Origin of the sequence: Ruegeria sp. HKCCA5426 (genome assembly GCF_013034585.1) — a bacterium.
Taxonomy (GTDB): Bacteria; Pseudomonadota; Alphaproteobacteria; order Rhodobacterales; family Rhodobacteraceae; genus Ruegeria.
The window spans coordinates 1-55,277 of sequence record NZ_WQGH01000008.1 but is presented as its reverse complement, the minus strand read 5'-3'; the positions used below and the strand labels follow the sequence as shown (position 1 = coordinate 55,277).

Genomic DNA, 55,277 nt, shown 5'->3' with positions numbered 1-55,277 from the left:
TCGCCGAAGTCGATCCACATCTTGATCGCAGGCTTGCGCGCCTCGGGGTACGGTTCGGCACGAACGACTTTGCCGACGCGGATGTCGACCTTGAGGAAATCGTCAAATGAAATCTCATTCACGAGAAAGCTCCTTGGATCGGTCGGTGGCGGCTTTCACGGCACGGTGCAGCAGATCAGGGAAGCCTTCTTCTTCGTGCATCAACACCTCAAGCGCGGCCTGAGTCGTACCGTTGGGAGAGGTCACGTTGATCCGCAATTGCGAGGGGTCGTCATCGGAGGCCATCGCCAGCGCACTAGCCCCGGCCACAGTCGACTTAGCCAGTTTCATTGCCAGATCGTGCGGCAAGCCCTGCGCCTGACCCGCAGCGGCCAGCGTTTCGATCAAGTGAAAGACATAGGCCGGGCCTGAACCGCTAAGGCCCGTTACTGCGTCCATCTGAGATTCGTCATCCAACCGGACGGTCTCGCCAATGGCTGACAACAGGTCTTCGGCCAGCGCGACATCGTCATTCGATGCGACAAAATTCCCGATCAAAGCTGTGATCCCCTGTCGGATCGCTGCGGGTGTATTTGGCATCGCGCGCACGATCGGCGTGTCCGTGCCCAAAACGGCTTCGAAGGTGGCAATCGACGTCCCCGCCGCGACCGAGATAAACAGGCTGCCGCCGCCGCCCAGCGCCTTGATCGCAGGCAGGGCCTCGCCCATCATCTGCGGTTTGACAGCCACCAGCACCACAGCGGGGGCTTCGGGCAGCGGTGTGTTGATATTGACGCCCTGCGCCTTCAACCAGTCCGATGGATACGGGTCCACAACCCAGACCGATGACGCAGGAAGGCCATGCTCCAACCATCCAGCGAGCATGGCCGATCCCATCTTGCCGCAACCCAGAAGCACCAGCCCCTGTTCGGCGACGCGTGACATATCCATGATTGCCCCTCCCCCTTACTTGTCGGTTCGGAGCAAAGCTTTACGCGCGCCCGTAGGCCTCTGCAATGGCGACCTGCATCGCGTCTTCGGGATCGCGGTTGCCCCATGTGACCAACTGGATCGCGGGGTAATACCGCTCGGCGCTCAGGACGGCTGCGGTGATCATCGTGTCGATTTGTTCGGGGCTGGCCATCTGTCCGCCAGCAAGAACCAGACCGTAACGATAGACCATCAGTTTCTGGTTGGCCCAATAGGTAAAGGCACCCGCCCAGCACTGATCATTCATCTTGTTCAGCAGTTCGTACAACTCGGACTCACGCTCGGACGGCGGGTCCATTTCAAACGAACACACCATGCGCAGGGTTTCGTCATAGTTCGACCAGGCCAGCGTGATTGAGTAGGTACGCCACTGCCCTTCGACAGCCATGGCGATCTGGTCATCCCCGATCCGGTCAAAGTCCCAGTCGTGGTGCTCAGCCAGGTGCTCAACAATATCTATTGGATGAAGATCTTCTTCGAGAAACTGCTCGGAAAGGGCCATAATGCCACCTCACTAATCTCTAGCATTTTGGGGCTGGCAGCGCCCCAGCGCTAGTTGCCTGCTCTACAAGCCGGGCTTCCCCCGTGGGCCTGTACTAAATATGGTGCGCTGCCAGTACCCGTCTGGCAACCCTATTTATTGGGGATAACAGCAATAAGTTGTGGACGAACGGTCACGGCGATCAAAATATTGGCGTCGCGTGCAGCTTTGTCTTGATTAAATTCTGCAAGGCGGCAAGATGCACAACACCGCACAATCCCTACCCGGATCGCGCGGCGTTTCTCTTGCATCGAAAATTTGGATTCGGACGTTACTTGTCCAGTTTCGCCTCAAGCGCTGCGATGCGTTCTTCCAGCGCGGCATTCTCTTCGCGCGCTTTTTGGGCCATCGCACGGACCGCGTCGAATTCCTCGCGCGTCACGAAATCCCGATCCGCCAGCCAGCGGTCGATCATCGACTTCATCGCATTTTCGGCCTCTTCCCGCGCACCCTGTGCTACGCCCATGGCGTTGGTCATCAATTGGGATACGTCGTCCAGAATCTTATTGCGGGTCTGCATGGCTTTTCTCCGAAATCGCGGTTGATCCCTATATGGGTAAAGTTTGCGTCAGGCTCAAGGTTGACTTGCCCCATAAAGCACGGGCAATGAGACGCACATGCAGGCTGTTCTGAATTTCCCCGATCTGTCGCCCGAGCTGTTCTCAATCTCACTCTTCGGGATGGAGTTCGCGCTGCGCTGGTACGCACTGGCTTATATTGCAGGCATTCTGATCGCGTGGCGCTTGGGTGCAATGGCGCTGCGGCGACCTGCCCTTTGGCCAGAATCGACCCCACCCATGAAGCCCGAGCAACTGGAAGACCTGCTCACATGGATCATTCTCGGCGTCATTCTGGGGGGTCGGCTGGGTTTCGTGTTGTTTTACCAACCCGCTTATTACTTGGCGAACCCGCAGGACATTCTAAAAGTCTGGCAGGGCGGAATGGCCTTTCACGGCGGACTGCTCGGAGTGGTCGTTGCCTCTTATCTGTATGCGCGTCGCCACAAGGTTCCGGTATTGTCCTTGGCCGACCTTATCGCACACGCGGTTCCGCCGGGGTTGTTGCTGGGGCGGTTGGCAAACTTTGTAAACGCGGAATTATGGGGACGCCCGAGCGAGCTGCCCTGGGCCGTCATTTTCCCCGGTGCGGCCGCGCAGGATTGCCCCGGCGTACTTGCTGGCATGTGCGCGCGGCACCCATCGCAACTCTATGAAGCGGCGCTGGAAGGGGTGCTGCTGGGGGCGGTACTGTTGTGGCTGGCCTATCGGCGCGGTGCGTTCAAGACACCCGGTTTGATCATGGGGGTTTTCCTGGCCGGTTACGGTGCCTCGCGATTTATTGTCGAGTTTTTCCGGCAGCCGGACGCACAATTCATCTCGCCCGGTAATCCGCTGGGGCTGGCGTGGCATATCGGCGGCTATGGGCTGACAATGGGTCAGTTGCTATCGATCCCCATGATCGCACTTGGCTTATGGTTCGCGCTGCGTGCGCGATCTGTTCGATGACTCTGACCGATCACCTGCTTGCGCGCATCGCGCAAGACGGCCCGATGAGCGTGGCCGACTACATGACCGAATGCCTGCTGCATCCAACTCAGGGATATTACTCCACCCGCGACCCTCTGGGTGCTCTGGGCGATTTCATCACAGCGCCGGAAATCAGTCAGATGTTTGGCGAACTGATCGGATTGTCGCTGGCTCAAGCCTGGATAGATCAGGGTCACCCCAACCGCTTTGCGCTTGCCGAGCTGGGTCCGGGGCGCGGCACGTTGATGGCCGACATTCTGCGCGCAACCCGCAACATTGAGGGCTTCCACGACGCCGCGGAAGTCACCTTGCTGGAGGCTTCCCCGATCCTTCGACAAATCCAGTCGGATACCCTGAACGGATACACGCCGCGCTGGATCGAAACGGTTGCCGACCTGCCCGATGCACCGCTGTTCCTTGTTGCAAACGAATTCTTCGACGCCCTCCCCATACGTCAGTTCCTGCGCGACGGCGATGGATGGCGCGAGCGTCTGGTCGGGCGTGAAGGCGAATCACTGACGTATGGTCTGGGGGCACAGGCATCTCAGGTGGCACTGATGGATCGGCTGGACGATACACAAGATGGTGATCTCGTCGAACTCTGCCCATCCGCAATTCCAATTATCACCGTTTTGGCAGGCCGGATCGCGACGCAGGGCGGAGCCGGGCTGATTGTTGATTATGGCGACTGGCATTCGCTGGGCGATACCTTGCAGGCCGTTCGCAAGCATCAGCGGGCAGACCCTTTGCAGGCACCGGGACAGGCCGATCTGACCGCCCAAGTCGATTTCGAGCCACTGGCAACCGCCACACGCGCCGCCGGATGTGCCCACACGCGCCTGACGCCTCAGGGGGTATTTCTGGAACGGTTGGGAATAACCGCGCGCGCGCAGAAGCTTTCTGCGACTCTCGGCGGGGTCGAGCTTGATAAACTGGTTTCCGCACATCGCAGGTTGACGCATCCGAATGAAATGGGAAACCTGTTCAAAGTACTGGGCCTCTACCCTTCCTATGCCTCCCCCCCTCCGGGACTGGAAACATGACACTGGAAATTCTGACTTCGGACATGCTGTCCTCTGTTCGCCACGGGTTCTTCAGCCGTCGCGGAGGCGCGTCTTCCGGCATATTCGCCGGGCTCAACTGTGGGTATGGATCTTCGGATCAGACCGAGGCCGTAGCGATCAACCGCAATCGGGTCGCGGAAGCAATGGAAGTTACGCCCGACGCAATGATTGGGGTTCATCAGGTCCACTCTCCAATCGTGCTGTCGGTCGACGGACCGATAAATGGGGAAAAGCCCAAGGCTGATGCGGTGGTAACATCGACGCCCGGTCTGGCGCTCACGATCCTGACAGCGGATTGTCAGCCAGTTCTGTTTGCCGACCCCGACGCACAGGTCATCGGCGCAGCCCATGCAGGCTGGAAAGGCGCGCTGGATGGCGTTTTGGAGGCCACGCTCGACGCGATGGAGGCATTGGGCGCAAGTCGCAAAAATACGATTGCAGTGATCGGACCGACGATTTCGCAGACAGCCTATGAGGTGGGTCCAGAATTTCTGGACGATTTCGTCGCGGATTCCCCAGACAACCTGCGGTTTTTTGCGAACGGCACTGGCGACAGGCTTCAGTTCGACCTGCCCGCATTTGGCCTTCACAGGCTGCGACAGGCGGGAATCGGTCAAGCCGAGTGGACTCGGCACTGCACCTATTCCGATCCGGTTAGATTTTATTCCTATCGCAGGGCGACCCACGCCAAAGAAGCCGACTATGGCAGACTGATTTCAGCAATCAAATTGTAAACCAAGACCGAATTGTGGCGATATCGCCGCTTTTTCGCCACATTCTTTGTGTCTATCTGAGTCGGAACAAATTGAGTTTTATTGTCCGCTCTCAGGTGCTTATCTGCCGATGCTCCAGCAGTGCGAGACAGTATGAAGAAAGAGGAGCTGCCAACCTTCATTTTGTCCTGAATTGATCCCGGATCAGCCTTATCGGCGCCTCAATATGGCGTCACATTGGCTAACCATAGGGAACGGGGTGTCAAACCCCCGAGGAGCAGGAACACAAAATGAAGATCAAATCTCGCTTTCTCAGCGCCGTTGTTGCGGCGAGCAAAGAGAAGGGGCTGGAGATGCCGTGGAAACACGTTTCCAGCCGCTCGGTCAGAGTTGCGCGCCGTTTGGCAAAGCAAGGCTGACCGACATGCCCAGGGTACCAAGCTGCCGGTCCCCAGGGCCAAGAAACACGCCGGAGGGGTGCTCCGGTCCGGTGTGTGGCCTGCCGCAGGTATTCAAAGCGGTCAGGTTCAGGGGCATGTGTGCGCCGGCAATTTCAGCCTGCTTTGGTGTGAGTTTGTTTGGGGGGTCAAAATGTTGGCCAAAGGTCTGCGGATTATTTTTTCATCGCGTCGTCGAATCGACCGCCGCCTTAGGGTCGCCCTTTCAATCAAAACAAAAAATAAGACTAATCAGACGGGTCTCTTTCGAGAGGTCACTCCGTCTGAGCGGGTACTAGAAGGGACGGAATAACTATGCCTATTCCACATTCGCTCTCACGGGCTGCCAGGAATGCCGTTGATACTTCGGCAATGCTGCAAGATGCCTCAAGATCGCCGAACAAACCCAAGGCGCAGCTGCGGCGCTATGAGGTCAGTTCGCTGATGCCAAACGGTGACGTTTCGCAGACACGGCACATAGCACCGGCTTTGCCGATGTTTGAAGATGCATTCTGCGCATTTACGCGCGGTTCACTGGTTGAAACAAAGACGGGTCCCTTGGCGATCGAAGACCTGCTGCCCGGTGACACCGTTCTGACGCAGGACGGTTCCTCGCAAACTGTTTTGTGGAAAGGATCGGTCACTCTTGTCCCAGGGCGCGAGGACTCGCGCGGGCGCACCCGCCCCTTGACCCGCATCATGGCGGACACGTTTGGGATGCAGAAACCTTTGTCTGGCGTAATCGCGGGTCCGGCCGCGCGTATCGTCGGGACACCGGCCCATCTGCGCCACCTGCATGGCAACGAAACGATTTTGACACCGGTCCACGAATTTCAAGACGGGATGAGTGTTATCGAAACCCTTCCGCCCACTCCGATCGAGCTGTTTCACATCTGCCTAAAGCGGCACTCGGTCATCAAGGTTGATGGGCTTCAGTTCGAAACTTACCACCCGGGGGTAAACGCAGTTCGGATGATCAGTCATTCGCTGCGGTCAATCTACCTGAACCTGTTTGCGCATGTCGATTCGCTGAACGATTTCGGCCCGCTGTTGATGCCACGTGCCGGTGACGGAGAAGTAGACGCAATCACAGCGTAAACACAAAAAAATTGCTGCAAAGTGGGGGCTTTATGCAGGTTTTACTAGGTTGGGCACTGTTCTTGCTCGTCACGGCGATTCTACCGCCATGTTGTGCTGCGCATAAACGCGCGCGGTTCAAGCCATCCGGCTCATTCGTTCTTCCAGCACGTCAAAAGGTACGCCGGGCTCGTCCTTAGCGCCCCGGATCACAAGCGACGTTTTCACGCTTGCCACGTTCGGAGTGGTCAGAAGTTCACCTGTTAGAAATTGCTGAAAACTGCTTAGGTCCGGGGCCACGCATTTCAGGATGAAATCGACCTCGCCATTCAGCATGTGACACTCGCGCACCAGAGGCCAGTCGCGGCAGCGTTCTTCAAAAGCGCTGAGTTCGGATTCGGCCTGGCTTTCCAGTCCGACCATGGCAAAGACCTGAACTTCGAATCCCAACTCGCGCGCGTTCACCTCGGCATGATACCCGCGGATCAGCCCTGAATCTTCCAGCGTGCGCACACGCCTTAGGCAGGGCGGGGCTGAAATTCCCACTCGCTTTGCCAGTTCGACATTGGTCATGCGACCGTCTGCCTGCAATTCCGCCAGAATCTTGCGGTCAATCTCATCCAGCCGTGTCGCGACCATTCAATGCTCCTGAATTTTCGGTTGTTATATCAGCACCCCAAAGATGCGCAATAATCTTTCGCGTATGCGCAATTTTCTTTATTTTCAGTGTTCTTTTTTTAGGCGCTTTTCGCTGAACGCATAGCGGATGTGTGACAGGTAGGGGCTTTAAGCGCCGCACTGTGGTCGTTATATCCATTCGCCAAGGGGCCAAGTGCCCAAAACAGGCAGATCGAGTTGGGGGTACCATGGCCGAAACACGTCACACGAAGGTTCTGATCATCGGATCGGGACCGGCCGGTTATACAGCGGGCGTCTACGCCAGCCGCGCGATGCTTGAGCCGATTCTGGTTCAGGGCATTGAACCCGGCGGTCAGTTGACCACCACCACCGAGGTTGAGAACTGGCCCGGCGATACAGAAGTTCAGGGTCCCGATCTGATGGTTCGCATGCAGGACCACGCCAAAGCGATGGGTTGCGAAATCATCGGCGACATCATCAATGATCTGGACGTCTCGAAACGTCCGTTCACCGCCAAGGGTGACAGCGGAACGGTTTATACGGCCGATGCCGTCATTCTTGCCACGGGCGCCCGTGCCAAGTGGCTGGGCCTGCCGTCGGAAGAAAAGTTCAAGGGTTTCGGCGTATCCGCCTGTGCAACCTGTGACGGGTTCTTCTATCGCGGACAAGAAATCGTGGTGATCGGCGGTGGCAACACTGCGGTCGAAGAAGCGCTGTTCCTGACCAACTTCGCCAGCAAAGTGACATTGATCCACCGCCGCGACGAATTGCGGGCCGAGAAAATCTTGCAGGACCGGCTGCTGAAGCACGAAAAGATCGAGCCGCTGTGGTTCCACGAGCTTGAAGAAGTCATCGGCACGGATGCCCCTCTGGGCGTTGAAGGCGTGCGCGTCAAGAATGTGAAGACCGGCGAAGTCACCGAGATCCCATGCAAGGGCGTCTTTGTCGCGATCGGCCACGCGCCTGCGAACGAGCTGGTCAAAGACTCGCTGGAAACCCATATGGGCGGATATGTCGTAACCAGGCCTGGCTCGACCGAAACGTCGGTTCCGGGCGTCTTCGCGGCGGGTGACCTGACCGACCACATCTATCGCCAGGCTGTGACCAGCGCCGGTATGGGTTGTATGGCTGCATTGGATGCGGAACGTTTTTTGGCCGAGCAGGAGTAACGTGATGATGGAGTTCTCCGGCCCGGTCTGGAGAATTCTGTTTCTATCCCAAATTAGCGCCCCTTTGGTTCCCGCTCAGGCACCCGAGGGGCGTTTTCATTATTCCGGGAAAATCGCTCTCTACGCTTCTCTTAGCGCCGAAGGGGCGGGTGTTGCCATCCGTCGATATGTCTCGCCCAACGACCCACCAAGAATATTGCAGAGGGCAGAAGTATCGGGCGCAAGGTTGATCGACCTGCGCGGTCAGCACAAAGCGTCGATAGTTTGGCAAGATATCCATAAAGAACATGGCTTTTCACCAACATGGCGGTTCTCAGATCAAGCACGTGCCAAACACGCTGACGGTTTGATCTACAGCTCTCGGACCCGCCCAGAGCTGAGCCACATTGTGCTGTTCAATCTTTCCCCGGCCATTATTTGCGCCCACGCTCCGGCAACCCCGTGGGAACCATCCTATTCTCAACCATAACTTGACCCATAGCCCCAGCCGCTCCAGACTCGGGCGCAAGAAATGCGAATACAGGTGGCTTGATTGAAAAGCGTTCTTTGGCAAGGCGGGTGGGCAACCCGGCTGCGGATTGGCAGCGGCTTAATCCTGTTTGCCTTCGCTTTCTTTCACTTCATCAATATTGGCCTGGGCCTATTCCACACCGATTATCTGCACGATATGCAAGACGGTCGCCACGCCGTCACACGCCATGATATCGGCAGCGCGGTTCTGTACGTGGCCTTGTTCACCCATTTCGGGCTTGCCCTGTATTCCATTAGCCAACGCCGCACATTGCGAATGCCGTTTAACACCGCCCTGCAAGTGGTACTGGGTTTGCTGATCCCGCTGCAATTGATCGCGCATATCGTGCACACGCGCTACGCGCATGAGATATACAACGTCAACGACGAGATGGGGTATATCATCGCCCTGATGTGGCCCAGTTCCGCGATCTACATGCAAAGCCTTCTGTTGCTGGTCGTCTGGGTTCACAGTTGCATCGGGCTGCATATGTGGCTTCGCCTCACCCGTTGGTGGTCAAACGTAGCCCCCTATCTGATCGGGTTGGCGGTTTTTGTTCCGTCCTTTGCCCTTGCAGGCCTGCTGACCGAGGGTCGCAGGATTTGGACCGATTTTGCTGATCCTTCACTGCGCGAACAATATATCGAACATTACAACTGGCCCTCACCCGAAGAGTTTCAGGCCCTTTTCAGTGTAAAAGACAACGCAATGATGGCGTTCTGGATTGCACTGGCTGCGTCCATTGCCGTGTTTCTTGGTCGCAAACTCTGGCGGCGCAGACATTCTGTGCGGGTCAAATACGTCGAAGGCCCCGAAGTCGTGGCAGAGAAAGGCATGACGCTGCTGGAAATCTCGCAGGCCAACGGCATCCCCCACACCGCCCTTTGTGGCGGCAAGGGACGCTGCACGACTTGTCGCGTGATCGTAGAAGACGGTGCCGAGAAACTTCCGGCCCCCAGTGACGTTGAAGCCCGCAGTCTGGCAGCCGTCAGCGCACCCGATGGTGCTCGGTTGGCGTGCCAGATACGCCCGACCGAACCGATCACGGCTTTTCGCATGTTCCGCCCCGACGGAGGGCGGCAGCGCGCACATGCCAGTCAGGGTCAGGAACGCAAACTGGCCGTGTTATTTCTGGATATGCGGGGATTCACCTCGCGGACCACGGGGCAGTTGCCTTACGACATTGTCTTTCTTCTGAACCGGTTTTTTGATGCCATCGTTCCGGCCATCACCGCTGACGGGGGTGTGGTTGATAAATACATGGGCGACGGGCTGCTGGCCGTGTTTGAAACGCCTGATGCCGAAAGTTCGGCAGAAGCGGGTTTGAAGGCAGCGGCAGATGTCAGTCACGCCCTCATGCGGTTCAATCAGCAGCTGGAAGCCGAAGGAAGCCCGCGCATTCGCATCGGAATGGGCCTGCATCTGGGCGATTTAGTTCTTGGTGAAATCGGTGCTGCGGGAAATGCCGCACGCACCATCATCGGCGATGCAGTCAATGTGGCCAGCCGGTTGGAGGCCGAAACAAAGGCATTGAAAGTGGAACTTCTTGTCTCAGACGACTTGCTGAAGATTGCCGGGTACCAAGGCGATCTGAACGGGATGAAGTCCTTTCAGCTGCGCGGTGTGACCCGACCGATTCCCGCTCTGCCTGTCCAAAGCGCGGCGGACCTATTGGAAAGTGCTTCCTCATAGGAACACATTCACGTTTTGGCACCATTTTGCCGACCATTGCTGGAACCACGGTCGTAATTTCCGCCGGATGTCAGAAAATCCTTCCATTCCGCGAAAAAACCGCGCATTTCGTCCTTTGTTTCATGAATGTATATGGACTTCGCCCAACTGTCGGGGCAAATGCCCCGCAAACGCCTTTGAATCACTGGCAAAACCGCACTTCGACAAGAGTATTACAATGACGATGTTAAGCAATCTCGCTCCAATCCCTGAACTATATGTTTCCTACGAATCCGCGCAAAAACTGAAAGTAGAAGCCGCTGACCTGACAAGCTGGGACCTGAGCCCGCGCCAGATTTGCGATCTGGAGCTTCTGATGAATGGCGGGTTCAACCCTCTGAAGGGGTTTCTGACCGAGGCTGATTACGACAACGTCGTAGACAACATGCGTCTGGCCGACGGCACCTTGTGGCCCATGCCCATCACGCTGGACGTCAGCGAAGAGTTTGCCGATACTATCGAACTGGGTCAGGACATCGCTCTGCGCGACCAAGAGGGCGTGATCCTTGGCACCATGACCGTGACCGACCGTTGGACCCCGGACAAGGCGCGCGAGGCTGAGAAAGTGTTCGGCGCAGATGATGACGCACACCCGGCGGTGAACTACCTGCATAACGTGGCAGGCAAGGTTTATCTGGGCGGTCCCGTTGTCGGCATCCAGCAACCCGTCCACTATGATTTCCGCGCCCGTCGCGACACCCCGAACGAGTTGCGCGCCTACTTCCGCAAGCTGGGCTGGCGTCGCATCGTTGCGTTCCAAACCCGCAACCCACTGCACCGCGCGCATCAGGAACTGACGTTCCGCGCAGCCAAAGAAGCGCAGGCCAACCTGCTGATCCACCCGGTTGTCGGCATGACCAAGCCCGGCGACGTCGATCACTTTACCCGCGTGCGCTGCTATGAGGCGGTTTTGGACAAATACCCGGCCTCGACCACCTCGATGTCGCTGCTGAACTTGGCGATGCGCATGGCTGGCCCGCGCGAGGCGGTTTGGCACGGCCTGATCCGCGCGAACCACGGCTGCACGCACTTCATTGTCGGGCGTGACCACGCTGGCCCAGGCAAGAACAGCCAAGGCGAAGATTTCTACGGCCCCTATGACGCACAGGATCTGTTCCGCAAGTTCCAGGACGAGATCGGCCTTGAGATGGTTGACTTCAAACACATGGTCTATGTGCAGGAGCGCGCCCAGTACGAACCGAATGACGAGATCGAAGACAAGGACAACGTCACGATCCTGAACATCTCGGGCACCGAACTGCGCCGCCGTCTGGCCGAAGGTCTGGAAATCCCCGAATGGTTCAGCTTCCCCGAGGTTGTGGCCGAGCTGCGCAAGACCAAACCGCCGCGCAGCCAACAGGGTTTCACCGTGTTTTTCACCGGTTTCTCGGGCTCGGGCAAATCCACCATCGCCAACGCCTTGATGGTCAAGCTGATGGAAATGGGTGGCCGCCCCGTGACGCTACTGGACGGCGACATCGTGCGTAAAAACCTGTCGTCGGAACTGGGCTTCTCGAAAGAGCACCGCGACCTGAACATCCGTCGCATCGGCTATGTGGCCAGCGAGATCACCAAAAACGGTGGCATCGCTATTTGTGCACCGATTGCGCCCTACGCAACCACGCGCCGCGCGGTTCGGGAAGATATCGAACAGTTCGGTGCCTTCTGTGAAGTTCACGTCGCGACCAGCATCGAGGAATGTGAACGTCGCGACCGCAAGGGCCTGTACAAGCTGGCGCGCGAAGGCAAGATCAAGGAATTCACAGGAATTTCTGACCCTTATGACGTCCCCCAAAACCCCGAGTTGAGCGTCGAGACCGAGAATGTCGATGTCGACAACTGCGCCCATCAGGTGCTGCTCAAGCTGGAAAGCATGGGCCTGATCGCAGCGTCCTAAGACAGCGCATATGTTCTATGAAAGGCCCCCGCAGCGCGAGGGCCTTTTGCATTTCTGGTTAAAGTTCTGCGCGCAGGGCTGCGACCGCGCGGCCTTCGAAATCCCCAAACTCCGCAGCCTTGGCCTGAATCGCTTGCAACCGAGGCAAGCGGGCTGCGTAATCCTCGGGCGACAGGGATTGGATCGCTTGCTGAATATCAGCCTCGGATTCACATATGATCATGCCCGAACTATCCATGAAATCGTCGATATTCGGGCAACCCCAATAGATCGGCACAGTTGAACACAGAATCGCGTCGGTCAGTTTTTCGGAGAAATAGTTTTTCTCGCGCACGTTTTCGATCACTACGGAATAGCGATAAGGCGCAAGGCCGTCGGATTTTTGGTCAAAGGGGTTATAGCCCCGCCCCATGATATCCACGTCCGCATCAGTTTCCCGCACCCAGTCGATGACAGAATGGCGCAACTGGTGCCCTTCGAGATCACGTTTGCCTGACGCGATCAACGAACAGGATTTTGACTTGGTCACATCCAATTCGCGCCAGTTTGGAATCATTGTGACGCCATAGGGCAGGAATACCGCGTTCGGGATACCTTGCAGCAAAACATCATGAAACGTCAGGACGCGGAAAAACCGCCGCCACGTCCAGCGCAGCATCCGGTCGTGTTTGGCGTGGATGGCCGAAGGTTCGCCCATCATCAGGGAAATCTGCGCACGGGTGCCCCGGCGCAGGCGTAGATGCACAGTTGAATTGGGGTACATGATCAAGTGATCGGTGGGCTCAAGGTCCCCGACGGATTTGCCGATCAGTCGCTCGGGGCACCCCTCGGGCCAGATCAGGTCAGCCAGGGGTAGCGATGACAGCTTTGGCCCCAAACGATTTCCATAAGGCAATATTGCAATGGCGGGTTCGGTCATACAGACACCTCTGGCAGGTTGACCTGACCACGCATTAGAACGTGACCACGCCCGGCAACCTTTATACCAGTCATCGCATCAGAAGGCCCGACGCGGGTCACGGTCGCTTGACCGGGGCGTCCCATGTCGTGCCCCTGTTCGGCTGTGAACCTATCCTTCGCCATCAGACCATGTTTCCACAGATAGGCGGCCATCGCCCCGGTTGCCGAACCGGTAAAGGGGTCCTCGGGCGGGCTGGGTGGCGCCAGCAACAAGCGCGAGAATGTGTCTCCTGCATCGGTTGCGCCCTTCAGCGTGACAAGAAAAGGTTCCGCCATGTCAGACCCAGAAAACCCTGCCATTTCTGACACATCCCGAAGTGCCTCGACATTCAACTTGGCTGCTCGCAAGGCGTCGTGATCATGCAGCACCGTAACGCAAAAAGGCAGTCCCGTAGATACAAACTGCGGTGGAGATATGATGTCGTCCTGAGACAAACCAATCGCCGCAGCCACCAAATCGGCGGGAACATACGCACCAAACTGTGGCGCGACCTGAATCATCTCGATCTCATCCCCGATCAGGCGGATCGAAACAACACCGGCACCCGTTTCCAGCGTCAGCGTATTTCCCTGAATTAACCCACGGGACCGCATGGCCGCGACAGTCGCAATGGTTGGATGACCGGCAAATGGGATTTCTCGGCTGGCCAGAAAGTAGCGGACCCGGATGTCGGCGACCTCGGACGGTCCTGTAAACGTGCACTCGACAAGCGAGGTCTCTTGCACAAAGGCCATCGAGGTGTTGTCAGATAGGGCCGCCCCACCGTGGACCACGGCGCAACCGTTTCCACCAAATGCCCTGTCGGTAAAGGCATCTACCCAGTCAAAATCAAACCAGCTCATTTCCGCGCGCTCTTTCTTATGCAAACCGTCTCCGGTTCGCATAACTCGCCCGACGGACAGCAGATGTCACGTGGAAAACGTCAGAGGGGCCGTGCTCAGTGCACGGCCACCGGCGAGAAGTCATGCTCGCGCGCAAGGTTGAACGCCAGCTTGCGGTCGGCAACCAGCGCCAGTTGCTGACCGTCCGAGTCGTGGACCGCATAGAGCAGATCCAGATCCCCTGCCTGTTCGCGCAGTTCCCGCGGCAGATCAGCGACTTCGACCGTTTTGACATAGACGATCCGGTCGCCTTCGGCGTTCAGTTCTATCGGCGTATTCATTGCTCTTACCCCTTTCTTATGTTGATCGTTTGCACCACGGTTTCCGGCACGGCGCGGGTCAGATCCACATGCAGCAGACCGTTTTCCATGATCGCCTCGCCTACCTCGACCCCGTCGGCCAGCACGAACATGCGCTGGAACTGACGCGCCGCGATGCCGCGATGCAGGAATATGCGCCCCTCGCTGTCGTCGCGTTGACGACCCCGGATCACCAGCTGGCGATCCTCGATGGTGATCGACAGATCCTCTTCCGCGAACCCGGCTACCGCCAGAGTGATACGATACGAAAAATCCGAGGTCTGCTCGATGTTATAGGGCGGGTATCCTTCATTTCCGGCCTTTGCAGACCGTTCCAAAAGGCGTTCCAATTGCTCGAACCCCAGAAGATGCGGGTATGAGCCAAGAGTAAGTTTTGACACGTATTTTCGTCCTTTATTGTCAAAGCGACGTGTTTTGCGGCCCCTTTTTGGCAACCGCATGCTATAGAATATGGGAAGAAACCAGGATGTCCACAAGGTCTGGCGGGATAACGCCTGACACACTATCTTGTGTGACAAGCACCACAATAACAACCGAGTCGCCCATGAACGCGCCCACCGATCTTTCAATGAAAACAGATGAGGTTTTAAGGGTGGAGCTGGAGGTTTTTCGCCGCCAGCACCGCGATCTGGATGAGGCGATCGAAGCGTTGCAGGCCAAGGGCACGTCCGATCAACTGACGATCAAACGACTGAAAAAACAAAAACTGCGCCTGAAAGACATCATCCGCCTGATCGAAGACCGTCTGACCCCAGATATCATCGCCTGAACACTCTGTACCGCATTGCCACATAAGCGGATTTGGCTATAGTGCGCGCTCTTTCGAAAGGCAGGGACACAAGCGGATGAGCGACGTGAAAGTGGGGATCATCATGGGCAGTCAATCGGACTGGCCTACGATGAAAGAAGCCGCAGACATTCTGGATGAATTGGGCGTGGCGTATGAAAAGCGCATTGTCTCAGCACACCGGACGCCTGACCGCCTTTGGGACTATGGGAAGACCGCCGTGTCGCGTGGCCTGCAGGTAATTATTGCTGGTGCGGGCGGAGCTGCACATTTGCCGGGCATGATGGCCTCGAAAACGCGGGTCCCGGTAATTGGGGTGCCTGTCCAGACGCGGGCATTGTCCGGGGTCGATTCGCTTTATTCCATCGTGCAGATGCCCAAAGGGTTTCCCGTGGCGACCATGGCCATCGGGTCGGCAGGTGGCGCCAATGCCGGGCTTATGGCCGCTGGCATACTGGCGCTGCAGGACGATGCTCTGGCCGCACGGTTGGACACGTGGCGCGATGCGCTCTCGGCCTCGATCCCGCAGGAGCCTGTCGATGACTGAGATGCTGCAGCCCGGCGCAACGATCGGTATTCTTGGCGGCGGCCAATTGGGACGGATGCTGTCGGTTGCAGCGGCCCGTTTGGGATTTCTGACCCACATCTATGAGCCCGGCGCAAACCCTCCGGCCGGTCATGTGGCCGACCGGGTGACGACGGCAGCATATGAGGACGCCGACGCTTTGAAAGCCTTCGCCGAGTCGGTTGATGTCATCACCTACGAGTTCGAAAACATCCCGACCGAGGCGCTGGACATTTTGGAAACCCACCGCCCCATTCGCCCCGGCCGCGAGGCGCTGCGCGTCAGCCAGGACCGCCTGACCGAAAAGACATTTCTGCAAGGGCTCGGCCTGCAAACCGCACCTTTTGCCGACATTAGCGATCTGGACAGCCTGACAGCCGCGATTGAACAAATCGGAACGCCTGCGATCTTGAAAACCCGTCGTTTTGGTTATGACGGCAAGGGACAGGCCCGACTACGCACCCCCGAAGATGCCGAAACCGCTTTGGCAGACATGGCCGGCGCGCCTGCAATTCTTGAAGGGTTCGTCGATTTCAGTCACGAAATCTCGATCATTGCGGCCCGCGGGCTGGATGGTCAGGTGGCCTGTTTCGACCCCGGCGAAAATGTGCATCGCGACGGCATCCTGCACACCACAACGGTCCCGGCACGTCTGCGCCCCGCACAGCGTACGGATGCGGTTTTGCTGGCGGCCAATATCCTGAACGCTCTGGACTATGTGGGCGTGATGGGGGTCGAGCTGTTTGTAACGCCCGGCGGCCTGATCGTGAACGAGATCGCGCCACGTGTACATAACTCGGGCCATTGGACGCAGAACGGCTGTGCCGTCGACCAGTTCGAGCAGCATATTCGCGCCGTGGCCGGATGGCCCTTGGGCGACGAGCAGCGCCACTCGGATGTGGTGATGGAAAACCTGATCGGTGCCGACATGAACCGCGTGCCGGAACTGGCGCAAGAGCGTAACGTGGCGCTACATCTCTATGGAAAGGCCGAGGTTAAGGCAGGTCGGAAGATGGGGCATTTCAACCGTATCATGCGCTAAGAAATCGCGCTGGCGCGCGATGCCCCCGGCGGGGATATTTTTAGCCAGATGAAGCGCGCGGATCAGGCTAGGAACCGGGCCGCGATATCACCAGCCATGTAGCTGATCCGACCCGCTGCCATTGTGGCGGCAACCCGGTGTGTCTTTGCGTCTAGAATGACCAAATCAGCACGTTGGCCTGGCGCCAGCGTGCCACGATCCTGTAATCCCAGAACCTGCGCCGGACCGGAGGATACAAGCGTCCAGGCACCGGCAAAATCCAGCAGACCGCTTTTGGCCAGCATCAAAGCGGCACGGCGTGGGCTGGGGTAATGGTAATCCGAGGCCAGAGCGTCGCACAGCCCCATGGCTATCAGGTCCAGCGCGCTGGCATTGCCTTTATGCGATCCGCCACGCACTACATTCGGGGATCCTAGAATAACGCGATCGCCGGCAGCGCGGGCGGCTTCGGCGGCCTCAAGCGTTTCGGGAAACTCAGAAATGCGCGCGCCCCGATTTCGCCAGTCGGCCCGGGTTGTCGAGGTCGCGTCATCGTGACTGCCCATGCGCACCCCCTGCCCCTCCAGCGTCGCGCAGAGATCATCCAGCGCCTGAGGCACCTCGGAGCTGCGAGCGTGCATGGATAGCAACATCTCAAAGTGTTTGTCTGGGTTGCGCCCAGCCTTCAGCGCCTGTCCAGTCAGGCGCGGCGGTTTGCGCCCTTCTACCAAGCGGTCATGCGGCAAGTGGTCGTTAAAGACGACATAGGGCACTTGCCACGCTGCGATACGTTCGGGCAAGCCCTTGTAATCGTCCAGCATATGCGTCTCAAACCGCAGTTGTGGCAGCAAGTCCGTTACGACCTGGCCTTTCACCGACGCGATTGCATCAAACACCTGCCCCGCAAATTCAGGGCCGCGCACGCCGCCTTCCCAACTATAGAACTGCGCCAAGACAGCGGTCGTGATCCCGTTGGCGGCAAGCTCGGCTTCGACCGACAGGATACCCTCATCCATCTGTTTCATCGCCCCCCGGCGCGGCGCGATGTGACGTTCGAATCCGTCACCGTGCAGGTCTATGATTCCGGGCAGCAACAGATACCCCGACAGGTCGATGGATCGTCCTGTACAGTCAGGTTGAATGACACCCTCGGCCAATGACAGGTTGGAAATGGTCAGTCCGACGTCCGGCAACAGAACCTTTGCGCCAGTCAGCGTCAGGTTCAGAGCGGTCACTGCGAGGGCTCCGAGACAGGTTCAGAGCAATCCTGCCCAATGCAGATTTCATCAATGATATCCTGCACCCCGTCCAGCCAGGTGATTTCCGGATCAAACTGGCCAAACTCGATAAAATGCAGCGCCTGAGCCATGACGCGGGGGTTATTCATCATGAAGGTGTGGGTCACGGGCAAGACGATATGATCTTTCATCCCGTCGACCTTGGTGGTTTCGACAGAAACCTTGCCGTCATCCTTGCCGTCGATCATTGAGGAAAACAAAGGGTTCAGAGAATTTTCGCCAGCAATTACCCCCAACTCAAAATCAACCGGCGGTAACCGGGCCGGGATCCCTTCTGGACCCCTTCCCAGCGCCAGACCCGCAGGCCCGTGCAGCATCCCGAACACCTCATACGCGCCCAACTCGTCCACCAGTTGGCTTCCCTGATTGGGCGGTCCCAGCATGACCACGCGGCCCAGATTCTCAGGCTGGTTACCCTGCAGCCAATACCGCAAAAGGATCCCCCCCATCGAATGGGCCACAACGTTGACTGTGTCGCCGCCGCAGGCGGCAAACGCCTCGGGCAGAGTTTGGTCGGCCAGTTCGGGGATCGGCAAATCCGTTGAAGGGTAACCGGGCCGCACGACCGTATAGCCATGCGCCTTGAACAACTGCTCCATCACGGTAAAGGACGCCTCGGTACGCGCAAGCCCATGCAACAGCACAACGCATTTTGCCTGCGCCACGGCAGGAAAAAGAAGTAGAGCAAGGGCAAACAGGTATCTCATAGCGGCCAGATAAGCCCAAACAGGGCGCATTAAAACCCCTAGCGCGGCTTCAACTTAAGGACCGCCAGCGCAATGCCACCCAACACCAGTGTCGCACCAAGTATTAAGCGCACCGAAGCTGTCTCGCCCAACAAGATGACGCCGCCTACAATCGCGATGATCGGAACGCTCAACTGGACCACCGCTGCAGTGGTCGGTGCCAACTGCGGCAGGACACGATACCAAAGCGCATAGCCCATTCCAGACGTAACACCCCCAGAGAGGGCGGCCAGCAGGTAACCGTTAGCAGTCATGTGCCAATCGGTGCTGCCGGACCACAAGGCCAATGCGGTGACCGGCAACGCGACAACAAAGTTGGCCGCTGTGCCGGCCAATGCGTCCGGCTCGGATCGGCCAACCAATGAGTAGATGGCCCAGCCCACCCCAGCAGCAGTCATCAGGGCGGCTCCGACTGGGTCCACGCGCAGTTCACCAGACGGCCATAGCACCCAAGCTAGCCCGCCAAGCGCAATCGCGGCCCCGGCAATCTGGCGGGTGCCCGGAGTTGTTCCGGTCACCGATGTCACTGCAAACATGGTGATTTGGACCACCCCAAACAGGATCAACGCGCCCAGTCCCGCGTCCAGTGTCAGGTAGGCAATCGAAAAGCCGATCATATACAAAGACAGGGAACCCGCCCCGGCGATCCGACGCGTGTTTCGCAGCGGCAAATGCCCACCTCTGAGAAAAACCAGCACCGCCAGCACCACAGCCCCTGCCAGAACGCGCATAACGGCAAAACCGGCGGGATCAGCGGCACCGCTTTCAATGGCCAACCGATTAAGAATCGAATTCGCCGCAAAAGCGCACATGGTCAGGGCAGAGAGCAAAAACAGTCGCATACCCATCGCATAGCGGGTTCCACGCCGTTTGCACACTCACTTTCCCGCAACCAAAACCCCAATCTTCTTCTGTTCAAAAATACTTCCGCCGGAGGCATGACCGCGCAGCGGGCATTTCAAACGAAACGGGGCCGCCCGAAGGCGACCCCATCCATAAGCACTAAGGCTTAGACAGCTTACATCATGCCGCCCATGCCGCCCATGTCGGGCATGCCGCCGGCAGGTGCCGCGCCTTCTTTGGCAGGACGGTCTGCAACCATCGCTTCGGTGGTGACCAGCAGGCCAGCAACCGATGCCGCGTCTTCCAGAGCGGTACGAACTACTTTGGCAGGGTCGATCACGCCGAACGAGAACATGTCGCCATATTCTTCGGTCTGCGCGTTGAAACCGAATGCCACGTCGCCGGATTCGCGGACTTTGCCCGCAACAACCGCACCGTCAACACCTGCGTTTTCGGCGATCTGGCGCAGCGGCGCTTCAATTGCCTTACGAACGATGTTGATGCCTGCATTCTGGTCAGCGTTTGCACCTTCCAGAGTTTCCAGCGCTTTACCGGCCTGAACCAGGGCAACACCGCCGCCCACAACAACGCCTTCTTGAACAGCAGCACGCGTTGCGTTCAGAGCATCGTCCACACGGTCTTTACGCTCTTTCACTTCCACTTCGGTCATGCCACCGACGCGGATAACAGCAACACCGCCTGCCAGTTTGGCAACGCGCTCTTGCAGCTTCTCACGGTCGTAGTCCGACGAAGTTTCTTCGATCTGAGTGCGGATCTGAGCAACACGTGCTTCGATCTCGGCTTTCTCGCCAGCACCGTCGACGATGGTGGTTTCGTCTTTGGTGATTTCGATTTTCTTGGCGGTGCCCAGCATGTCCATGGTGACGGACTCGAGCTTCATGCCCAGATCTTCGCTGATGACCTGACCGCCGGTCAGGATTGCGATGTCCTGCAGCATGGCTTTGCGGCGATCGCCGAAGCCCGGTGCTTTGACAGCAGCAATTTTCAGGCCGCCGCGCAGTTTGTTGACAACCAGAGTTGCCAGCGCTTCGCCTTCAACGTCTTCAGCGATGATCAGCAGCGGTTTTTGCGACTGGATCACCTGCTCGAGCAGCGGAACCATCGGCTGCAGCGAAGACAGTTTCTTTTCGTGCAGCAGGATCATGCAGTCATCCAGATCTGCAATCATCTTGTCTGCGTTGGTGACGAAGTAAGGCGACAGGTAACCACGGTCGAACTGCATACCTTCGACAACATCGGTCTCGGTTTCCAGACCTTTGTTTTCTTCGACGGTGATAACGCCTTCGTTGCCGACCTTCTGCATCGCGTCTGCGATTTGCTGGCCGATTTCGGCTTCGCCGTTGGCCGAGATGGTGCCAACCTGAGCAACTTCTGCCGAGTCTTTGACTTCACGCGACGCGTCTTTGATGCCTGCAACGACTTTGGCAGTTGCCAGGTCGATGCCGCGCTTCAGGTCCATCGGGTTCAGACCAGCAGCAACCTGCTTCAGACCTTCGCGAACGATGGCTTGGGCCAGAACGGTTGCAGTGGTGGTGCCGTCACCGGCTTCGTCATTGGTGCGGCTGGCGACTTCTTTCACCATCTGCGCGCCCATGTTTTCGAACTTGTCTTCCAGTTCGATTTCCTTGGCAACCGAGACACCGTCTTTGGTGATGCGCGGCGCGCCGAAGGATTTGTCCAGAACCACGTTGCGGCCTTTGGGGCCCAGGGTCACTTTAACAGCATCGGCCAGGATGTTCACACCTGCCAGCATGCGGTTACGGGCATCGGTGTCGAACTTGACGTCCTTTGCAGCCATGTCGTTTCTCCTTGAGAAATAAGTTGGGAATGAAGATCAGAGAAAGCGCGCGGCTTACTCGATGATCCCCATGATGTCGCTTTCTTTCATCATCAGCAGCTCTTCGCCATCGACCTGAACCTCGGTGCCCGACCATTTGCCGAACAGGATCTTGTCGCCAGCTTTTACAGCCATTGCGATCAGCTCGCCGCTGTCCTTGCGTGCGCCTTCGCCGGTCGCGACGACTTCGCCTTCGCTGGGCTTTTCTTTTGCGCTGTCAGGAATGATCAGGCCGCCTGCAGTTTTCTCTTCGCTTTCGGTACGGCGAACCAGCACACGGTCATGAAGCGGTTTCAATGCCATCTTTGCAGCTCCTTGGGCTCAAAGTTGTTAATCCTCCCCTCGCCGGATGGCGGGGCGTTAGCACTCAGGGTATGCGAGTGATAACGACGCATAGCTAGGGAGTTCAAATCCCCGAGTCAACAAGCCGTGAAGGTTTTTTTGACGTGGGGTCCTATTCCGGCTGCTCCCAACTGTAAGCCCAGTGCTTCAGCCCTTCCTGCCCGGCTTCGGTCAGGCAATAGACGCCCTTTTCTACTTTGTCGAACCAGCCATAGTGATTGTCACGCATCAGGCGGGTGGCTTCAGAAACACCGGTGGCCTTGGCGACCTCGCCCCCCTTGGTGGCACCCTGTTCGGCAAGATGGGCAGCACATCTCAAAGCATCCTGACGGTAGGCAGTAACGATCCCATGCCGAGTGGCGCCCCCGGCGTTAGGGTCGCCTTCCAACCGATCAAATTCGCGCAACAACCGAGCAGCCTTGGCTTTGTTTTTGCGCGGAGCATAAGGGCCGGGGTCGCACTGAACCTCGACTGCACCATCCGCGCGGACAGTGATCAGGCCCAACCCCAAACGCCGGCACAGCGCAACATTGTCCTTCAAAGCACGTCGTGCTGTGCGCCCTGTCGGTTTGCTTACCCCGATATAGACCTGATCCGTTACTTTCAGCCGGGTGATGGCCTGATGGAACAACGCCAATGAAAAGCGCAGCTTCAACTCGACTATCACCGGCTCCTCGCTCTCACGAACGGCTACGATATCAGCCGCGCCAATCTCGCCTTTGACGGTGTAGCCCTGACGCTCTAACAGCGTTTTGATGGGGGGATAGAGGTCCTGCTCGCGGTTCATCCTGCCATGCTAGGCGTTTTGCTGTGGAATGCCAGACACAGATCAGCCTTACCCGCATCCAAGTCGCTTGAACCGACACCTTGAGCAGGGCAAGGTCTCGACACATATAAGTACTTGGTTTAACGGGATGGTGCCGATGCGATTTCTTTTTGTCTTCCTCTTTTCGCTTTTGCCGCTGGCGGTTCATGCCGCCTGCGAAGGGCGGGATCTAAGGCCCGATATTTCGGCTGAGATGCAAGAGGAACTGCAGCAAGCCTTGAAAGATTTCCCATTTCCCGAAGGCAATCACTGGACGGCCACAAAGGGTGACACGGTTCTGCACCTGATTGGTACTGTGCACACCAACGATCCGCGTATGGATGCTGTGATTGAAAGACTGGCCCCGACGCTCAGCCAAGCCGACGCGTTCTATTTCGAGGTGACAAAATCCGAAATGGACGCCTTCGAAAAGCAACTGGCGCAGGACCTCAGCCCGGTTCTGATCACGTCAGGACCCACTTTGATCGACATGGTGTCAGAAGAAGACTGGGCCGCGCTATCCAAGGGGCTGGCCGATCGCGGCATTCCCGGCTGGATGGGTGCGAAAATGCGCCCATGGTTCCTGAGCATGACCCTTGGCATCCCACCTTGCATGATTCAAGACCCGGAAGCCAATCACGGGATGGATGCACGCCTGACAGATCTGGCAGCCGAGCATAACATCCCGCAGCTCTCGCTTGAACGCATCGAAGACCTGATGGCGATGTTCGATGAATTCCCCATGGAACAGCAGGTGCAATCTTTGGTGCGCATGGCGGACGCGTTTGAGAGCAGCGAGGACCAGTTGACCACCATGCTGAATGCCTATCTGGAAGAAAAACACGGCGAGATCATCCAGTTCGCCCGCCTTCAGGGGCTCGAATCTTCGGGTCTTTCAGAAGAAATCTTTGACGAGGAATGGGGCGGTTTCGAACAGCAGCTTCTGGTCGAACGCAACAACAACTGGATGCAGCATATTTTGGGGATTCAGGATCAGATGGCCGTGATCGCAGTCGGTGCTGGTCATCTGGGTGGAGAGCACGGTTTGCTTAACCAACTTGAGCAGGCCGGATACACACTGGAACGTGCCGCATTCTGAGGCAAAGATCACCCTTCGTCGCAGTTTACGCGAGGGCGGGTGACAAGCCCGCAGGACCGCCCTATAAGGCGCGCAAAATGACCATCCTCAGGATCCTGACATGACAACCCTCGTATTTGGACACAAATCCCCCGACACCGATTCCACCGGCTCTCCGATCCTGTGGTCGTGGTACCTGAACGAAGTGAAAGGCGAACAGGCCGAGCCCGTTCTGCTGGGCGAACCCAACACCGAGGCCGCCTTTATGCTGCAACGCTGGGACCTGCCCAAGCCGCGCATCATCGCGGACGTGGACGCAGACGCGCCTGTTGTCATCGTTGACACCAACAACCCTGCCGAGCTGCCCGCCAGCGTCAACAGCGCCGATATCCGCGCCATCATCGACCACCACAAGCTGGTCGGCGGTCTGGAAACCAAAGGCCCCATCGACATCACCGTGCGCCCGCTGGCCTGCACCGCGACCATCATGGTTGACCTGATGGGTGACGACGCTGCCAAAATGCCCGACGCCGTAAAAGGCGCGGCGCTGACCTGCATCCTGTCGGATACGTTGGAGTTCCGCTCGCCCACCACCACCGCGCATGACCGCGCCGTGGCCGAGAAACTGGCGGCTGAGCTGGGTCTGGACGTTTCGGCCTATGCCGCTGACATGTTCGCAGCGAAGTCGGACGTGTCTTCGTTCTCGGACGCTGAACTGATCCGCATGGACAGCAAGGAATATGAGGTAGACGGCACCAAGTTTCGCGTCTCGGTTCTGGAAACCACCGCTCCGGGCGTTGTGCTGGATCGTAAAGACAGCCTGGCCGCGTCGATGGTTGATGTTGCCAAGGAAGACGGCGTCGATCAGGTTCTGCTATTCGTGGTCGACATCCTGAACGAAGAGGCCACCCTGCTGGTCCCCAACGATCTGGTCAAATCCGTCGCCGAGAAAAGCTTTGGCGCAAGCGTCGATGGCGACGCGGTCGTTCTGCCCGGCATCATGAGCCGCAAAAAACAGATCATCCCGAACCTCAAGGTCTGATCTGCCAACCCTGCGATTGAAAAGGCGCTCCCCTTAGGGCGCCTTTATTGTTTGCGCCTAAAGATTTGCGAGATCCGTTTCCATTGGTAATCTGTGCCAAGATACCTTGGGAACACGGGCCAAACCAATCACATGAGCATGCTCAGCTATAGCACGACGCGGGATATCCTGCGGTTTGAAGGCAAGGACCAAGCTGCTTATTGGCGGCGCTTTGCCATGCTGCTGACCTTGTCGGTGATCATCGCCACAATGGGTATGCTGCGCAATTCCGGCGCAGTTGTAATCGCTGCAATGCTGGTTGCCCCCCTGATGACGCCGATCCTCGGAATCGCCTCAGCCATGGTCATGGGGTGGCTAAAGCGGGCGCTGTTTCTGGCCTTGACCGTCTGTACCGCAGCATTCCTGAGCGTTCTGCTGGCATGGTTCCTGGTCTACGTCGCGGACGTACCTCGGGGCATATTGATCCCCGATCAGGTGCTGGCGCGCACTGACCCGGGCACCGAAGACCTGATCGTCGCGCTGGCCGCTGGCGTGGCGGCAGCATATGTGCAGATCAACAGGTCAGAGGCCAGCTTGCTGCCCGGTGCCGCGATTGGTGTGTCGCTTGTGCCACCGCTATCGGCTTCGGGTGTATTGTTGTATTTCGGCGAGCCCGCTGACGCCTATGAAGCCGGGTTGCTGTTTGCGACGAACCTTGGGGCAATTATCCTGTCCGCCTGCGCTGTCTATATAGTCTATGCCGCGCGGTCGGTGATGTTCAGCAAGGGCAAACGCAAACTCAGCTTTACAGCCAGCGTTTTCGTTACCCTTGCGTTTCTGGCTGTCGTGGTCCTGCAATTGGGGAAATCCACGTATAACCGGTACCTTGAAACCAGAACCGAGGCTCGCGTCGCTCAGGCGATCCGCGATTGGGCTGACCCGGTTTCGGTCGAGATCATCCGCATCGACGTCAGCGCCAAGCGCAAACACGCAGACCTGTGGCTGATCGTCGACCTGCCCATCGAAGCAGCCTTCAAGGTGTCCTCGATCGCGGGGCTACTGCCTGACAGCCTACGAGAAACTCCGCTAGTGGACGTATTGGAGGATGAGCTGGGCCCTGGCTACCTGATTGTCGTAAGGTTCCAGAACAGAATTGGTGCGCAACTCATACTGGGGACCGAGAATGTCCAGCAGGCCCCGGACGTGGACAAGCTGTCAGAAGAAAACTGATAAGCACCCACACAAACGTCAGGAAATTGCATTGCGGGATGGTCAAAGCGCATCAGCTTTGCCATAGCTGACGCAAATGCGATATCTGTGCCCGGGGGCGATCAAATGACCCAGATCATTCATACACTTTCTGACATTTCTGACCGATACAAAGCCCTGTTCGTGGACCTGTGGGGCTGCGTCCATAACGGCATCACCGCCTACCCCGAGGCAGTCGCGGCTTTGCAGGACTACCGCGCCAAGGGTGGAGTTGTTGTTTTGGTCACCAACTCCCCTAAACCCCGCGCGGGGGTGGCAGAGCAACTCGTGCAGTTCAACGTCCCCGAAGACGCCTATGATACAATTGCCAGCAGCGGCGATTCTGCCCGTTCAGCCATGTTCCGGGGCGCTGTCGGTGAGAAAGTTTACTTTATGGGGGAATGGGAGCGAGATGCAGGTTTTTTCGAGCCGCTGAAGCTTTTGCATCATCCCATCCAGATTGAGCGGGTTCCCCTGAGCGAAGCCCAAGGGATCGTCTGTTGCGGTCCATTCGACCCAATGGCGGACCCGTCCGTGAACCGCGCAGATTTCCTTTATGCCAAGCAAAAGGGCATGAAGTTGCTTTGCGCCAACCCAGACATTGTTGTTGATCGCGGTGAGGTACGAGAATGGTGCGCCGGCGCTTTGGCCAAGCTTTATACGGATATGGGGGGCGAAAGCCTGTATTTCGGCAAACCGCACCCGCCAATCTATGATCTGGCACGTCGCAGGTTACAAGAACTGGGTCACGACTTCCCTGATGGCGATCTTTTGGTGATCGGTGACGGGCCACATACTGACATTCTGGGCGGAATGGGCGAAGGGATTGATTCTCTGTTCATCTCGGGCGGGCTGGCCGCCGCTGAAACCAAAACGTCGCACCATCCCCACCATGAATCTCTAACCGATTATATTGCAAGGGAAAACATCAATCCAACCTACACAATCGGCCGATTGCGCTGATCAGAAAGGGCTTGATTTTCTGCGCTTGCGAAGTAATAAAGTTGCCCAATATGGGCGACTTTGGTTTTTTTGTTGCCCAATCGAATCGAGTGAGGGCGACATGTTGGACAATCTTCCACGCGGCACGATCTGTATTGAAGACATCGAAATGGGCATGACCCGTCACCTGCGCAAAGTGGTGACAGACGAAGATATCGAGATGTTCGCGCAGGTTTCAACCGACCGGAACCCGGTGCATCTGGATGACGACTACGCCCGCGACACGATTTTCGAAGGCCGCATCGCCCATGGCATGCTGACAGCGGGATTGATCTCGGCCGTGATTGGCGAGCAATTGCCCGGCCATGGCACCGTTTACATGGGGCAGTCGCTGAAGTTCCTTGCGCCCGTCCGTCCCGGCGACATGGTTTATGCCGAAGTCAAAGTGATCGACATCGACTTTGCCAAGCGTCGGGTCAAGCTAGATTGCCACTGCGCGGTTGACGGCAAAAAGGTGGTTGTTGGCGAAGCCATGGTATTGGCACCGTCGCGCAAGTTCGACTGACCTCTCAACCTCTTGAACACCGGCTGTAGTCCCGTTAGGCAGTCGCTATGCGCATCATCCGGGATTTTCAGTTTGTCGAGCCTCAAGACCGTGGCGCCAGCGTAGCCATCGGCAATTTTGACGGCGTTCACATCGGTCACCAGTCGGTTATTGAACTGGCGCGGAACGCCGCGCCAGATGCATCGCTTGGCGTGATGACATTTGAACCGCATCCCCGCGAATACTTCGCCCCGGATTCTCCGCCCTTTCGCCTGATGCGAGGCAATGCACGTGCGCACCGGTTGCAGAAACTGGGCGTGGAGAAATTGTACGAACTCCCCTTCAACGCTGCGCTGGCCGGGCTAACGCCCGAGCAGTTCGCGCGCTCGGTGATTTGTGAGGGGCTTGGGCTATCGCATGTGGTTGTTGGGTCGGATTTCTGTTTCGGCAAGGGCCGAAGCGGGACGGCAGAAGATCTGGTGCGTTTTGGAAATGAGATGGGGTTTGGTGTGACAATCGCGCCGTTAATGGAGCGGTCCGAAAACGTCGTTTCCTCGACCGCGATCCGCACCGCGTTGACCGAAGGCAGACCGCGTGATGCCGCCACGATGCTTGGCCACTGGCACCGGATTGAGGGCAAGGTGATCGGTGGCGAACAGCGCGGGCGTGAACTGGGCTATCCCACCGCCAACATGTCGATTGAGGGGCTGCATCCTCCGAAATTTGGGGTTTACGCCGTGCTGGTCGATGTTCTGGATGGCCCGCATCAGGGCAGCTATCACGGAGCAGCCTCGGTGGGCACGCGCCCGATGTTCAACGGTGAAGTCCCGAATATCGAGACATTCTTGTTCGATTTCTCGGGCGATCTTTATGGTGCCACTCTCTCGGTTGGCTTGGTCGAATACCTGCGCCCCGAGATGACCTTTGACGGACTGGAAGGGCTGATCACCCAGATGGATACCGATTGCGACACGGCCCGCACGCTGCTGGCGGCGCTATGACCACCGACCCGATTGACCGCAATGGTCTGGCCACCCGGTTCTGGGAACGCAAACCGCTGACCAAGATGAACCAGCGCGAGTGGGAGGCGCTGTGTGATGGTTGCGGCAAGTGCTGTCTGAACAAGCTGGAAGACGAAGACACAGGCGAGGTCGCCCTGACCTGCGTCGCTTGCCGCCTGCTGGACGATGAGACCTGCCGCTGCACGCAATATGACATCCGCCACCAATTCGTGCCGGAATGCATCGTTATGAAGCCCGACAATATCGACAGCCATGCCTATTGGCTGCCCCAGACTTGTGCCTATCGGCTGCTGTGGGAGGGTAAGCCCCTTTACGACTGGCACCCTTTGATATCTGGTATGCCCGACAGCGTACATTCCGCCGGGATCTCGGTTCAGGGGCGCACGGTGTCCGAGTTCGAAACCCCCATGGAAGAGTGGGAAGATTATATCATCGAGGAGCCTAGCTGATGTATTTCGCCTCTGACAATTCCGGGCCGGTGCACCCGCAGGTCATGGTCGCCTTAAACGCGGCCAACGAAGGCTATCAGATGGCGTATGGCGCCGACACGCTTATGAACGAGGTGCGCGATCGTATTCGCGGCATCTTTGAAGCTCCGGGGGCGGCGGTCTATCTGGTGGCAACCGGCACAGCGGCGAACTCGCTAGCACTGGCAACGCTTTCCAACCCTTGGGATACCGTATTCTGTTCTCCGGTTGCGCATATCCACGAAGATGAGTGCAACGCGCCCGAATTCTACTCTGGCGCAAAACTGACGCTTGTCCCAGGCAGCGACAAGATGGACCCCGACGCGTTGCGTGGCGCAATTCTGGCAGAGGAAACCCGCGGCGTACACGGCCCCCAACGTGGACCGGTGTCCATCACACAAGTGACCGAGCGCGGGTCGGTGTATTCGTTGGGTGAATTGCAGGCATTGTGCGGCGTGGCAAAAGAATACGGCCTGCCCGTGCACCTTGACGGCGCGCGCTTCACCAACGCTCTGGTCGCGCTGAACTGTTCCCCAGCTGAGATGACATGGAAATCAGGGGTGGATGTCGTCAGTTTTGGCGGCACCAAAAATGGCCTGATGGGCGTTGAAGCCGTTGTATTCTTTGACGAAACAAAGGCTTGGGAATTTGAACTACGGCGCAAACGCGGAGCGCACCTGTTTTCCAAGCACCGTTACCTATCGGCGCAAATGGCGGCTTACCTTCAGGACGATCTGTGGCTGACAATGGCGCGTCAGGCCAACGCCAACTGCGCACGGTTTGCGGACGGGCTGCGCGCGAAAGGGGCCTCGTTTCTGCACGAACCGCAAGCCAACATGATCTTCGCCGAATTTTCGCGCGCGCGTCACAGGCAGTTGCACGATGCTGGCGCGGTCTATCACCTGTGGGGCGCGGACCTTGATGGAGCAGACGAGGAAGAACCCCTCGCCTGCAGGCTCGTTTGCGACTGGTCAATAAGTTCGGATGATATCGACCGCTTTCTCGCTTTGCTCTGAAAACTCTCAGAGCAAACGCCAGCTTATTCAGATGACCCGGTGGTTTTCCAGAAATTCTGCACAAGCTTTGCGGTAGCTGCGGGATGGGAAATCGGCAGCATGTGCCCGGCTCCTTCGACGACATCGTAAGACGCGTTGGGCAGACGGTTCTGTAACCCCTGACCGATCACTGGCATGACGGGGTTCGATTTTGTGCCACTCAGAATCAAAATGGGCACGGTTGCACGATCCAGAACACCAGGCTTCAAAAAGCCCTTTTGGTCGTCAAACACCGCCTCTTTCACGGCAGGCACAACGGGCACGCCCCGTATCATCGCAGCGCGGGTCTTTTCCTGCATTTCTGTCCATCGTGGGCTGACATCCGCGCTCCACATCCTGTTGAACAGACGAGCGGCCAACTGCATATCCCCAGCGGCCAAGGCATCGGCATAGGGCTGCGCCTCTCGATCGTGGCGTGCAAGAACGTCAGGCGCATCCTGCGCTGCCACGGCAAAGAAAACCGGTTCTATCAACACGGCACTGCGGACGCGGTCCGGGTATTCCAGGGCAAGCCGCAGCGCGACCATCGCACCGAAGGAATGGCCAATTACATCCATCGGCTCGTCCAACAGATCGGCAGCGAAACCGGCCGTGAGATCAAAGAAATCCCCCTGCCCGTCCCAATCCGGGCTGTACCCATGCGAAAGCATGTCCGGAGCGGTCAAAGTGGCCTGGTCACCCAGCGCTGAAGCCAGACCGGCCCACACGCCAGAATGCGCGATTGTGCAATGAAGGGCGAGCACTTTGCGCGCGCCCTGTCCAAGTGTTCTGACGAAAACTGGGGACGTGCTTTCTGCGTCCTTCACCCCTTCATCTCCGACAGGTGCCGATCCAGATCGTCCAGTCGATCCTGCCCCCAGAACCGTTGGCCGTCTTCAGTTATATAAAACGGGGCACCAAACACACCGCGGTCGACGGCTTCTTCCAGATTCGCGGAATAGGTCTCGGCCCCAACCAGCAGGCCGCTGTCGGCTAGCCCCGGATCAAACCCGGCTTGCGTCAGGCAATCGCGGATCACATCATCCTGCGCGATGTCTTTTTCCTCGGCCCAGCACGCGCGAACGAAGGAATGAACCAGCTTTCCAATATCCCCTGATCCATCCTTGATTGCAGCGATTACCGCATAGGACGATGGCGCGGCGTTGGTTGGCCAATGTGCGGGTTGCAGGTTGAAGTCCATACCCAGGTTTTTAGCCGTTCGTTGCAGATCCTGCGCCCGGTACTCGATGCGCGAGATATGCCGATCCTTTGGGGGTGTTCCCCCCGTGCGGCCGAAAAGGGCCATAATATCCAGCGGTTTGTAGTTGATTGTCGCGCCGTGTTTCGCCGCCACCTCTTCCAGCCGGGTTCCAGCCAGATAGGTAAAGGGCGAGAGTGTCGCAAAATAGTAGTCAATGGTGGCCATGTTCACTTTCTCCGCTGCGTTATCTTTGCGAGACGGTAAGGCCATGATAAGCGGTGTCAACATCACGAATCTGTCACATTGCTATTGCTGCCCGGGGAAAAACAGCCGATGCCGACACTCAACGAACCCAAGCTGATTGCTGGGAACGCCAACCTTCCTCTTGCCGAAACCATCTCGCGACGCATGAGCCTGTATCGCGGCGTCGATCAGGGTTTGGTCGATGCGCGCGTCGAACGGTTCAACGACGGCGAGATTTTCGTCGAAGTTTTCGAAAACGTTCGGGGCGAGGACATGTTCATCGTCCAGCCAACCTCGAACCCGGCAAACGACAACTTGATGGAGCTGCTGATCATCGCCGACGCGCTGCGCCGTTCGTCCGCGCAACGGATCACCGCCGTGATCCCTTATTTCGGCTACGCTCGTCAGGACCGCCGCACCAAAGCCCGCACGCCGATTTCCGCCAAGCTGGTCGCCAATATGCTGACCGGTGCCGGGATCGAACGCGTTTTAACCATGGATCTGCACGCCGCGCAGATTCAGGGGTTCTTTGATATTCCGGTGGACAACCTTTATGCCTCGCCGATCTTTGCGCTGGATGTGAAAAACCAGTTCAAGGACAATCTCGACGAGATCATGGTGGTTTCACCCGACGTGGGCGGCGTTGCACGCGCGCGAGAACTGGCCAAGCGCATCAATGCACCTCTGTCGATCGTGGATAAACGCCGCGAGAAGGCTGGTGAAGTGGCCGAGATGACGGTGATCGGCGACGTGAAAGACAAGATCTGCCTGATCGTAGACGATATGTGCGACACGGCGGGAACGTTGTGTAAGGCGGCGCAGGTGCTGCTGGATAACGGCGCCAAAGAAGTTCATTCCTACATCACACACGGCGTCATGAGCGGCCCCGCAGTCGAGCGCGTTACCAATTCGGTGATGAAATCTCTGGTGCTGACAGACACGATCCAGCCCACCAAAGAGGTCGCCAAGGCCAAGAACATCCGCATCGTGCCGACCGCGCCGATCTTTACACAGGCGATCCTGAACATCTGGAATGGCACAAGCGTGTCGTCCCTGTTCGAGGATAAGACCCTGACCCCGATCTACGAATCCATGTACCATATGGACTGATCTGAACGGGCGGCCCACCAGCCGCCCTTTTTCGTGACCACCAAGTCAGGAGCTTCCCGTGACAGCCCCCAAACGTATTGTTCTTTCCAGTGACCACGCCGCAATCGAACTGCGCCAGGCGGTAGGCGACCACATCTCGGCCCAAGGCTGGGAGGTCATGGATATCGGCCCGACCTCGCCGGAAAGCACCCACTATCCTCTGCATGGCAAGGCCGCCGCTCAGGCCGTTGCCTCGGGCGATTGTGCGCTTGGGATCATTCTGTGCGGCACCGGTCAAGGGATCATGATGGCCGCCAACAAGGTGCCTGGCATCCGCTGTGGTGTTTGTTCCGATGCGTTCTCGGCGCGGATGATCCGTCAGCACAATAACGCCAATATGCTGTCCATCGGCGCACGTGTCGTTGGCGAAGGTCAGGCGCTGGACATCGTGGACGCCTTTCTGAACGCCGAATTCGAAGGCGGCCGCCACGCTACCCGCGTGGACATGATCGAACCTCAGGACGAGTGAATTCCGCCAAAACTCCTGATCAGTGGCTTATGAGATATCCCAATCATCGTCATGGGCCACCTCACCAATCGCAGTCCATTTAACGCGAATTCGGGCGATGCGCGTGTCTGACCACGTACGGAACACAGCATTGAATCCAGTGGCCGTGACATCTTCGGCCACGACTTCTGCGCGCAACGGCGCGGATGTGTCTACATCCCAAAGCGAAATGTTGACCTGAACGACAGGTACAGAGCGGAACGGCTGGCTGAACGAAACAGCCGAGCGCCTTTCCCGCGCGCCCTCGCCTGTCCACATATCCCCGCCGTTCGAAAAGTCAGAAAACAAGACTGTTTCGCCTTGGTCGATACCAATCGGGTGTGTTTGAAAAACCTTCATTTATGTCTTCGGTTATTGTTCTTTACCAACTATTCCGACAGCTTATTCGGAGGCATTGTCAAAATCACGACAAAAAAACGGCCCCGCTTTTGCAGGGCCGTCTTACTATCCGGGTATGATATGAACCTTACAGGCTCATATGTGTCCCAAGTGCTTCCATGTCAGCCAGCAGCTTGGCTGCATCGTCAACGATCGACTGATCCTCACCGGCCTTGGCAGCCTCGTGCGAAGCACGGGCCTCGGCGATCAGGTCATCCAGGTGCGACCGAGTCACTTCCGCAACCGGAATGGCCTTTTCTGCCAGAACCGACATGCTATCGCCGTTGATCTGGGCAAACCCGCCAGTGACCAGGTATTCGCTGGCTCCGGCAGGTGCCTCAACCTTCAGCAGACCGGGGCGCAGCGTTGTGATGGTGGGGGCATGATCGGGCATCGCCGTCATGTCCCCGTCCGCGCCGGGTAGCTGGACCGCGGTGGCCTCAAGCGAAGCAAGGCTCCGCTCGGGGCTGACGAGGTCGAATTGCATCGTGTTTGCCATCAGGGATACTCCTTAGGCGGCTTCTGCGGCCATCTTTTCCGCTTTGGCGATCACTTCGTCGATGCCGCCGACCATCAGGAAGGCCGCTTCGGGCAGGTGATCGTATTCGCCAGCCACAACGGCTTTGAACGAAGAGATGGTGACATCCAGAGGAACCTGAACACCCGGCGAACCGGTGAAGACTTCGGCCACGTCGAACGGCTGCGACAGGAAGCGTTCAATCTTACGGGCACGGGCCACGGTCAGTTTGTCTTCTTCCGACAGTTCGTCCATGCCGAGGATGGCGATGATGTCCTGCAGCGACTTGTAGCGCTGGAGGATCTGCTGAACGTCGGTCGCAACCGCGTAGTGCTCTTCACCCACAATCGCGGGGTCCAGCAGACGCGAGGACGAGTCGAGCGGGTCAACAGCCGGGTAGATACCCTTTTCCGAGATCGCACGGTTAAGAACGGTTGTTGCGTCCAAGTGGGCAAACGAGGTTGCCGGCGCGGGGTCGGTCAGGTCGTCCGCAGGCACGTAGATCGCCTGCACCGAGGTGATCGAGCCCGACTTAGTCGAGGTGATGCGTTCCTGCAGGGCGCCCATGTCAGTGGCCAGTGTCGGCTGGTAGCCCACAGCCGAAGGAATACGACCCAGCAGAGCCGAAACCTCGGAACCCGCCTGCGTGAAGCGGAAGATGTTGTCGACGAAGAACAGAACGTCGGTACCGGACTGGTCGCGGAACTGCTCGGCCAGGGTCAGACCAGTCAGAGCAACACGCGCACGCGCTCCCGGAGGTTCGTTCATCTGACCGTAAACCAGGGCCACCTGCGATTCCGACAGGTTGTCGGGCTTGATGACGTTCGATTCGATCATCTCGTGGTACAGGTCGTTCCCTTCACGGGTCCGTTCACCAACACCCGCGAACACCGAGAAGCCCGAGTGCACTTTTGCGATGTTGTTGATCAGCTCCATGATCAGAACGGTTTTACCAACGCCGGCGCCGCCGAACAGGCCGATTTTACCGCCTTTGGCGTAGGGGGCCAGCAGGTCAACAACCTTGATGCCGGTCACCAGGATTTCCGACTCGGTCGACTGCTCCGCGAACTCAGGCGCGGGCTGGTGGATTGCGCGGGTTTCCGACGCAACAACGTCGCCTTTTTCATCGATCGGCTCGCCGACCACGTTCAGGATGCGGCCCAGGGTGGCGTTGCCAACCGGAACCGAGATCGGTGCGCCGGTGTCGGTCACAACCTCGCCACGGACCAGACCTTCGGTCGCGTCCATCGCGATGGTGCGGACGGTGTTTTCACCCAGGTGCTGAGCAACCTCCAACACCAGGCGCTTGCCGTTGTTGGTGGTTTCCAGCGCGTTCAGAATTTCAGGCAGCTGATCTTCGAAGTGCACGTCGACGACGGCCCCGATGATCTGTGTGACTTTGCCTTTTGCATTCGCCATGTTTCGTCTCCGGTATGTCTCTACAGCGCTTCGGCGCCGGAAATAATTTCAATCAGCTCGTTGGTGATCACGGCTTGACGCGAGCGGTTGAACTGGATCGTCAGCTTGTCGATCATCTCACCCGCGTTGCGTGTCGCGTTGTCCATCGCGGACATCCGTGCACCCTGTTCAGATGCTCCGTTTTCGAGCAGAGCCGAGAAGATCGCGGTCGCAACCCCCTTGGGCAGCAGGTCGGCCAAAATGGCCTCTTCACTGGGCTCGTAATCGAAAATGGCACCGCTGTCGTCACCCGCCGCGTCGTCCTCGAACGAAGCAGGAATGATTTGCTGTGCCCTCGGGATCTGGGTCACGACGTTGACGAACTTCGAGTAGAAGATCGTGGCAACATCGAACTCAGCCCCGTCAAAGCGGGACAGAATGTCCTTCGCGATGTCCTGCGCGTTGGTGTACCCAATGCGCTTGACCTCGCTCAGGTCGACATGTCCAACGAACAGATCGCCCAAATCGCGCTTGAGCGCGTCGCGGCCTTTCTTGCCGACGGTCAGAACCTTGACCGTCTTGCCCTTGCCGCGCAGCTCTTCCGCCTTTTGGCGGGCCAGCTTGGCGATGTTCGAGTTGAAGCCGCCGCAAAGGCCGCGTTCAGCTGTCATCACAACCAGCAGATGCACATCATCACTGCCCGTACCACGGAGCAGCTTGGGGGCGCTGTCGCTGCCCCCGACCGAAGCTGCCAGCCCCGCCATCACGGCATTGAACCGCTCGGCATAGGGACGCGAGGCTTCGGCAGATTCCTGGGCGCGGCGCAGTTTTGCTGCCGCGACCATCTGCATGGCCTTGGTGATCTTGCGGGTCGATTTGACCGACTCGATCCTGTTTTTAAGGTCCTTCAGACTAGGCATCGGAACCCCCCGTTACGCGAAGGTCGCGGCGTATTCGTCGATCGCTGCCTTGATCTTGTCGGACGCGTCACCTTTGATCTTCGGATCTTCGTCGGTGATCCACTTCAGCAGGTCGGCGTGCTTGCCGCGCAGGTGCGCCAGCAGACCGGCTTCATAGCGGCCAACGTCCGAGACGTCGATCTTGTCGAGGTAACCGTTGGTGCCCGCAAAGATAACGCAAACGATTTCCGCGTTGGTCAGCGGCGAGTACTGCGGCTGTTTCATCAGCTCGGTCAGACGCGCACCACGGTTCAGCAACTGCTGGGTCGCCGCGTCAAGGTCGGAACCAAATTGCGCAAACGCAGCCATTTCGCGGTACTGAGCCAGCTCCAGCTTAACCGGACCGGCAACCGACTTCATCGCGTCAGTCTGAGCCGACGAGCCCACACGCGAAACCGACAGACCGGTGTTCACAGCAGGACGGATGCCCTGATAGAACAGTTCGGTTTCCAGGAAGATCTGACCGTCGGTGATCGAGATCACGTTGGTCGGAATAAAGGCGGAAACGTCACCACCTTGGGTTTCGATAACCGGCAGCGCGGTCAGCGAGCCTGCACCGAAATCTTCGTTCAGCTTGGCCGAACGCTCCAGCAGGCGCGAGTGGAGGTAGAAAACGTCACCAGGATAAGCTTCACGTCCGGGCGGACGGCGCAGCAGCAGCGACATCTGACGATAAGACACAGCCTGTTTGGACAGGTCATCATAGATGATCAGCGCATGGCGGCCATTGTCACGGAAGAATTCAGCCATCGCGGTCGCGGCGTAAGGTGCCAGGAACTGCATCGGTGCCGGGTCGGACGCGGTCGCGGCCACAACGATCGAGTACTCAATCGCGCCGGACTCTTCCAGTTTCTTCACCAGCTGTGCAACGGTCGAACGCTTCTGACCAACAGCCACGTAGATGCAGTACAGTTTCTTCGACTCGTCGTCGCCTGCTGCGTCGTTATAGACTTTCTGGTTCAGGATGGTGTCCAGAGCCACGGCGGTCTTACCGGTCTGACGGTCACCAATGATCAGCTCACGCTGGCCACGGCCAATCGGGATCATCGCGTCAACCGATTTCAGGCCGGTTGCCATCGGCTCGTGCACCGATTTACGCGGGATGATGCCGGGGGCCTTGACGTCCGCAACACCACGCTTCGACGCGTTGATCGGGCCTTTACCGTCCAGCGGGTTGCCCAGACCGTCAACAACGCGGCCCAGCAGCTCGTCACCAATCGGAACGTCCACGATCGAGTTGGTGCGCTTAACAGTGTCACCTTCTTTGATGTCACGGTCAGAACCGAAGATAACGACACCGACGTTGTCGCTTTCCAGGTTCAGGGCCATGCCCATGATGCCACCGGGGAATTCGACCATCTCACCGGCTTGCACATTGTCCAGGCCGTATACGCGGGCGATACCGTCGCCGACGCTCAGCACGCGGCCGATTTCGGCTACTTCGGCTTCCTGACCAAAATTCTTGATCTGGTCCTTCAGAATTGCAGAAATCTCTGCAGCTTGGATTCCCATTTATCCGACCTCTTTCATTGCATTCTGTAGGGAGTTCAGCTTCGAACGGATCGAACTGTCGATCATCTTCGAGCCGACTTTAACGACAAGACCGCCGATGAGGCTTTCATCAACGGTCGCATTGATTGTCACGGTTTTGCCCACACGCTCGGACAGCGTTTTGGACAGTTTATCCATTTGCGTCTTAGTCAACGCCTTGGCCGAGGCGACATCGGCGGTCACTTCGCCGCGCTCTTCGGCCAGCATGTCGCGCAGAACCTGAATCAGTTGCGGTGCAACAAACAGGCGGCGTTTCTGCGCCATCAGACCCAGCGTATTACGCAGGATGGCATTCAGACCCATTTTATCGGCAATTGCAGTAATGGCGCCTTCCTGTTCGGCGCGTGAAACCAGAGGCGAGGCAATCAGGTCGCGCAGTTCGGCGCTGTCGCCCAAAGCTGCTGCCAAATCGTTGATTCCGGTTTCCAGACCTGCAAGGTCCTTGTTCTCTTTCGCGATCTCGAAAATCGCCGTGGCATAGCGTTCAGCTATGCCAGTGGAAATCGAAGCTGGTTCGGACACGTCCACCCTTCCGAATATTAGGCCCCGAAAAACCGCGCGCGCAGCCATCCCGGGGGCGTGAAGAAACCCCGCCCTTACGGCCGGGGATCAAAATCACCGGGGATGTAGCAGAGCCGAACCCAGCTAGCAATACGTTATAATCCCCTCCGCGTTATCCACAAAATACGCCATTTCAAACACTTACGGTAGGTGCGACCCTTTTTTCCTGCTGGAGGGCGCGAAAAATGTTACCAAACTGTAAGTTTTTGCGATTCCTGCGGCCTTTTTGCCGCAATTTCTACGCCCGACGCGGTGTAAAACGCCTGGCTTGGCCTAGGCCGGTTTCAGCAGACCATCAAGCGCCTTGATCGGACGCCGTTCGGCGTCCTTCGTAACGCTGCCGCTGGGCGGTCGGATATGCTTGGTCACTTCGACCATTAACACCCCACCCGCCATGATCGTCGGCAGACGTTGTCCGGTTTTTTCGATCAAGCTTCCGGATTTCAGCCAAAATCGGCGGAACGATGGCGGCAGATACAAAGCCGAGCAGTGGTTTTCCGGAATAAAGTGATGGGACTTGAGCTGGCTCTCAAGCTGCGACGCCGAATAAGGGCGGCCAAATCCAAAAGGCGTGCGATCTGTCCGCGACCATAGCCCCGCCCGGTTGGGCACAATAAAGAATGCCCGACCTCCGGGTCCCAAGACACGCCAGCATTCGTCCAACAATTCGCTGGGGCGCTGTGATGTCTCAAGACCGTGCATGACGACCAGCTTGTCGACATGACCCGTTTCAATCGGCCACAGTGTCTCTTCCGTCAGGACGGACACGTTGGGCATACCCGCAGGCCAAGGCATCACCCCCTGAGGGCCCGGCATCAAACCGATCACCCGCCGCGCCTCGGTCAGATAGGGCCGCAGCAGCGGGACGGCAAAGCCGAAACCGACCACTGTTTGCCCTTTGGCTTCGGGCCACAATTCCGTCAAACGCCCGCGTATCGCGGCCTGCGCCGCACGACCCAGGGTGCTGCGGTAGTAAAAGTTCCTCAGATCCTGCACATCAAGATGCATTGCGGACACCCGGTCAATCGGCTTAGCTTCGGCGCAGTCTAGCAACGAAAGGGCAAAAGGCCATGCCTCTTGAGATCGTCACCATCCCATGCCTAAGCGATAACTACGCTTTTTTGGCCCATGACGCAGAAAGCGGCAACACCGCATTGATCGACGCGCCAGAGGCCGGCCCCATTCTGGCCGAACTGGAAAACCGGGGATGGACGCTTAGTCACGTATTGTTAACCCACCATCATTTCGACCACGTGGACGGCCTGCCCGCCATTCTCGAGAAACACCCGGCCAAGGTGATCGGCGCTGCCGCCGACGCACATCGCCTGCCACCGCTGGATCAACAGGTTGCCGAGGGCGACCAGTTCGAGATTGGTGGAGAACCCGTGCAGGTCATGGATGTCTCGGGCCACACAGTCGGGCATGTCGCATTCTACATGCCGCAGAGCTCTGTCGTTTTCACCGCCGATAGTCTGATGGCCCTTGGCTGCGGACGCCTGTTTGAAGGCACCGCGCCGCAAATGTGGGCCTCGCTGTCGAAACTGGCCGCCCTGCCCGATGACACGTTGGTATGCTCGGGTCACGAATACACGCAGTCCAACGGGAAATTCGCGTTAACTGTCGATCCTGATAACACGGCCCTGCTGGAGCGTGTCGCGGATATCGCCCGCGCCCGCGCCGCCAATGAGCCTACAGTGCCGTCCTCATTAGCGCTGGAAAAGGCCACAAATCCGTTCCTTCGCGCCACAGATCCGGCGATTCAGGCGCATCTTGGGATGGAAAATGCCGATCCTGCTGCAGTTTTCGCAGAAATCCGGGCTAGAAAAGATCGCTTTTAGTGCTTATTTCGCGCTCTTCACGGCCACGGTCACAATAAATGTGACTGTCAAGTGAAAGAAAACCCTTGAAGCCGGGCCGCGATCAACCAAACTCTAATAGTATGAGGACATGGTTGGGATGGGGATCCGGCCTAAAGCCCGCGCCCCTTCCGACCCAAGACAGAGGAGCACCCGCGTGCCTTCATTCTCGAGCACATTAGAACAAGCCATTCACGCGGCCTTGGCTGCTGCGAACGAACGGCGACATGAATTTGCAACGCTGGAGCATCTGTTGCTGGCGCTGTTGGAAGAACCTGATGCCATCCGCGTCATGAAAGCCTGCAGCGTTGATCTGGATGAGCTGCGACGCACTCTGGTCGAATTCATCGACGAAGACCTGTCGAACCTTGTGACGGATATTGACGGATCCGAAGCGGTTCCAACGGCGGCCTTCCAGCGTGTCATCCAACGCGCCGCGATCCACGTGCAAAGCTCGGGCCGGACCGAAGTGACCGGTGCCAACGTGTTGGTTGCGATCTTTGCTGAACGCGAAAGCAACGCAGCCTACTTCCTGCAAGAACAGGACATGACCCGCTATGACGCGGTGAATTTCATCGCGCATGGTGTCGCCAAGGACCCCGCCTATGGCGAGAACCGGTCGGTTTCAGGCGCGGATCAGGTCGAAGAAGAAGTTCAATCCACTGCGGGCGAAGGCGAACAGAAAGAAAGCGCGCTGGGAAAATACTGCGTCGATCTGAACGTCAAGTCCCGTGCAGGTGACGTGGATCCGCTGATTGGACGCTCGGATGAGGTTGAGCGCTGCATTCAGGTGCTTTGCCGCCGCCGAAAGAACAATCCGCTGCTGGTGGGGGATCCCGGTGTAGGCAAAACCGCCATTGCAGAAGGTCTGGCCCATAAAATCGTCGCGGGTGAAGCCCCCGATGTGCTGTCCGAGACCACGATTTATTCGCTCGACATGGGCGCATTGCTGGCGGGCACCCGCTATCGCGGTGATTTCGAAGAGCGGTTGAAAGCGGTTGTGACCGAACTGGAAGAACATCCCGACGCCGTGCTGTTCATTGACGAAATTCACACGGTGATCGGTGCAGGTGCCACGTCTGGTGGCGCTATGGATGCGTCGAACCTGCTGAAACCCGCGCTGCAGGGTGGCAAGCTGCGTACCATGGGTTCGACCACATACAAGGAGTTCCGCCAGCACTTTGAAAAAGACCGTGCGCTCAGCCGTAGGTTCCAGAAGATTGATGTGAACGAGCCTTCGGTCGAGGACAGCGTGAAAATCCTGCGCGGTCTCAAGCCCTATTTCGAAGAGCATCACGCCATCAAATATACCGCGGACGCAATCAAAACGGCGGTGGAATTGTCGGCAAGGTACATCAACGACCGCAAACTGCCCGACAAGGCGATTGACGTGATTGACGAGGCCGGTGCCGCACAGCATCTGGTGGCCGAAAGCAAGCGCCGTAAGACGATCGGCGTCAAGGAAATCGAGGCTGTCGTCGCCAAGATTGCCCGCATCCCGCCCAAGAACGTCACCAAAGATGATGCCGAAGTTCTGAAAGACCTTGAGACATCGCTGAAACGGGTGGTGTTCGGACAGGATGACGCCATCGTGGCGCTCTCCAGCGCGATCAAACTGGCGCGGGCTGGCCTGCGTGAGCCTGAGAAACCCATCGGCAACTACCTATTCGCCGGTCCGACCGGTGTGGGTAAAACCGAGGTGGCGAAACAACTGGCGGATACGCTGGGCGTGGAACTGCTGCGCTTTGACATGTCGGAATACATGGAGAAACACGCGGTATCCCGTCTTATCGGCGCGCCTCCGGGCTATGTTGGGTTTGATCAGGGTGGCCTGCTGACCGATGGCGTTGATCAACATCCACATTGCGTGCTGCTGCTGGACGAGATCGAGAAAGCGCACCCGGATGTGTTCAACATCCTGTTGCAGGTGATGGACCACGGTGAGTTGACAGATCACAACGGCCGCACGGTGAATTTCCGCAACGTGGTGCTGATCATGACCTCGAACGCGGGTGCACAGGAACAGGCCAAGGCCGCAATCGGCTTTGGGCGGGACCGCCGCGAAGGTGAAGACACCGCCGCGATCGAGCGGACCTTCACGCCTGAGTTCCGCAACCGACTGGACGCTGTGATCTCATTCGCACCGCTGCCGAAAGAGGTCATTCTGCAGGTTGTCGAGAAATTCGTCCTGCAGCTTGAGGCCCAGTTGCTGGATCGCAACGTGACCATCGACCTGACACCCAAAGCCGCCGAATGGCTGGCCGACAAGGGTTATGACGACAAGATGGGCGCGCGTCCGCTGGGCCGTGTCATTCAAGAGCACATCAAAAAACCGCTGGCCGAGGAGTTGCTATTCGGCAAACTGGCCAAGGGCGGTGTGGTCCGTGTCTCGGTCAAGAAGGGTGATCTGAACCTGGAAATTCTCGGCCCCGATCAGCCGCGTATTCCGGGCGACAAGCCGCCATTGCTAACAGCGGACTGAGAATTCCACAAACACTGACACAAAGCCCGCCATCTTCTGATTGGCGGGCTTTTTCTAACCTGTGGCAGCACGATTAAAGCCCTGACAACGTCTCCATTGGTTGCCAACCTTGCAGCGGTTTCATTTGATCCAGACTGAACTGAAACCAATTTCCGCCTCCGTTCGGGCCCTGATCATAGCGGCGGTCAATCGGCAGACAGGACAAGGCGCAGTAAAGCAAAGTTCCCACACCTCCGTGACCAACAAACAGAATGTCGCCGCCATCGCCGCTGGGCAAACACGCCTTCACCGCGTTCAATATTCGCGCCTGCGCATCAATGGCCCGTTCCCATCCCCGTACTGAACACTCTGGCTGCGCAAAGAACTGATCAGCGACGTCTTCGAATACGTCAGGGGGCAGAAAACCCGTGCTTGAACGGTCATTCTCATGCATCTCGGGGTTCAACTCGACCCCAATCCCCAGCGCGTCAGCGAAGGGCTGGGCCGTTTCCAAGGCCTTGACCTCCAGACTGCTGACAATACGCGTGGTATGTTTCAATGCTCCTAGGTTCTCGGCCAAGTGCATTACCCGAATTTTGCCTGTTTCGTTTAACGACCAGCGTGTCACGTCGACTGCAGGATCAATCGAAACCTGAGGATGTGTCAGGTATCGGGCGACGCGCCCCTTGGACAGGTCCATTACCGCTCGGTCAGCTTCAATTCGATTCGACGGTTCTGAGCGCGGGCATCTGGCGTGTCGGCGGGGTTGACGGGTTGGAATTCTCCGAAACCGTTGGCTGCCAGCCGTTCGGGCGGGATGCCTAGCGCGTCCACCATGTAACGCACCACCGACAGGGCCCGTCCCTGACTCAATTCCCAGTTATCGCGGTAACGCCCTGTCCCAGCCAGCGGTACGTTGTCCGTGTGGCCATCGACCCTGATAACCCAGTTCAAGCCGTCTGGAATCTCTGCCGCTACGGTTCGCAGAATACTTGCAACTTTGGCGACTTCTAACTGCCCTTCCCCGGACAGAACGGCCGAACCTGTGTCGAAAAGAACCTCGGACGAAAATACGAACCGGTCACCTTCAATCCGGACACCTTCCTGATCACCCAAAACATCACGCAACCGACCAAAGAATTCTGAACGGTAGCGTTGCAGGTCCTCTGCCTGGGCCACCAGTTCCTCGTTCTGACCTGACAATGCCTCAGCTTCGGCTTCCAAACGGGCGCGTTCGGCTTCCTCGAGCAAGCGGCGACGGCGTTCTTCGGACGCAGCGCGCGCGAGGGCCGCATTCAAATCCTGACCCAGCGACTGGATTTGGATATCCGCAGCCGCATTGCGCTCTTCATAGTCGTCAAGCAAAGCCTGCAGCCCGCCCAATTGCTGTCGCAGAGCGGCCATTTGCTGATTTAACAAGGCCGCCTCACGCTGCGCTTTTTCTGAAATCGTCTGCTCAACCGAAAGGGTGTCGCGCGCGACCGCAAGCAGGGCTGCGCGTTCTTCGGCCAGCGTCCGCTGCGCCTGAGCCTCATCCTGCGCTTCGACCTGCGCGGCAAGCGCAGCCTCAAGCCGGGCCTGAAGGTCTTGCGCGCTCAACTCTCCGAACTGCCGCTCCAATTCAGCCTTTGCAGCTTGCGCCGCCGCCAAAAGGGTCAGAGTGTCCTCTGCCTCTTTGCGCTGCGCCTCAAGCGCCAGCGTCATAGCCGTTAATTCGGCGTCGGCGTCTTGCAACCTGTTGCGCAGGTTTTCGGCAGCGGCGGCTTCGGCCAGTCTTGCAGCTTCTTCAGCGTTCAGTTGGTCCTCAAGTTCCGTGATTAGCGCAGACTGCGCAGTCTCGGTTTGCTCAAGATCAGCGATCAGCGCTTCAAGAGCCTCACGCCGGGCAGCGGCAAGGCGCGCGGCCTCGGTCTGTTCGTCGATTTCGGCGCGGCTTTGGGCAAGCGCCAGATTCAACGCGTCTTGCTCGGTCAACAGTTCATCGCGCTCTGCCTCAAGCCCCGCAATGGCGCCTTCCGCCCGCTCTTGTTCCGCCAATAACGCAGTAACCTGATCCTCGAAGTCCGTCAGGCGAATTTGGGCTTGCACAAGTTCCGTTTCAACCTGCGTTAAAGTTGAATTCAAAACCCCTAGTCTTGCTTGCAAACGGCTGTTTTCACGCTCTTCCAAACCCAAAGCTCCGGCGAGCGCAGCGATTTCATCAGACAGCGCCGTCAGTTCATCCTCTTGCCCCGAGATCGTTTCGCGCAAGACAAACTGTACGACCATAAAAATGGTCAGTACGAATGTGAGAACCATCAACAACCCGGTGATCGCGTCCACAAATCCGGGCCAGACCGACCCCTGGAACCGTTGACCAGTGCGACGGGACAGCGCCATGGCTTACTCTCCTTCCGGAGCGGTACGCACGGCGCCTCGGGGAAGTGTGAGCGCCTTGACCAGCAACTCGATATCTTTGCGCAATTCGCTCATGCTTTCCTGACGGCCTGCCGAAATCTCTTCGAGTATCCGCAGCAGTTGCACGTCCATCGACCGCAGGCGCATCCGGCTTTCGGCATCGATACCGTCGCCTGTCCCCTGCTCGCGCATATGATCCAGCAAGGCATCCTGTCCCAGCGCAACACGTTCCAGCGCAGCCGTGACCCCTTCGCTTTCGGATTGCCTTTGATTCATGTCGCCAATCACGTCGACCAGTTGGCCCAGCTTGGCTGACAACTCCACACGGTCGCGCTCCTGCGCTGAAAATAGGTCCTGCAGCGCGTTCATCTGTTCCGACATCGTATCCAGAACCGGGGTCAGGACCGCCAGCTCGGCGCTGCTGCCTTCATCCCCTGCGGCAAATCCAACGCGTGTGATCGAGGACAGCCATTCTTCCAACTCGCGATAGAACCGGTTTTGTCCGTGCCCCGCAAAAAGCTCTAGCAGACCCACGATTAGCGATCCGGCCAGCCCCAAAAGCGAGGATCCGAACGCAACGCCCATGCCCTGCAACTGCGATTCCAGCCCGACCATGAGGCGGTTGAAAACGGCAAGACCTTCTTCGCCTTCCTGCGGATTAAGGCTGCGGATCGTGTCGACAATGGCTGGAACCGTGGTGGCCAATCCAAAGAAAGTCCCCAGAAGGCCCAGATAAATCAACACGTTGGTGATGTAGCGCGTGATCTCGCGCTCTTCTTCCACCCGTTCGGCCACCGAATCCAGAATGGACCGTGTCGAACTGGAACTGATCTGAGACCGCGCACCGCGTTCGCGCAGCAGCGACGCCAAGGGGGCCAAAAGCTGCGGGGTGCGGGCATCTTCGCGGACAACACCGCCGACAAACGCCTCAATCCACCGGACCGAGCCAATCAATTGGGTTACCTGATAAAAACAGGCAAAGACGCCGACCACAAAGACCAGCAGGATGAACCCGTTCAGGTAAGGGTTTGCGTAAAAGACCGGCAGGACATATGGCGTCGCCATGAAGACGCCCAACCCCGCCAAACCAATCGCGACCAGCATCGTTACGATCTGGCGAATGGGTTGCGAGAAATGCGGTCTCGCGCCCTGATGTGCCTGCGCCATGCGCGTGGTTCCCGGTTTTTTTCCTGCTCTGCGCTGAATCTAGCGAAATTCCGCCGGTTACGCCAAGGGTTTATGCGGTAATGGTCCGCACCCGTTGCGCCAACCACTCAAGATCAGGATCGTGCAGGCCAATCTCGGTCAGGTGTTCAGCCGTATTATAAAGGTATTCTGTATTCGGACCGCGCCCCCCAACCGCATACGCGATGATCTGCGCCTGCTCCTCCAGCGGCATCCCCCCGCAGTACTGCACATGGTCGGGGTCGATGACATAGGTCACCGCCGTCACGACCTCTCCATCGTGCAGATGCACGCCCAGCATTTTCTCAACATAGGCCGATGAGATCAGTTCGCGGTCGCGCAATTCCTGCAACGTGCGATCCTCGTGCCCCGCCTCAACTGCAAGGGCCAGACCAGTGCAACTCGCGTCGGCCTGTTCATCCAAAGCCAAAACCAGCCCCGGGTCTTCTTCGGTGCCGCGATGGTGGATCGAACTCATGCAAAATGAACGTGCATATCCGTGCAAGGTGGCATGTTCGCTTCGGGCTACGGGAAAGCCGGGATTCCACAACAGCGACCCATATCCGAATACCCACATTGTCATTGCACTGGTCCTTGCTCGTTTGCGCCTATAAACATCAATTCCAAGGCGGGAAAAAGGGCCAACTGCCATGCGCGGTTTGATCAGAGCAGTCATATTCGTATTCGCGATCTGGAGCGCGTACTGGCTCATCGCCGGGTTTGGGCTGCGTAACGCAATAACGACCTGGTTCAACAAGCAGGAAGAAATGGGCTGGCAAGCGGACTTCTCTGCCGTTGAAACCGCGGGCTACCCAGCGCATCACGTCACACGGCTGAACAATCCAGCCCTCGCCGATCCCGTCAACGGCACCGCCTGGAGCGCGGATTGGATTGAATTCCAAAGCCCTGCAATCTGGCCGGGTCGTCAAATGCTGCGGTTCGCCGACACGCCGCAGCGCCTGTCCTACTTCGATCAGACTGCAACAATTCAAGCCAGTGACCTTCAGGCAGAATTACAATTGCAACCCGGTGTGGCCCTTGTGCTGGAAAAGATGGCACTGACGGCAGGACCGTGGGCCATCACAGACGATGCCGAGGCGCTGGCAGGCGGCGAGACTCTTGGCTTGGTCATGGAACAAACCGATCTGCCAGAAGCCTATAACATCAGCGCGCGAATTGACGGCTTTACCCCCGGTGACGACCTGCGTGATCTCATGCGTTCAGCAACCACCCTGCCCCAGTCATTCGAGACGTTGGAATTGGACATGACAACCACCTTCGACAAGGTGTGGGATCGCTCGGCGCTTGAACAAAGCAGGCCCCAGCCAGAAAAGATCGACCTTCACCTGGCGGAAATGAAATGGGGTGCGCTACGCCTGTTCGCGACTGGTCAACTGGACGTTGACAATCAGGGCATTCCAACCGGTGAAATCGCGATAAAGGCCGAGAACTGGCGGGACATGGTCGCTATGGCCAATGCCGCGGGTGCCCTGCCCGATCAGGCCGTCAAGCCGGTGACACGCGCATTGAATTTCATGGCAGGGCTTGGCGGCAATCCCAATGCGCTGGATATGCAGTTGAATTTCCGAGACGGGTTTGTTGCCTTGGGCCCATTGCCCCTTGGACCCGCACCGCGCCTGATCCTGCGTTAACGGCAGTATGCCCCACGGCGATGGCGCGCCGTGTCCAAGTGGAAATGATCGCGGTGATACCGATCTGAGTTTGGCCCCAACACTGTGCCAAACGGCCCGCACGCGCCGCGCCAGACCTTGATCAACTGTTTCTGTGAGGGGTTCTTGCGCCACCCGTTCAGCACGGTCACGACCTCTCCGTCCGCCATCTTGAAGCCAGAGATATCAATTGCGCGCCCCTTGCCGTGTTCAGAGATACGCGCGCCCTTTTGATTGTTTCGGGTCCGGCAGGCATAGTGCGCCGCGACTTGCAGTTCGACCACCGGACCACGTCGTTTGAAAGTCGGAATGACCGTCTTGTCCACCCATTCATTCAAAGCAATCGCCGTACCGCAGTCCATTGTCGACGGGCGACTTAACGCGACACCCGATATGGACGTGATCTGAACCGCATCCTTGATCCCGCAGGCCTTGATCTTGCCGGGAACCTTGCCAACGGCCTTGCCCTGTATTTGAATATCACCACAGACTGACCCTTTGCGAAGCTTGCGCTTTTTGAACAACGCCTCCTGTTCCAGCGCTTTCGGGCGCAGATAGGGCATAAGGGACGTATCTGGCCCAAGCGTCGGCACATTCACCGGGCGCGCAGCGACCGCCAGAACCTGAGCTGAAACAGGGCGCAACTCGGGGCGCATCTTGGATGGGGTCGGGCTTGCAAAGGCCAAGACCGGGGCCGCAGAGGGTCGCACCATGGGGATCAGGGAATGTTCCAAAGGGGCCGCGTTCGAAAGCGAGGCGCTGAGCGCCACAATTCCAACCGCCAGAACCCTTTGGACACCTATCATGAGCCAGCTTTCCCCCGTCCAAAATCGGGGGCATCCGTATCCTGCCCCGCGTCAATGATCCCACGGCGGATCGCGCGGGTCCGTGTGAAATAGTCGAACAACTGATCGCCATCACCGGTACGAATAGCCCGCTGCAGGGCGAATAGCTCTTCGGTGAAGCGGCCCAGAATTTCCAGCGTTGCATCCTTGTTGGTCAGGAACACGTCGCGCCACATGGTCGGGTCCGACGCTGCGATACGCGTAAAGTCCCGGAACCCGGCAGCGGAATACTTGATGACTTCGCTATCAGTTACTCGCCGAAGGTCATCAGCAACGCCCACCATCGTATAGGCGATCAAATGCGGCGCATGCGAGGTCACGGCCAGAACCAGATCGTGGTGATCCGCATCCATCTCATCTACGTTGGAGCCCATCCCCTCCCACAATGCGCGCAATTGCGCGACGGCTTCGGGGTCGGTGCCTTCGACCGGGACCAACAGACACCAGCGGTTGTCAAACAACTCAGCGAAACCGGCTTCGGGGCCGGAATGCTCGGTTCCCGCCAGTGGATGCGCGGGGATGAAATGCACGCCGTCGGGGATGTGCGGCGACACCGCCTCAATCACATGGCGCTTGACCGAGCCCACATCCGATACAGTTGCACCCGGCTTCAATACTGGCGCTATATCGGCGGCTACCGCGCCCATCACGCCAACCGGCACACAGAGAACGACCAGATCGGCCCCTTTAACGGCCTCCTGAGCCGTATCACAGACCCGATCGCACAGGCCGATCTTGCGCGCGGTTTCGCGCGTCGCGTGGGACCGGGCGTACCCCGTCACCTCACCCGCCAGACCCGCGCGTTTGATGGCCCAGAACATCGAAGATGCAATCAGGCCCAGCCCAATCAGCGCGACACGGTCGTAAACTTGGGTCATGCGGCGCCCTCTTTGAATTCAGTGATCGCCGCGACGACGCGGCGGCAGGCTTCTTCGTCGCCCACGGTGATCCGCAAAGCGTTCGGCAGGTTGTAACCCGCCACACGGCGCACGATCAAACCCTGCGTTTTCAGGTAATCGTCACATGCCTCAGCTTCGGCCTGATCGCGGAACCGCGCGAGAATAAAATTCGTGCTGGACGCGTCCGACGGCACGCCGATCTTGGCAAGTTCATCCGCCAGCCACACCCGCAGCCGCGCATTTTCCGTGTGACAGAAGGTCAGATACTCTTCGTCCTTGATCGCGGCTTCGGCCGCCGCCAGCGCAGTCAGCGACAGGTTGAAGGGCTGGCGCACCCGATTCAACACATCGATAATCGCCTGCGCGGCATAGCCCCAGCCGACGCGCATCCCGCCAAGCCCGTAAATCTTGGAGAACGTCCGGGTCATGATCACGTTCTCGAACCGGTCCACCAGCGCTGCCCCACCGTCGAAATCCGCGACAAATTCCGCATAGGCCCCGTCGATGACCATCAGGCACGATTGCGGAAGGGTCTCGGCCAAGCGCACCAACTCGACCTCTGGGATCATGGTCGAGGTTGGGTTACCCGGATTGGTCACGAACACGATCCGTGTCTGCCCGGTTACGGCCGCCAGAATATTATCGACATCCACGCGACGGTCCGTCTCGGGCACCATGACCGGAGTTGCCCCCGCCATCTTTGCGATGATGGGGTACATAGAAAAGCCGTGCTCGGTATAGATGACCTCATCCCCCGGACCCGCATAGGCTTGGGCCACGAATTGCAGCACCTCATCACTGCCCACGCCGCAGATAATCCGCGCCGGGTCCAGACCGTGGCGCGCACCAATCGCAGCGCGTAGGCTGGCGTGATCGGTGCTGGGATAACGATGCAGGGTGGCCGCACTGTCGCGCACAGCCTCAATCGCCTTGGGACTGGGACCAAACGGGTTTTCGTTGGAACTCAGCTTGATCACATGCTTGACCCCGGCCACATGCGACTGTCCGCCCTGATAGAGCGCGATGTCCATAATGCCGGGCTGCGGGGTGATCTTTGTCATAAGAGGCTCCGTTTATTGAAGCCTCTCATACCTGTCTCAACGCCTTGAGAAAAGCGGCAATTCCGTCACGCCGCTTTGAAGCGGGCCGTTGCCGGATCAGCATCGTAATAGGGCGCGAATTCCTCGGTCCGGTGGGACAGGTCATTGACGCTGTCGATTATGAATTGAACCGTCTCATCGCTCATCAGGTACGAAAAGTTTAGACGCACCCAGCCCGGTTTCTTCATCTCTTCCCCCGCCGACAAAGCCGCGTGCAGCCCCTCGGACGCGGCCTGGTCGATTCCCAGCAAACGATGCGCATAAGGTCCGGCGCAGGCGCAGCCCCCACGTGCCTGAATACCGTAGATGTCGCTGAGCATCCGGGTGAAGAGTTGCTGGTGAACCGGATGACCCGCATTGTCGCGCACAAGGAAGGAATAGATCGGTAGCCGATGCGGATGATCCGCGCCCAGCAAGGTCAGGTTCGGGTTGTCGCCCCATCCGTCCAAAGCCATTTGGTTATAGCGTTCCTCCCGTCTGGCAATCTCATCCGTGCCGACCACATCCTTGACGATAAAGGCCAGCGCAGCCCGAATATCTCCGATCACGTTCGGTGTTCCCGCTTCCTCGCGCGTGGCAAGGTCTTCGCTGTAATCGTGCCGCCATGGTGAGACAAAGCTGACGGTGCCACCGCCCGGCCAACTGGGGCAGTTGCGTTTGACCGCAGCCTTGTTGACGATCAAAACCCCGGATGCACCCGGCCCGCCAGGAAATTTGTGGGGTGAAACGACGATAGCGTCCTTGCGCGCATCTTCAGGCCCCATGTCCATTGGCAGGTACGGCCCGCCCCCCGCATAATCCCAAACTGACAAAGCCCCATGAGCCTTGAGCAGTCGGGTCACAGGATCCAGGTCGGTAACGATGCCGGTCACGTTTGATGCTGCCGAGAATGACCCGATGATCAAATCCGACGCGGCATGATCTACCAGCATCCTCTCTAATACGTCGAGGTCAATGCCACCTTCCGGTGCCTCAGGAATCTCGATCACACGCGCTTTGCTTTCGCGCCAGGGCAGAATGTTGGAATGGTGTTCATAAGGCCCGATAACTACAACCGGCCGGTCAGCCGCCTCCACACCAAGCAGACTGACCAGCCGATTGAGACCCGCAGTGGCGCCGGCCCCAGTGAAGATCACCGCGTCCTCTTCCTTGGCACCAACAATGCGAGCGATCTCTGCGCGTGCCTCACGGCGCAGACGGGTCATGTAGGACCCGCAATAGGAAGCCTCGGTATGGCTATTTGCATAAAATGGCAGCACCTGTTCAGCGACAAACTCTTCGACCTGCCGCAGCGCCCGACCCGAGGCGACATAATCCGCGTAAACCAGCGGAACATCCCCATGTAGACCAGGAATCAGAGCATTCTCTCCGATCAATCCGTCACGCAGACTTGTGATAGGAGTGGTGGCTTCTAGTGCTGCGCGAAATCTGGATAGGGTCATTTTATGGCTCCGTATTGTACCATCAAATATGATTGAGGTTACTCAAAAAAACTTCACCGTTCTTTTGGTAGTTTTTCGATTTTTTGTGACATATGATTAGGTATGTCGAAAAAAATAGATCAAATAGATAATCGAATACTGCGTGAGCTTCAGAAGGACGCGACCTTGTCACAGCGGGAATTGGCAGATCGTGTCGGGCTGTCGCAGAACGCATGTTGGCGCCGGTTGAAGGCGTTGAACGAGGATGGGGTAATAACCGGCTCATCAGCCCGAATCTCGCGCGAGAAATTGGGCCTAAACCTGATTGTCTTTGTCATGCTACGCACCCGGCACCATTCTGCGGAATGGCTACAATCTTTCAGAAGCCACGTTCTGACCATTCCCGAAGTTGTGGATTTTCACCGGATCGGCGGCGACTATGACTATCAACTGAAAGTGGTGACCGAAGACATGGTGGCCTATGACAAGGTCTATCAGCGTTTGATCGAAAAGGTCGAACTGGACAGTGTGACCTCGTATTTCGCAATGGAAGCTATTGCCGAAGGGCGACCGCTGCCGATCTGATCCGCCTCTTCATCTGGCCAGAAATATCCCGGGGGAGTCGCGCAGCGACGGGGGCAGAGCCCCCACAAAAAAAAGACCGCGCTGAAAGCGCGGCCCTTTGGATCATGTGTATCGGCGAAGATTAGTTCTTCGCGTAGAATTCGACAACCAGGTTCGGTTCCATCATGACCGGGTAAGGCACATCGCTCAGGCCCGGTGCACGAACGAAAGTCGCGGTCATTTTCGAGTGATCAGCGTCGATGTAGTCAGGCACATCACGCTCGGCCAGAGCAACAGCTTCCAGAACAACAGCCAGTTGCTTGGACTTGTCACGTACTTCGATCACGTCGCCTTCTTTGACGCGGTAGCTGGGGATGTTGACCCGCTTGCCGTTCACTTTGACGTGGCCGTGGTTCACGAACTGACGTGCGGCAAACACGGTCGGAACGAACTTGGCGCGGTAGACGACGGCGTCCAGACGACGCTCCAGCAGACCGATCAGGTTTTCACCGGTGTCACCTTTGACACGCTCGGCTTCGGCGTAGATGCGGCGGAACTGCTTCTCGGTCAGGTCGCCATAGTAGCCTTTCAGCTTCTGCTTGGCGCGCAGCTGCAGACCGAAGTCCGACAGTTTGCCCTTACGGCGCTGGCCGTGCTGGCCGGGACCGTATTCGCGACGGTTGATCGGGGATTTCGGACGACCCCAGATATTTTCGCCCATCCGGCGGTCGATTTTGTACTTGGCAGACGTGCGTTTGGTCACGGCTGATCTCCTTCGATTAGGTCGAGGCCTATGCAGGCCACTATGAAGGGCGTTGTCCTCTTGAGGTTTCCCCCATGACAGGCATCCCCTTGCGGGGGCCACCAACACCAATGAAGCCGCGCTTATATCCGCAGAAGCGGCAGAGTCAACACACCGATTGACACATAACCAGAGTTTTCAGAAACCTTTTGCCGGTCGCTTAGTCCAGCGCGGCACCCACATTCACCGCAGGCAGGGGCGCAAGCTCGCGGTGGTCCGCATTTGCCTGCAATCTGCCAGGAAACGCAACGACCCGATCATCGCCAGAAACGGCCTCGCCGCTGTACTGCCGCAACTGAACAAGTTCGCTCACCCAATAGTCCTGATCGCGGGCCGGGCATCCATTGTCGAAGACAAGAACCGGTGTTGGCTCGTCCAGTACAGAATACAGCACACCGGTGAATTCCTGCGCACCGTTGGTCAGAACGACTACTCCTGCCTCAGAACAATCCAGATCATCTATCGACAGAAACTGGTTCGGCATGACCGCCGTCTGTGACCCCGTCTGCTCAACCGGGCCCACCAAAATCATTGCCTGGCCCCGCCAAGACCATGCAGCACCGATGTTCAGAAACGAAAGAGGTGCGGCCTCGAGCCCATCGAGTTCCGTCTGCTTCCATTGGATGACTACACGACCGCTTTGTCCGGCTCTCATTTTGTACCGCCCGCACCCTTCTACACGTCACTGCTCACGTGGTCGTTCTTATCAGCGAAGAATCTGGCAGAAAAGAGACGTTAATATACTGTTAACAAAAATGTGGCTAAAGAGATTCAACTTTTGGACGCCAGCGGGAAACTATCCCGCCGGCGAAAGGGTCATTATAGTGTTCCGTTGGGCATAAATAACCCATAATCGGCAGCTGCCAAAATATAAAACATTGATTTTTACATATATTTAACATCACCCTTGGTCATACCGCGGCCACTTCACCCATCTTGACAACTAATTGTCGCCCACAAAAAAGGTATTATCGGCGACCCCCAGATCCTCAAGGTGGCTGAGAACGTTACCAACGTTGTTGTCCAACTCCTTCATGACAACATCCTGAAGTCCGCGCCCATTGCCCAACATAGCTTCGTATTCGGGGCTGAGGTGGGTCCAGACGTGTGCACGGGCTGGAGCCATCCAGACAAAAAACGGAGTGTCCGACTCTACAGCACGAGAAATGAAGTCCTTCGTGTAAGATGTCACTTCGTCATCCAAAGTCTTTTGGCGGTCAGGAGGCGCAGGCCCGTCATCAATAATGCGCTGCTTCCCGACTTTTCCAAATCGCGGGTCGACCGTTTCGTCTTCTTCTTCTGTTGCAAAAGAATGAATGATGTTGCGAGGCGCAAATTGCGCATTGAATTCTAGGTCGTCTGGCCAATCCGGATCAGACGTATATTCCATAGCATTCAGGTGATACAGCCAGCCCCAATACTCGTCGAAACCTTTTGTAGTCGGTAGGAACTCATTGAGGTCGCCTAGGTGGTTTTTTCCGAACTGCCCCGTCGTATACCCCAACTTTTTCAGGAACATCGGAAGCGTTGGGTCATCTGGGTTTAAACCTATTGG

General features: G+C 57.9%; 61 protein-coding genes (1 of these 61 running past the window's edge). 26 read left to right on the top strand and 35 right to left on the bottom strand.

Annotation, left to right across the window (positions count from 1 at the left end; translation table 11 throughout):
- The 4 genes from GOV87_RS14130 to GOV87_RS14115 all read right to left on the bottom strand — a co-directional run.
- Positions 1-122 carry the 5' end (the start) of a tRNA-binding protein gene (locus GOV87_RS14130; RefSeq protein WP_171212217.1) on the bottom strand. 217 nt of this gene lie to the left of the window's left edge, so 122 of the gene's 339 nt are visible here — the first part of the coding sequence; it begins with the start codon at positions 120-122; its stop codon lies beyond the left edge, outside the window.
- Positions 115-930: a pyrroline-5-carboxylate reductase gene (gene proC / locus GOV87_RS14125; protein ID WP_171212216.1), complete on the bottom strand. Its 816-nt coding sequence runs from the start codon at positions 928-930 to the stop codon at positions 115-117. Before proC ends, GOV87_RS14130 begins: the two co-directional genes overlap by 8 nt.
- Before the next feature lie 40 nt (positions 931-970).
- Positions 971-1,471, bottom strand: a complete 501-nt coding sequence (locus tag GOV87_RS14120; protein ID WP_170753355.1) for a YbjN domain-containing protein — start codon at positions 1,469-1,471, stop codon at positions 971-973.
- A gap of 310 nt (positions 1,472-1,781) precedes the next feature.
- Positions 1,782-2,030 (bottom strand): accessory factor UbiK family protein, encoded by a 249-nt coding sequence (locus GOV87_RS14115; protein ID WP_170384762.1) that lies wholly within the window; start codon positions 2,028-2,030, stop codon positions 1,782-1,784.
- A 97-nt stretch (positions 2,031-2,127) separates the two neighbouring features.
- Between GOV87_RS14115 and lgt the strand changes: the two genes are divergently transcribed.
- From lgt to GOV87_RS14095, 5 genes are all read left to right on the top strand, one after another.
- The gene (lgt, locus tag GOV87_RS14110) at positions 2,128-3,015 is read left to right on the top strand and encodes a prolipoprotein diacylglyceryl transferase (RefSeq protein ID WP_171212215.1); all 888 of its coding nucleotides are present in this window, start codon (positions 2,128-2,130) and stop codon (positions 3,013-3,015) included.
- Positions 3,012-4,079 carry a class I SAM-dependent methyltransferase gene (locus GOV87_RS14105; protein WP_171212214.1) on the top strand — a complete coding sequence of 356 codons (1,068 nt, stop codon included), beginning with the start codon at positions 3,012-3,014 and terminating at the stop codon, positions 4,077-4,079. The genes lgt and GOV87_RS14105 overlap by 4 nt, the downstream gene beginning before the upstream one ends.
- Positions 4,076-4,834, top strand: a complete 759-nt coding sequence (pgeF, locus tag GOV87_RS14100) for a peptidoglycan editing factor PgeF (RefSeq protein ID WP_171212213.1) — start codon at positions 4,076-4,078, stop codon at positions 4,832-4,834. Before GOV87_RS14105 ends, pgeF begins: the two co-directional genes overlap by 4 nt.
- A gap of 269 nt (positions 4,835-5,103) precedes the next feature.
- Complete coding sequence (locus GOV87_RS20575) at positions 5,104-5,232, top strand: hypothetical protein (RefSeq protein ID WP_255431604.1); 129 nt, start codon at positions 5,104-5,106, stop codon at positions 5,230-5,232.
- A gap of 333 nt (positions 5,233-5,565) precedes the next feature.
- On the top strand, positions 5,566-6,348 hold the full coding sequence (locus GOV87_RS14095; protein ID WP_171122240.1) for a Hint domain-containing protein: 783 nt from the start codon (positions 5,566-5,568) through the stop codon (positions 6,346-6,348).
- A gap of 117 nt (positions 6,349-6,465) precedes the next feature.
- Here GOV87_RS14095 and GOV87_RS14090 read toward each other — a convergent pair whose 3' ends face one another.
- Positions 6,466-6,966, bottom strand: coding sequence for an Lrp/AsnC family transcriptional regulator (locus GOV87_RS14090; protein WP_171120257.1), 501 nt, complete (start codon positions 6,964-6,966; stop codon positions 6,466-6,468).
- Between the two features lie 227 nt (positions 6,967-7,193).
- Here GOV87_RS14090 and trxB point away from each other — a divergent pair, with 227 nt between their 5' ends.
- From trxB to GOV87_RS14070, 4 genes are all read left to right on the top strand, one after another.
- Positions 7,194-8,135 (top strand): thioredoxin-disulfide reductase, encoded by a 942-nt coding sequence (trxB, locus tag GOV87_RS14085; protein WP_171212212.1) that lies wholly within the window; start codon positions 7,194-7,196, stop codon positions 8,133-8,135.
- Positions 8,136-8,139: 4 nt separating this feature from the next.
- Positions 8,140-8,604 carry an RES family NAD+ phosphorylase gene (locus GOV87_RS14080; protein WP_171212211.1) on the top strand — a complete coding sequence of 155 codons (465 nt, stop codon included), beginning with the start codon at positions 8,140-8,142 and terminating at the stop codon, positions 8,602-8,604.
- Between the two features lie 63 nt (positions 8,605-8,667).
- A complete protein-coding gene (locus tag GOV87_RS14075; protein WP_171212210.1) occupies positions 8,668-10,338 on the top strand; it encodes an adenylate/guanylate cyclase domain-containing protein in 1,671 nt (556 codons plus the stop codon).
- A 217-nt stretch (positions 10,339-10,555) separates the two neighbouring features.
- Complete coding sequence (locus tag GOV87_RS14070) at positions 10,556-12,274, top strand: bifunctional sulfate adenylyltransferase/adenylylsulfate kinase (RefSeq protein ID WP_171212209.1); 1,719 nt, start codon at positions 10,556-10,558, stop codon at positions 12,272-12,274.
- Positions 12,275-12,332: 58 nt separating this feature from the next.
- Here the strand turns inward: GOV87_RS14070 and GOV87_RS14065 are convergent, their stop codons facing one another.
- From GOV87_RS14065 to GOV87_RS14050, 4 genes are all read right to left on the bottom strand, one after another.
- Complete coding sequence (locus GOV87_RS14065) at positions 12,333-13,193, bottom strand: glycosyltransferase family 10 domain-containing protein (RefSeq protein WP_171212208.1); 861 nt, start codon at positions 13,191-13,193, stop codon at positions 12,333-12,335.
- A complete protein-coding gene (locus GOV87_RS14060; protein ID WP_171212207.1) occupies positions 13,190-14,077 on the bottom strand; it encodes a PhzF family phenazine biosynthesis protein in 888 nt (295 codons plus the stop codon). The genes GOV87_RS14065 and GOV87_RS14060 overlap by 4 nt, the downstream gene beginning before the upstream one ends.
- Before the next feature lie 95 nt (positions 14,078-14,172).
- Complete coding sequence (locus tag GOV87_RS14055; RefSeq protein WP_171120244.1) at positions 14,173-14,397, bottom strand: DUF1150 family protein; 225 nt, start codon at positions 14,395-14,397, stop codon at positions 14,173-14,175.
- Between the two features lie 5 nt (positions 14,398-14,402).
- A complete protein-coding gene (locus GOV87_RS14050) occupies positions 14,403-14,816 on the bottom strand; it encodes an Hsp20 family protein (protein WP_058275530.1) in 414 nt (137 codons plus the stop codon).
- A 164-nt stretch (positions 14,817-14,980) separates the two neighbouring features.
- On the opposite strand from GOV87_RS14050, the gene GOV87_RS14045 reads away from it, so the two are divergent.
- The 3 genes from GOV87_RS14045 to GOV87_RS14035 all read left to right on the top strand — a co-directional run bounded on the left by GOV87_RS14045 (position 14,981) and on the right by GOV87_RS14035 (position 16,830).
- On the top strand, positions 14,981-15,205 hold the full coding sequence (locus tag GOV87_RS14045) for a YdcH family protein (protein WP_010441787.1): 225 nt from the start codon (positions 14,981-14,983) through the stop codon (positions 15,203-15,205).
- A 76-nt stretch (positions 15,206-15,281) separates the two neighbouring features.
- A complete protein-coding gene (purE, locus tag GOV87_RS14040; protein WP_171120242.1) occupies positions 15,282-15,770 on the top strand; it encodes a 5-(carboxyamino)imidazole ribonucleotide mutase in 489 nt (162 codons plus the stop codon).
- Positions 15,763-16,830 carry a 5-(carboxyamino)imidazole ribonucleotide synthase gene (locus GOV87_RS14035; RefSeq protein WP_171212206.1) on the top strand — a complete coding sequence of 356 codons (1,068 nt, stop codon included), beginning with the start codon at positions 15,763-15,765 and terminating at the stop codon, positions 16,828-16,830. The genes purE and GOV87_RS14035 overlap by 8 nt, the downstream gene beginning before the upstream one ends.
- 62 nt (positions 16,831-16,892) lie before the next feature.
- Here the strand turns inward: GOV87_RS14035 and GOV87_RS14030 are convergent, their stop codons facing one another.
- The 6 genes from GOV87_RS14030 to GOV87_RS14005 all read right to left on the bottom strand — a co-directional run bounded on the left by GOV87_RS14030 (position 16,893) and on the right by GOV87_RS14005 (position 22,683).
- Entirely contained in the window at positions 16,893-18,044 is a 1,152-nt protein-coding gene (locus GOV87_RS14030) for an alpha-D-ribose 1-methylphosphonate 5-triphosphate diphosphatase (RefSeq protein ID WP_171212205.1), read from the bottom strand.
- Positions 18,041-18,814, bottom strand: coding sequence for an alpha/beta fold hydrolase (locus GOV87_RS14025; RefSeq protein WP_171212307.1), 774 nt, complete (start codon positions 18,812-18,814; stop codon positions 18,041-18,043). Before GOV87_RS14025 ends, GOV87_RS14030 begins: the two co-directional genes overlap by 4 nt.
- Positions 18,815-18,852: 38 nt before the next feature.
- Complete coding sequence (locus tag GOV87_RS14020; protein ID WP_171212204.1) at positions 18,853-19,695, bottom strand: DMT family transporter; 843 nt, start codon at positions 19,693-19,695, stop codon at positions 18,853-18,855.
- 176 nt (positions 19,696-19,871) lie between these two features.
- Positions 19,872-21,515 (bottom strand): chaperonin GroEL, encoded by a 1,644-nt coding sequence (gene groL, locus GOV87_RS14015; protein ID WP_171120235.1) that lies wholly within the window; start codon positions 21,513-21,515, stop codon positions 19,872-19,874.
- A 54-nt stretch (positions 21,516-21,569) separates the two neighbouring features.
- The gene (groES, locus tag GOV87_RS14010) at positions 21,570-21,857 is read right to left on the bottom strand and encodes a co-chaperone GroES (RefSeq protein ID WP_170352338.1); all 288 of its coding nucleotides are present in this window, start codon (positions 21,855-21,857) and stop codon (positions 21,570-21,572) included.
- A 151-nt stretch (positions 21,858-22,008) separates the two neighbouring features.
- Positions 22,009-22,683 carry a DUF2161 domain-containing phosphodiesterase gene (locus GOV87_RS14005; protein WP_171212203.1) on the bottom strand — a complete coding sequence of 225 codons (675 nt, stop codon included), beginning with the start codon at positions 22,681-22,683 and terminating at the stop codon, positions 22,009-22,011.
- A gap of 136 nt (positions 22,684-22,819) precedes the next feature.
- Here GOV87_RS14005 and GOV87_RS14000 point away from each other — a divergent pair, with 136 nt between their 5' ends.
- The 8 genes from GOV87_RS14000 (at position 22,820) to GOV87_RS13965 (ending at position 30,039) form a co-directional block, all read left to right on the top strand.
- Complete coding sequence (locus GOV87_RS14000) at positions 22,820-23,800, top strand: TraB/GumN family protein (RefSeq protein ID WP_171212202.1); 981 nt, start codon at positions 22,820-22,822, stop codon at positions 23,798-23,800.
- A 100-nt stretch (positions 23,801-23,900) separates the two neighbouring features.
- Positions 23,901-24,821, top strand: a complete 921-nt coding sequence (locus GOV87_RS13995; protein ID WP_171120230.1) for a manganese-dependent inorganic pyrophosphatase — start codon at positions 23,901-23,903, stop codon at positions 24,819-24,821.
- 132 nt (positions 24,822-24,953) lie between these two features.
- The gene (locus GOV87_RS13990; protein WP_171212201.1) at positions 24,954-26,030 is read left to right on the top strand and encodes a DUF389 domain-containing protein; all 1,077 of its coding nucleotides are present in this window, start codon (positions 24,954-24,956) and stop codon (positions 26,028-26,030) included.
- Between the two features lie 105 nt (positions 26,031-26,135).
- Positions 26,136-27,011 (top strand): HAD family hydrolase, encoded by an 876-nt coding sequence (locus tag GOV87_RS13985; protein WP_171212200.1) that lies wholly within the window; start codon positions 26,136-26,138, stop codon positions 27,009-27,011.
- Positions 27,012-27,111: 100 nt separating this feature from the next.
- Positions 27,112-27,555, top strand: a complete 444-nt coding sequence (locus GOV87_RS13980) for a MaoC family dehydratase (RefSeq protein WP_171120225.1) — start codon at positions 27,112-27,114, stop codon at positions 27,553-27,555.
- Positions 27,556-27,602: 47 nt separating this feature from the next.
- Entirely contained in the window at positions 27,603-28,535 is a 933-nt protein-coding gene (locus tag GOV87_RS13975; RefSeq protein ID WP_171212199.1) for a bifunctional riboflavin kinase/FAD synthetase, read from the top strand.
- Positions 28,532-29,005: a YcgN family cysteine cluster protein gene (locus GOV87_RS13970; RefSeq protein ID WP_171212198.1), complete on the top strand. Its 474-nt coding sequence runs from the start codon at positions 28,532-28,534 to the stop codon at positions 29,003-29,005. The genes GOV87_RS13975 and GOV87_RS13970 overlap by 4 nt, the downstream gene beginning before the upstream one ends.
- The gene (locus GOV87_RS13965) at positions 29,005-30,039 is read left to right on the top strand and encodes a low specificity L-threonine aldolase (protein WP_171212197.1); all 1,035 of its coding nucleotides are present in this window, start codon (positions 29,005-29,007) and stop codon (positions 30,037-30,039) included. The genes GOV87_RS13970 and GOV87_RS13965 overlap by 1 nt, the downstream gene beginning before the upstream one ends.
- 23 nt (positions 30,040-30,062) lie before the next feature.
- Here GOV87_RS13965 and GOV87_RS13960 read toward each other — a convergent pair whose 3' ends face one another.
- Together GOV87_RS13960 and GOV87_RS13955 are read right to left on the bottom strand one after the other, a co-directional pair.
- On the bottom strand, positions 30,063-30,884 hold the full coding sequence (locus tag GOV87_RS13960; protein WP_171212196.1) for an alpha/beta fold hydrolase: 822 nt from the start codon (positions 30,882-30,884) through the stop codon (positions 30,063-30,065).
- The gene (locus GOV87_RS13955; RefSeq protein ID WP_171212195.1) at positions 30,881-31,483 is read right to left on the bottom strand and encodes a 2-hydroxychromene-2-carboxylate isomerase; all 603 of its coding nucleotides are present in this window, start codon (positions 31,481-31,483) and stop codon (positions 30,881-30,883) included. The genes GOV87_RS13960 and GOV87_RS13955 overlap by 4 nt, the downstream gene beginning before the upstream one ends.
- Positions 31,484-31,591: 108 nt before the next feature.
- On the opposite strand from GOV87_RS13955, the gene GOV87_RS13950 reads away from it, so the two are divergent.
- Both GOV87_RS13950 and rpiB read left to right on the top strand, forming a co-directional pair.
- Positions 31,592-32,611 (top strand): ribose-phosphate pyrophosphokinase, encoded by a 1,020-nt coding sequence (locus GOV87_RS13950; RefSeq protein ID WP_171120214.1) that lies wholly within the window; start codon positions 31,592-31,594, stop codon positions 32,609-32,611.
- 58 nt (positions 32,612-32,669) lie between these two features.
- Complete coding sequence (gene rpiB / locus GOV87_RS13945) at positions 32,670-33,119, top strand: ribose 5-phosphate isomerase B (protein WP_171212194.1); 450 nt, start codon at positions 32,670-32,672, stop codon at positions 33,117-33,119.
- A 27-nt stretch (positions 33,120-33,146) separates the two neighbouring features.
- On the opposite strand, the gene GOV87_RS13940 is transcribed toward rpiB, so the two are convergent.
- The 7 genes from GOV87_RS13940 to GOV87_RS13910 form a co-directional block, all read right to left on the bottom strand.
- A complete protein-coding gene (locus GOV87_RS13940) occupies positions 33,147-33,497 on the bottom strand; it encodes an H-type lectin domain-containing protein (protein WP_171120210.1) in 351 nt (116 codons plus the stop codon).
- 127 nt (positions 33,498-33,624) lie between these two features.
- The gene (locus GOV87_RS13935; protein WP_171120208.1) at positions 33,625-34,035 is read right to left on the bottom strand and encodes a F0F1 ATP synthase subunit epsilon; all 411 of its coding nucleotides are present in this window, start codon (positions 34,033-34,035) and stop codon (positions 33,625-33,627) included.
- A gap of 12 nt (positions 34,036-34,047) precedes the next feature.
- A complete protein-coding gene (gene atpD / locus GOV87_RS13930; protein ID WP_171120206.1) occupies positions 34,048-35,472 on the bottom strand; it encodes a F0F1 ATP synthase subunit beta in 1,425 nt (474 codons plus the stop codon).
- A 20-nt stretch (positions 35,473-35,492) separates the two neighbouring features.
- Complete coding sequence (locus tag GOV87_RS13925; protein WP_171212193.1) at positions 35,493-36,371, bottom strand: F0F1 ATP synthase subunit gamma; 879 nt, start codon at positions 36,369-36,371, stop codon at positions 35,493-35,495.
- A 12-nt stretch (positions 36,372-36,383) separates the two neighbouring features.
- Positions 36,384-37,922 carry a F0F1 ATP synthase subunit alpha gene (gene atpA / locus GOV87_RS13920; protein WP_171120202.1) on the bottom strand — a complete coding sequence of 513 codons (1,539 nt, stop codon included), beginning with the start codon at positions 37,920-37,922 and terminating at the stop codon, positions 36,384-36,386.
- Entirely contained in the window at positions 37,923-38,483 is a 561-nt protein-coding gene (locus tag GOV87_RS13915; RefSeq protein WP_171120201.1) for a F0F1 ATP synthase subunit delta, read from the bottom strand.
- 312 nt (positions 38,484-38,795) lie between these two features.
- Complete coding sequence (locus GOV87_RS13910; RefSeq protein WP_171120199.1) at positions 38,796-39,530, bottom strand: class I SAM-dependent methyltransferase; 735 nt, start codon at positions 39,528-39,530, stop codon at positions 38,796-38,798.
- Between the two features lie 62 nt (positions 39,531-39,592).
- On the opposite strand from GOV87_RS13910, the gene gloB reads away from it, so the two are divergent.
- On the top strand, positions 39,593-40,360 hold the full coding sequence (gene gloB, locus GOV87_RS13905) for a hydroxyacylglutathione hydrolase (protein ID WP_171212192.1): 768 nt from the start codon (positions 39,593-39,595) through the stop codon (positions 40,358-40,360).
- A 175-nt stretch (positions 40,361-40,535) separates the two neighbouring features.
- The gene (gene clpA, locus GOV87_RS13900; RefSeq protein WP_171212191.1) at positions 40,536-42,860 is read left to right on the top strand and encodes an ATP-dependent Clp protease ATP-binding subunit ClpA; all 2,325 of its coding nucleotides are present in this window, start codon (positions 40,536-40,538) and stop codon (positions 42,858-42,860) included.
- A gap of 73 nt (positions 42,861-42,933) precedes the next feature.
- On the opposite strand, the gene GOV87_RS13895 is transcribed toward clpA, so the two are convergent.
- The 4 genes from GOV87_RS13895 to GOV87_RS13880 form a co-directional block, all read right to left on the bottom strand.
- Positions 42,934-43,539, bottom strand: coding sequence for a histidine phosphatase family protein (locus GOV87_RS13895; RefSeq protein ID WP_171127021.1), 606 nt, complete (start codon positions 43,537-43,539; stop codon positions 42,934-42,936).
- Positions 43,539-45,218: a peptidoglycan -binding protein gene (locus GOV87_RS13890; protein WP_171127020.1), complete on the bottom strand. Its 1,680-nt coding sequence runs from the start codon at positions 45,216-45,218 to the stop codon at positions 43,539-43,541. Before GOV87_RS13890 ends, GOV87_RS13895 begins: the two co-directional genes overlap by 1 nt.
- A gap of 3 nt (positions 45,219-45,221) precedes the next feature.
- Positions 45,222-46,403, bottom strand: coding sequence for a biopolymer transporter ExbB (locus GOV87_RS13885; RefSeq protein ID WP_171127019.1), 1,182 nt, complete (start codon positions 46,401-46,403; stop codon positions 45,222-45,224).
- Between the two features lie 70 nt (positions 46,404-46,473).
- On the bottom strand, positions 46,474-47,004 hold the full coding sequence (locus GOV87_RS13880) for a gamma-glutamylcyclotransferase (protein WP_171212190.1): 531 nt from the start codon (positions 47,002-47,004) through the stop codon (positions 46,474-46,476).
- Between the two features lie 67 nt (positions 47,005-47,071).
- Between GOV87_RS13880 and GOV87_RS13875 the strand changes: the two genes are divergently transcribed.
- A complete protein-coding gene (locus GOV87_RS13875) occupies positions 47,072-48,073 on the top strand; it encodes a DUF2125 domain-containing protein (protein ID WP_171212189.1) in 1,002 nt (333 codons plus the stop codon).
- Here GOV87_RS13875 and GOV87_RS13870 read toward each other — a convergent pair.
- The 4 genes from GOV87_RS13870 to GOV87_RS13855 all read right to left on the bottom strand — a co-directional run bounded on the left by GOV87_RS13870 (position 48,070) and on the right by GOV87_RS13855 (position 52,377).
- The gene (locus GOV87_RS13870) at positions 48,070-48,897 is read right to left on the bottom strand and encodes an extensin family protein (protein ID WP_171212188.1); all 828 of its coding nucleotides are present in this window, start codon (positions 48,895-48,897) and stop codon (positions 48,070-48,072) included. The genes GOV87_RS13875 and GOV87_RS13870 overlap by 4 nt on opposite strands.
- Positions 48,894-49,814 carry a prephenate/arogenate dehydrogenase family protein gene (locus tag GOV87_RS13865; protein WP_171212187.1) on the bottom strand — a complete coding sequence of 307 codons (921 nt, stop codon included), beginning with the start codon at positions 49,812-49,814 and terminating at the stop codon, positions 48,894-48,896. The genes GOV87_RS13870 and GOV87_RS13865 overlap by 4 nt, the downstream gene beginning before the upstream one ends.
- Positions 49,811-50,896, bottom strand: coding sequence for a histidinol-phosphate transaminase (gene hisC, locus GOV87_RS13860; protein WP_171212186.1), 1,086 nt, complete (start codon positions 50,894-50,896; stop codon positions 49,811-49,813). Before hisC ends, GOV87_RS13865 begins: the two co-directional genes overlap by 4 nt.
- Positions 50,897-50,961: 65 nt before the next feature.
- A complete protein-coding gene (locus tag GOV87_RS13855; protein ID WP_171212185.1) occupies positions 50,962-52,377 on the bottom strand; it encodes an aminotransferase class V-fold PLP-dependent enzyme in 1,416 nt (471 codons plus the stop codon).
- Positions 52,378-52,479: 102 nt separating this feature from the next.
- Here GOV87_RS13855 and GOV87_RS13850 point away from each other — a divergent pair, with 102 nt between their 5' ends.
- On the top strand, positions 52,480-52,941 hold the full coding sequence (locus GOV87_RS13850; protein ID WP_171120176.1) for an Lrp/AsnC family transcriptional regulator: 462 nt from the start codon (positions 52,480-52,482) through the stop codon (positions 52,939-52,941).
- A gap of 121 nt (positions 52,942-53,062) precedes the next feature.
- Here the strand turns inward: GOV87_RS13850 and rpsD are convergent, their stop codons facing one another.
- The 3 genes from rpsD to GOV87_RS13835 all read right to left on the bottom strand — a co-directional run.
- On the bottom strand, positions 53,063-53,683 hold the full coding sequence (gene rpsD, locus GOV87_RS13845) for a 30S ribosomal protein S4 (RefSeq protein ID WP_170325974.1): 621 nt from the start codon (positions 53,681-53,683) through the stop codon (positions 53,063-53,065).
- Between the two features lie 199 nt (positions 53,684-53,882).
- Positions 53,883-54,377 carry a hypothetical protein gene (locus GOV87_RS13840; RefSeq protein WP_171212184.1) on the bottom strand — a complete coding sequence of 165 codons (495 nt, stop codon included), beginning with the start codon at positions 54,375-54,377 and terminating at the stop codon, positions 53,883-53,885.
- 288 nt (positions 54,378-54,665) lie between these two features.
- On the bottom strand, positions 54,666-55,277 hold a 612-nt coding region (locus tag GOV87_RS13835; RefSeq protein WP_254447378.1), incomplete at its 5' end, for a sulfatase-like hydrolase/transferase.

What these genes read in the sequence shown, in the direction of transcription:
- proC (WP_171212216.1), bottom strand. Translation starts at nt 930, where the DNA reads ATGGATATGTCACGCGTCGCCGAACAGGGGCTGGTGCTTCTGGGTTGC.
- GOV87_RS14120 (WP_170753355.1), bottom strand. Translation starts at nt 1,471, where the DNA reads ATGGCCCTTTCCGAGCAGTTTCTCGAAGAAGATCTTCATCCAATAGAT.
- GOV87_RS14115 (WP_170384762.1), bottom strand. Translation starts at nt 2,030, where the DNA reads ATGCAGACCCGCAATAAGATTCTGGACGACGTATCCCAATTGATGACC.
- lgt (WP_171212215.1), top strand. Translation starts at nt 2,128, where the DNA reads ATGCAGGCTGTTCTGAATTTCCCCGATCTGTCGCCCGAGCTGTTCTCA.
- GOV87_RS14105 (WP_171212214.1), top strand. Translation starts at nt 3,012, where the DNA reads ATGACTCTGACCGATCACCTGCTTGCGCGCATCGCGCAAGACGGCCCG.
- pgeF (WP_171212213.1), top strand. Translation starts at nt 4,076, where the DNA reads ATGACACTGGAAATTCTGACTTCGGACATGCTGTCCTCTGTTCGCCAC.
- GOV87_RS20575 (WP_255431604.1), top strand. Translation starts at nt 5,104, where the DNA reads ATGAAGATCAAATCTCGCTTTCTCAGCGCCGTTGTTGCGGCGAGCAAA.
- GOV87_RS14095 (WP_171122240.1), top strand. Translation starts at nt 5,566, where the DNA reads ATGCCTATTCCACATTCGCTCTCACGGGCTGCCAGGAATGCCGTTGAT.
- GOV87_RS14090 (WP_171120257.1), bottom strand. Translation starts at nt 6,966, where the DNA reads ATGGTCGCGACACGGCTGGATGAGATTGACCGCAAGATTCTGGCGGAA.
- trxB (WP_171212212.1), top strand. Translation starts at nt 7,194, where the DNA reads ATGGCCGAAACACGTCACACGAAGGTTCTGATCATCGGATCGGGACCG.
- GOV87_RS14080 (WP_171212211.1), top strand. Translation starts at nt 8,140, where the DNA reads ATGATGGAGTTCTCCGGCCCGGTCTGGAGAATTCTGTTTCTATCCCAA.
- GOV87_RS14070 (WP_171212209.1), top strand. Translation starts at nt 10,556, where the DNA reads ATGACGATGTTAAGCAATCTCGCTCCAATCCCTGAACTATATGTTTCC.
- GOV87_RS14065 (WP_171212208.1), bottom strand. Translation starts at nt 13,193, where the DNA reads ATGACCGAACCCGCCATTGCAATATTGCCTTATGGAAATCGTTTGGGG.
- GOV87_RS14060 (WP_171212207.1), bottom strand. Translation starts at nt 14,077, where the DNA reads ATGAGCTGGTTTGATTTTGACTGGGTAGATGCCTTTACCGACAGGGCA.
- GOV87_RS14055 (WP_171120244.1), bottom strand. Translation starts at nt 14,397, where the DNA reads ATGAATACGCCGATAGAACTGAACGCCGAAGGCGACCGGATCGTCTAT.
- GOV87_RS14045 (WP_010441787.1), top strand. Translation starts at nt 14,981, where the DNA reads ATGAACGCGCCCACCGATCTTTCAATGAAAACAGATGAGGTTTTAAGG.
- purE (WP_171120242.1), top strand. Translation starts at nt 15,282, where the DNA reads ATGAGCGACGTGAAAGTGGGGATCATCATGGGCAGTCAATCGGACTGG.
- GOV87_RS14035 (WP_171212206.1), top strand. Translation starts at nt 15,763, where the DNA reads ATGACTGAGATGCTGCAGCCCGGCGCAACGATCGGTATTCTTGGCGGC.
- GOV87_RS14025 (WP_171212307.1), bottom strand. Translation starts at nt 18,814, where the DNA reads ATGAGATACCTGTTTGCCCTTGCTCTACTTCTTTTTCCTGCCGTGGCG.
- GOV87_RS14020 (WP_171212204.1), bottom strand. Translation starts at nt 19,695, where the DNA reads ATGCGACTGTTTTTGCTCTCTGCCCTGACCATGTGCGCTTTTGCGGCG.
- groL (WP_171120235.1), bottom strand. Translation starts at nt 21,515, where the DNA reads ATGGCTGCAAAGGACGTCAAGTTCGACACCGATGCCCGTAACCGCATG.
- groES (WP_170352338.1), bottom strand. Translation starts at nt 21,857, where the DNA reads ATGGCATTGAAACCGCTTCATGACCGTGTGCTGGTTCGCCGTACCGAA.
- GOV87_RS14005 (WP_171212203.1), bottom strand. Translation starts at nt 22,683, where the DNA reads ATGAACCGCGAGCAGGACCTCTATCCCCCCATCAAAACGCTGTTAGAG.
- GOV87_RS14000 (WP_171212202.1), top strand. Translation starts at nt 22,820, where the DNA reads ATGCGATTTCTTTTTGTCTTCCTCTTTTCGCTTTTGCCGCTGGCGGTT.
- GOV87_RS13995 (WP_171120230.1), top strand. Translation starts at nt 23,901, where the DNA reads ATGACAACCCTCGTATTTGGACACAAATCCCCCGACACCGATTCCACC.
- GOV87_RS13990 (WP_171212201.1), top strand. Translation starts at nt 24,954, where the DNA reads ATGAGCATGCTCAGCTATAGCACGACGCGGGATATCCTGCGGTTTGAA.
- GOV87_RS13985 (WP_171212200.1), top strand. Translation starts at nt 26,136, where the DNA reads ATGACCCAGATCATTCATACACTTTCTGACATTTCTGACCGATACAAA.
- GOV87_RS13980 (WP_171120225.1), top strand. Translation starts at nt 27,112, where the DNA reads ATGTTGGACAATCTTCCACGCGGCACGATCTGTATTGAAGACATCGAA.
- GOV87_RS13975 (WP_171212199.1), top strand. Translation starts at nt 27,603, where the DNA reads ATGCGCATCATCCGGGATTTTCAGTTTGTCGAGCCTCAAGACCGTGGC.
- GOV87_RS13970 (WP_171212198.1), top strand. Translation starts at nt 28,532, where the DNA reads ATGACCACCGACCCGATTGACCGCAATGGTCTGGCCACCCGGTTCTGG.
- GOV87_RS13965 (WP_171212197.1), top strand. Translation starts at nt 29,005, where the DNA reads ATGTATTTCGCCTCTGACAATTCCGGGCCGGTGCACCCGCAGGTCATG.
- GOV87_RS13955 (WP_171212195.1), bottom strand. Translation starts at nt 31,483, where the DNA reads ATGGCCACCATTGACTACTATTTTGCGACACTCTCGCCCTTTACCTAT.
- GOV87_RS13950 (WP_171120214.1), top strand. Translation starts at nt 31,592, where the DNA reads ATGCCGACACTCAACGAACCCAAGCTGATTGCTGGGAACGCCAACCTT.
- GOV87_RS13940 (WP_171120210.1), bottom strand. Translation starts at nt 33,497, where the DNA reads ATGAAGGTTTTTCAAACACACCCGATTGGTATCGACCAAGGCGAAACA.
- GOV87_RS13935 (WP_171120208.1), bottom strand. Translation starts at nt 34,035, where the DNA reads ATGGCAAACACGATGCAATTCGACCTCGTCAGCCCCGAGCGGAGCCTT.
- atpD (WP_171120206.1), bottom strand. Translation starts at nt 35,472, where the DNA reads ATGGCGAATGCAAAAGGCAAAGTCACACAGATCATCGGGGCCGTCGTC.
- GOV87_RS13925 (WP_171212193.1), bottom strand. Translation starts at nt 36,371, where the DNA reads ATGCCTAGTCTGAAGGACCTTAAAAACAGGATCGAGTCGGTCAAATCG.
- atpA (WP_171120202.1), bottom strand. Translation starts at nt 37,922, where the DNA reads ATGGGAATCCAAGCTGCAGAGATTTCTGCAATTCTGAAGGACCAGATC.
- GOV87_RS13910 (WP_171120199.1), bottom strand. Translation starts at nt 39,530, where the DNA reads ATGCATCTTGATGTGCAGGATCTGAGGAACTTTTACTACCGCAGCACC.
- gloB (WP_171212192.1), top strand. Translation starts at nt 39,593, where the DNA reads ATGCCTCTTGAGATCGTCACCATCCCATGCCTAAGCGATAACTACGCT.
- GOV87_RS13895 (WP_171127021.1), bottom strand. Translation starts at nt 43,539, where the DNA reads ATGGACCTGTCCAAGGGGCGCGTCGCCCGATACCTGACACATCCTCAG.
- GOV87_RS13890 (WP_171127020.1), bottom strand. Translation starts at nt 45,218, where the DNA reads ATGGCGCTGTCCCGTCGCACTGGTCAACGGTTCCAGGGGTCGGTCTGG.
- GOV87_RS13885 (WP_171127019.1), bottom strand. Translation starts at nt 46,403, where the DNA reads ATGGCGCAGGCACATCAGGGCGCGAGACCGCATTTCTCGCAACCCATT.
- GOV87_RS13880 (WP_171212190.1), bottom strand. Translation starts at nt 47,004, where the DNA reads ATGACAATGTGGGTATTCGGATATGGGTCGCTGTTGTGGAATCCCGGC.
- GOV87_RS13875 (WP_171212189.1), top strand. Translation starts at nt 47,072, where the DNA reads ATGCGCGGTTTGATCAGAGCAGTCATATTCGTATTCGCGATCTGGAGC.
- GOV87_RS13870 (WP_171212188.1), bottom strand. Translation starts at nt 48,897, where the DNA reads ATGATAGGTGTCCAAAGGGTTCTGGCGGTTGGAATTGTGGCGCTCAGC.
- GOV87_RS13865 (WP_171212187.1), bottom strand. Translation starts at nt 49,814, where the DNA reads ATGACCCAAGTTTACGACCGTGTCGCGCTGATTGGGCTGGGCCTGATT.
- hisC (WP_171212186.1), bottom strand. Translation starts at nt 50,896, where the DNA reads ATGACAAAGATCACCCCGCAGCCCGGCATTATGGACATCGCGCTCTAT.
- GOV87_RS13855 (WP_171212185.1), bottom strand. Translation starts at nt 52,377, where the DNA reads ATGACCCTATCCAGATTTCGCGCAGCACTAGAAGCCACCACTCCTATC.
- GOV87_RS13850 (WP_171120176.1), top strand. Translation starts at nt 52,480, where the DNA reads ATGTCGAAAAAAATAGATCAAATAGATAATCGAATACTGCGTGAGCTT.
- GOV87_RS13840 (WP_171212184.1), bottom strand. Translation starts at nt 54,377, where the DNA reads ATGAGAGCCGGACAAAGCGGTCGTGTAGTCATCCAATGGAAGCAGACG.